This is a genomic window from Adhaeribacter sp. (genome assembly GCF_057359045.1).
Genome location: NZ_JBMQUD010000135.1, coordinates 1 through 46586 on the forward strand (window position 1 = coordinate 1; position 46586 = coordinate 46586).

Here is a 46586-nt window from a genome sequence, read left to right on the forward strand (position 1 = left end):
CAAAGCCAAAACCCTGAGTCCTGACTAACTATATATTTATAAGTAAGTGGTCAGTTGTAAATTTTTAGAATACAGAATTTTAGCTCTTTACGTAAATAAATAATGTAAAATAATTTTTTTTGTTACTTAATAACAAAAGCCCCAAATCAGGTTTATGCTGGTTTGGGGCTTTCTTATTAGCAGCCTTGTTAAATATAAGCTTTCTGGTTTCACGTAGAACATTACAAAAATGCACAATCGTAAAAAGGGCTGTTTAAAATTTATCAAGGATTTATAAACAGCTTTCTTACCCAATTTATTTACCGGTATTTAGATTAAATGTTAAAGTTATTTATACATGTACCCTTGGCTTGCGTAAAAGAGCAGGTATTACCTTAATAAATTTAGCATGACAGATAAACAGCATACACCCAATACAGATACCATTACCGGCGGCGAAAACCGGAAAAATTTAGCCGGCAACTTAGGCGACCAGGTGCCAAATGATAGTGATAATGTTTTACGCATGGGTGCCGCTGCCCTTACCGGTATGGGTGCGCAAAGCCAGGTAGCCGACATGAGCAGCGGGGGCAACAGCATCCGGGCTATTGGTGGCAGCGAAGATTATACCGGCGATGACACCAGCGGCGGCGGTGCCGACCCCTATGGCGAGGAGGAAGGCAGTGGTACTGGTTCGGGCGTAGGCAATAATGAGCCGGCTGGTGGCGGCACCGGCAACGATTTGGCCGGCGAAGAAGGTTATGACCGCGAAGCCGACGGCGGTGGCGGGGCCGGGCTGGATGCCGGTGGTTTGCGCCGCGGCAACAGCAACAACCCAGATACCAGCGTGTCGCCGGGTGGCCTTGGCTCCAATAATGATGATTGAAATACTTAACCAGTACAAGTACCCATATTTAAAAAGCGGCTCATAAGCCGCTTTTTAATTTTACTGTCGGCAGCAACTCAATTTCTTTTAGCAACTATTCGGTAATCCTTCCCCTACCCCCTCCGGAGGGGAACGTTCAATGCTGTGAAATATACTTGCTTAAATATTTAATAATAAAAGACTAATTAGGTAAAAGACAGAAAATCGGTATTTACTATACAGGATAAAACAGGTTAACAGTAGCTACCGGCAAATAGCGCAGTCGGTGGCGTGAATACCTGCCGGAAGATGCTCTTCTGGAAGAGAATCTTCTTAGATTCCGGTGCTTTAGCATTGTGTGGTACGAGCAAAGGAAAATTAGACCGTCTGAACCCACGGCCGGGAACTTAACTTAGGCCAAAGCTAACCGTTAGCACCACCACCGCCTTACCAGATGAAATCTTGCAAAAAAAACGCTTAGATTTTAATTTTTACGCAACACGCAGTTAATAATTCATCTTTTTCAGATATTCAATATTATGCTTCATGCTATCTAAAGGCGCACCGGCGTATTCTTCCTGCTCTACAAAATAATATTTCATACCCGATTTTTGCGCATTCTGGAACATACGGGCAATATCTATGCGGCCTTTGCCAAACTCGGTACTTTCGGCTTTGTCTTTACGCATATCTTTCAGGTGCCACAACGGGAACCGGCCCGGGTATTTCTCGAAGTAAGCAATGGGGTCGTTGCCGGTTACCAGCACCCAACCTAAGTCCAGCTCCATTATTACCAGTTTAGGATCGGTTTCGGTTAATAGCAAGTCGTAGAGTACCTTGCCGTCGGCTTTTTCAAACTCGTAATCGTGGTTGTGGTAGCCAAATAAAACGTTTGCTTTTTTGCAGGCTTCGGCCGCTTTGTTAAAAGCCTCGGCTACGCGCTGGTAATTACTAACAGTTTGGCCTTGGCTGGGCAACGACGAGCAAATTAAATATTGCTGACCCGATTCGGCGGCTTCGTCTACGGTGCGTTGCCAGTTTTTATCGAGGTGCACGTGGCCACTACGCAAAGTCATGCCCAAATCCTGGGTAATTTTTTTAATTTCTTTGGCACTTAAGCCGTAATAATGGCCTTTGGGGCTATTCGCCGATTCTAATTCTTTGTAACCCAAGGCAGCTAATTTTTTCAGGGTGCCGGTGGCATCGGCCAGCATCTCGGTGCGAACCGAATATAGCTGCAGGCCCGGATTTTTAACTTTAGCGGCCTGGCTTACCTGAGGCAACAAAAAAGTCCCCAAAGCCAAAGCGCCCGATGTTTTTAAAAACTCTCTTCTGGTGGTGGTCATATTTAAATAGTATGGGCTAAGTAAGTGGTCAGTTTTAAGGTATAATAAATTTTAAAATATTGGCTTGCAATTTTTTACATAGATAATACAGAGTAATTACATCCTGTTACTTATCAGAAATCAATATTTACAACAAAGTGGGCTAGCTTCAATGGGCCATCCTACAACTAAAAGGCATAAGTTATTAAAAGTTTGATTAAGCCTTTAAGTATTATTTAAAATATTATTCAGGCAGGCCCCGTCCATCTGGCTAAAAGCTAACGACTGGTTAACCCTAAACCGGCATTTTTTTAAAATCATCATGAATCCTCGCTTAAAGATAAAGGATTTATTATATTGGCTCTAAAAGTTAGCGTGCTCCCATGAAGAATATTTACTTTGGTTTTACTTTGAGTTTAGTATTAAGCATCAGCGGTTTGGTGCAGGCCCAAGATATGTCGTTTGAAGAATACGAGCCTAAATCTGGGTTGAAAGTGCCCGAGCACCCAGTTATGCGCGCCAAATATCCGTTTATTGATGTGCATAACCACCAGAACTCCGCCATGACCAAAGAAGCACTGGCTAAACTGGTAAAAGATATGGACGGAATAAATTTGCAAACCATGGTAAACCTGAGCGGCGGTTTTGGAGAAAAATTGAAAGCCGGCGTTGCGAACATGAAAGGCAATTACCCTACCCGGTTTTTATTATTCGCCAATATTGATTTTAATAAAATTGATGAACCCGATTTTGGGAAGAAAGCCGCCGCCCAACTAGAGCAGGATGTAAAAAATGGGGCACAAGGCTTAAAAATATTCAAGAACTTAGGCATGACCACCACGGCCAATAACGGCAAACGGGTACCTACCGACGACCCGCGCCTGGACCCTATCTGGGCCAAAGCCGGCGAACTGGGCATTCCGGTTTTAATTCATACCGGCGAGCCCAAGCAGTTTTCAGAACCCCACGATAAATACAATGAGCGTTGGCTGGAACTAAAGCAATTTCCGAACCGGGCGCGGCCAGCCGATAAATATCCGCCGTGGGAACAAATAATGAGTGAACAGCACCGCATGTTTAAGAAGCATCCGAAAACCAAATTTATAAACGCCCACCTGGGTTGGTTAGGCGGCGATTTGGCCCGGTTAGGAAAATTGATGGATGAATTGCCCAATATGTACACCGAAATTGGCGCGGTGCTGGCCGAAATAGGGCGGCAGCCACGTTTTGCCCGAGAATTTTTTATTAAATACCAGGACCGGATAATGTTTGGCAAAGATATCTGGGAACCCAGCGAATACCACGTTTATTTCCGGGTGCTGGAAACCAACGACGAATATTTTGATTATTACCGCAAACGGCACGCTTTCTGGAAAATGTACGGTTTGGGCCTGCCCGACGAAGTGCTAAAAAAATTGTATTACAAAAATGCTTTAAAAGTTATTCCGGGTATTGATGCCAAAGCTTTCCCGAACTAATAAAAAAGGCCTGCTCTTATACAAAAGCAGGCCTTCTTTATTGGCTTTTAAATCAGCCTATATTTAATCATTCCTTTTGTTTACCTTCACGGGATTATCGGGGTTGTTTATACCCTCATGGCCACTGCTTTTACCGCCACCACGGCCATCCATATTGCCACCATCGTGGTTAGCCTGGCCTTTTTGGGCAGCATTTTTAGGTCCGGAATCTTGCCGGCTCCACCGGGTTTGTTTTATATCATCAGAATAATCGCCGTTGTGGTAGCCGTATTTCATATCCTGGTCGGCGCTGGAACCATCTTTTAAAGTACCCGCACCCCGAATTTCGCCCGAACTGGTATGGCTGCCTTTTTTAGTTGTATGGTAGTTGTTTTCGGATTTATAGCCTTGCTCACCGGCTTTGCTTTGGTGCTCGCCGGGTCCGCCGCCCTGGCGACCTTGTTTGTTATCGCCGCTATCAGTTACCGGCCCGCGCTCTCCGCTTTTAAATTCGGCAGTCGTACCATTATCGTCGCCGCTGGGGTGTTGCACGGCTTCGTCCATGTTGTGTTTACTATGTATGTTATCTGGCGAGCGATGATCACTGTTACCACTGTTGCCTTTATGATTTCCCTTCATAATCTTTTGTGTTTTAAAGGTTCGTAATGTAAGAGGAACAATAGCGGTTTACGGGCAGATACCGTAGATTGTTATTCTGGTTTTCGTTTAATTTTATTATTTGGGTATTTTACAGGGTTTACGGGGTTTTAGCGCCGCAACAAAATGTAAGAATATAATCCGGTGCGGGTTTACGGGCTTTGCTTTAACCAAAGTATATGCGCTGTAAATAGGCTTGCTTCTGGTAAAAATATAATATTGGGCAGGGATTGTAAAAGGAATAAGTTATTTGCTAATCCGAGTTATAATATTTCCGGAGAAGATTAAATATTCAAATTATCAGCTCCGTAATAGTTAAATAAATTTTGTGCAGAACAATGGTCTGAATTTAGCCGGCGGCGGGTTTTACCAGTTCAGTTACGGCTAAAAAACCACTGCCGTCGTGCCGTACCACCCGCCAGCCCATTTTGCGCAGGTACCGCCGGATAAATAAATTTAGCATACCGTGGGCTACCAAGACCGTCTTTTTTTCTTCGGTGGCATATTGCGCCAGGGTAGCCGCACATTGTTTTGCGCGGCGGCGCGCTTGTTTATACGTTTCGATACCGCGGCTGTTCAGGCCTAAGAACCAAAGAATACGGGCTCCGGTTAACCAGGCTTTTAACGGAAATTGCAGTAAGGGTAACGATAATATTTTGCGCTCGCATTCATTAAATATTTTATCTTCTACGAGGGTTATGTCGGGGCCAAAAATAGCCAGAGCCGTTTGTTTGGCCCGGGGCAAAACACTGCAATGTACGCGAGTAACTTCGGTAAAAGGCAACCCAGTAGGCTTGTTTACAATGGCTTCAATGTCGGCAGCATCGTATTCTTGAATATATTGGGCCGCCCGGGCATGGTTATACAGGCCGCTCCGGACCACCTTAGGCCGATAATGCCGCACCAGAAAAATATGCAGTTGGGCTGTCGGAGCATCTTTCATAAAATATTACTGCTGCTAAATTTTGCCAAAATCAGGTTAAATCAAAATAATATTACGTTTTTCCGGTAATTATATCGGGGTGTTTGTTAAATATTTATATTAACCGGATTATCTGGTTAAGTAACTGCTGAACAGAATTTATAAAATGCCCTACCTGTTTTCCCGCAGCAGAAATATTCCTGAACATCTTCAGGCACAAACAGGTTTACAGCAACGCTTTGGCTTCGGTATCTTCGTAGCGATTAATAAGTCCGGTAAGTTTGGCTTGCAGGTCGGCAGTAATTTTTTCGTAGCCTTTTTTGCCGTACAGGTTTTGCATTTCGTGCGGGTCTTGCTGCAGGTCGTACAACTCCCAACCGTTTACCCGCTTGTAAAACCGGATAAGTTTATACCGGCTGGTTTTAACGCCAAAATGCGGCGATACGGCATGTTCGCCATCTTCATAATAATGGTAATACATGGCCGCACGGCCCTGGACCTTTTTATCGGTAAGCAACGGCCACATCGATTCACCTTGTACATCCTTCGGAACGGGTATTTTGGCAGCCTCCAGCAAAGTAGGAGCAACATCCAGATTCATGACAAAGGCATCAGATACGGTGCCGGGCTTAACTACCCCTGGGTAGCGCATGACCATGGGCGTTCTAAAAGATTCTTCGTACATAAAGCGCTTGTCGAACCAGCCGTGCTCGCCCATAAAAAAGCCTTGGTCGGAGAGGTAAATAACAATAGTATTATCGGCCAACTTATTTTTATCGAGGTAAGCGAGGGTGCGGCCAATGCTGCGGTCTAAGGCAACGGCAGTGCTTAAATAATCGCGCATGTACCGCTGGTACTTCCATTCGGTTAAGGCCTTACCCGATAAATTGCGGGCTTGTAAATCGGCCATAATGGGTTGGTAGTAGGCATCAAACTTAGCGCGTTGGGCCGCATTCATGCGGGTAATATTGCCGTCTTTTATTTCGGTATTGGCCGGAAACATTTTCAGGTCGTAGCCCATTATCATGGTTTTGGCAATATTCATGTCCTGCACGCGGGCAGCTTCCCGGTTTTCGTAGGAATCATAAAAATTGGCAGGCAACGGAAATGTTACGTTATCGAACCGGCCCATGTCTTTAAAATCGGGTAACCAGGTGCGGTGCGTAGCTTTATGGCCAATAACCAAGCAAAAAGGCTTGTTTTTATCGCGTTTGTTTAACCAGTCTTCCGCCACATCTTCGGTAACCTCCGATACGTAACCTTCCAGCCGCTGGCGGCTGCCATCCATCTTAATAAAATCCGGGTTGTAGTAATGGCCTTGTCCGGGTAAAATCTGCCAGAAGTCGAACCCTTGCGGTTCGGTTTCCAGGTGCCATTTCCCAATCCAGGCGGTTTGGTAGCCACCCGAGCGCAGTTGCTTGGCAAAAGAATCCTGGGCACCATTAAAGCGGGAGTTGGCATTGTCTTTAAAGCCGTTTTTGTGGCTGTATTTGCCGGTTAACAGCACGGCCCGGCTGGGCCCGCAAATAGAGTTGGTTACATAAGCCTTCCGGAAAATAACGCCTTCTTTGGCAATGCGATCGATGTTGGGCGTTTGCATTAATTTGCTGCCGTAAGCACTTATGGCCTGATAGGCATGGTCGTCAGAAACAATAATTACAATATTGGGCTTTTGGGCCTGGCTAAAAACCGTAAACGGCATAAGCCAACTTAGCCCAACTAAAAACAGGTTTAACCAACAAGCCGGCATCGAAATCATATATTTTTAACTTTAAAGTGAACAACCAAGGCAACTAGAAATCTAAAGTAAAGCATAAATTTAGAGAAGACATAAAACAAGCCCCACAGCCGGTCAGAAATTTATCTCCGGAAGCGAAAACTATAGTATAAGAAAATTAAGTTTTAAGGGTTTATAATTAAAAAAATACCGGAGCTTGCACCAGATTAAATTTATCTGTTACCTTTAAAAACTTATCCAGAACCTATAAAATATTAAAAGACAAATCCACCAACCAGTATGAAAAAGCGAAATGTAAGAAATGCTTTGCTGCTGCTCGCCGGCTTAGGCCTTGGGGCCAGTACGTTGCCGGGCTGCAATGAAAATAAACGGACAGCAGAATCAACTACCACCAGCGAATCGACTGAAACCAACGAAAGCAACATGAATATTCAAAAACAAAGCTTTGGCCAAACAAAAGAGGGCACCGAAGTACAACTTTATACCCTGAAAAACGAGTCGGGTATGCAGGTGCAAATAACCAATTACGGGGCTACGGTTACCTCTATTCTTGCCCCCGATAAAGCCGGCAACACCGGCGACGTAGTCTTGGGCTTCGACAATGTTTCGGGTTATACCAGCGATGCTTTTACCAAGAGCAATCCGTATTTTGGGGCCATTGTGGGCCGCTACGGCAACCGGATTGCCAAAGGCAAATTTACCCTCGATGGCAAGGAATATACCCTAGCTACAAACAATGGTGCCAACCACCTGCACGGTGGCAACAAAGGTTTTGACCGGGTAGTTTGGCAGGCAGAAGAAATGCCGGGCCAGAATGCCCTTAAACTAACGTACGTGAGCAAAGACGGCGAAGAAGGGTATCCCGGCACGCTTACTTCTAGTGTAACTTATACCTTAACCTCCGATAACCAACTGCGCATTGATTACGAAGCCACCACCGATAAGGCTACGCCCATTAACTTAACCAACCACAGCTATTTTAACTTAGCTGCCGGCCAGGCCCAGGATGCGCTGCAGCACGTATTAATGCTTAACGCCGACCGCTACACCGTTGTAGATGCCACGCTTATTCCGACCGGCGAATTACGGCCGGTAAAAGGTACCTCCATGGATTTTACCACCCCTACCGCCATTGGGGCCAGAATAAACCAAGTTGAGGGCGGCTACGACCATAACTACGTATTAAACAACGTAGACGGCAGCATGAAACTGGCAGCCACTGTTTACGAACCCACCAGCGGCCGTTATATGGAAGTTTTCACGACTGAACCCGGTATTCAGTTTTATTCCGGCAACTTCCTGGATGGTACTTTAACCGGTAAAAATAATACTGCCTACAAAAAGCATTACGGGTTCTGTTTAGAAACACAGCATTTCCCCGATTCGCCAAACCAACCCAGTTTCCCGTCTACTATTCTGAAACCCGGCGATACGTACCGCACCAGCACCGCCTATAAATTTTCGGTGAAAGAACAGGAAGAAAGACCTGCTCCTTAAATTGATTAAACTCCAATATTTACCTTATTTATAAAATATTGCCCCTTCAGCTAAAAAGTAAAAGGGGCAATATTTTTTTAAAGTAATTAACGCTTTAATAAAAACCAGCTTAGCTTATGCCTATTTACTTGCCGGTGTAGGTGCAATTACTATCTGCTAATAGGTATAACTGAATAATTATTTATTACCGGGCAGCTAAATAGCGATATTTTCGGGCCTTTATCTAAATTGCGCCCAGCTAGCATTTTCCACCACAACCTAAACTGATGAAAAAAATCTTGTACCCGCTGTTGGCTTTACTAACCCTGGCCTGCAACGTTAATAAAAGTAAAACCCCGACCCAAACCAATACCAACGATAATGCTGGTACTGCTGCTAAACAAACTTCTGCGGTCACTTACAGCAACCCGGTACTTCCCGGCGACTACGCCGATCCTTCGGTTATTCGGGTAGGTAACGATTACTGGGCTACGGCAACTTCTTCGGAATGGGCACCACTTTACCCCATTCTGCACTCTAAAAACCTTGTCGACTGGGAAACGGTAGGTCATGTGTTTCCGGATAAGCTGCCCAATTGGGCCGATAAGCACTTTTGGGCACCCGAAATAACTTACGAAAATGGCAAATATTATATTTACTATACGGCTAGTAAAAAAGGCGGTAACCTGTGTGTAGGCGTAGCCAGTGCCAGCAGCCCCACCGGCCCTTACACCGACCACGGCCCTTTGGTTTGCCAGGAAGTAGGTTCTATTGATGCTTACCCCATTCGCGACGAAAAAGGAGAACTTTATTTAATCTGGAAAGAAGATGCCAACAGTGTACGCAAACCTACACCGCTTTGGGGTCAGCGCATGAACGAAGAACGTACCGCCTTACTCGGCGAAAAATTTGAATTGTTCCGCAACGATCCTAACACCTGGGAAGGTGGCCTGGTAGAAGGTCCGTTTTTACTACGGCGCGGCGATTATTTCTATACTTTTTATGCCGGCGATGCCTGTTGTGGACGAGGCTGTACGTACGGGGTGGGTGTAGCGCGGGCTAAAAACCTGCGCGGGCCTTGGGAAAAGTATGCCCAAAATCCGATTCTAAAACAAAATGATGCTTGGAAATGCGCCGGGCACGGCTCGCTGGTAACCGATACGCAAGGCCGCTACTTTTTTATGTACCACGCTTACAGCACCAATGGGTTTGTGTACCCCGGTCGCCAGGGGCTCCTCGACGAAATAACCTGGGACAAAGATAACTGGCCACATTTCAGCGAAGATGCGCCTAGTGTTACCGCACCCGCGCCGCATAACCAAAATGCCCCCGATGTACTGGATGTAAAAGAAGAGTTTGCCGGTAACCGTTTAGCACCCAGTTGGCAATGGTCGGTAACGGCTGCCCCTAAATATACTTTCCAGAACAAAGGCTATTTGGTACTGCAGGCTTCGCCGGATAAAATAGGTAGTTTATTGGGCCAACGCACCAAAGCCGCCGCTTATACCGCCACTACCGCAGTAAATGTAAGTAGCTTAACTCCAGGCACCACCGCCAGCCTGGCCGCCATTGGTGATCCTGAAAATGCCTTAGGCATTGGCCTGAACAACGGCGAAATATTACTCTGGAGTACCAAAAGCAACAAAACCAACACGGTAGCCCGCGCGGCTGCGCCAGCTACTGATTTTATTTATTTCCGGTTGGTAACGCAAGCTGGCGATAAAATGCTGTTTTCCTGGAGCCCCGACGGCCAAAACTGGCGCTCCTTAAACAACGACCAAGCCTTAGATGCCGCCTACCTGCCGCCCTGGGACCGCGGTATCCGCATTGGCTTAACCGCCAAAGGCCCGGCCAACGCCAATGCTACTTTCGATTGGTTCCGGATGACGCACGGCAGTTAAAATCAGCTACTAGAATATTAGCGCTTGCCGCAGGAACTATTAATTAAAAGGCCGTAATAAATCCTGCGGCAAGCGCCACATTACCCAATATTTTAAACGCCTTATCTAAATATTCAGAGCAATATTTTGGGCATCGGGTAAGCAGAGAAAAAATACAGGTTAAGGCAAAGCATAAATGCGGCTGCATTAAACAATCAACCTCATTTATACCAATACCCCGTATACTTCCGTATGGCCGAAAACCCGCCCCTTATTCTGACGTTGCAACTCGACGAACCGAGCTTTACGTTTTTTAATGCTTTAAGGAAAAAGTATTTCCCGCCCGCCATTAATTACCTCGATGCACATCTAACACTATTTCACCATTTACCCAATATTCCGGCAATAACTGGGCTTCTGGATGCCATAACTCTTAACCAGCCGGTTATATCATTAGAGGTAATTAACCTGATGAAACTGGGCCGCGGCGTGGCTTACCGCCTGGAAAGCGCTGCCTTAATACAACTGCATCGGTTTCTGCAGGGCAATTGGCAGGAATGGCTTACCCCGCAAGACCAGCAACGCTTAAGGCCCCACATAACCGTGCAAAACAAAGTAACGCCCGAAGTTGCCCAGATGCTTTTTACCGAACTAACCCCTAACTTTAAGCCTTTTACCGCCCAAGGCCTAGGTTTGAGTTTGTGGGAATATAAGGGCGGCCCCTGGCAAAAAGTAAAATACTATCCATTTAAAAGCAGCCAATAGGTAAGCCCAATAACCAACGGGCGGTAACAACACCATTGCCGTCAGACTAAGGAATATTTAAGAATAATTCACTTCTGCTCGCGAGAGTTTATAAAAGAAAGTTTGCAACTTCCGGCCAGTTAAAAACCGGCCTTTATCAATAGGCACAACTTACGCTTCGCTAAACTTGCGCCAGCTCTAGTTTGGAATTGGTGGTATTATCACCGCCCATTACTTGCTGAGCCCCAAATCTTCAGTAGGTTTTGCTCCTTTCTAAATAAATCTTTTAAATAAAACGACAGAATCACATCACCCCTCTTTTTACCCTGTCCATTAATATTACCTATACTTATCACTTAAAACTTATTACTTACTACTTAAACAAAAGCTTGCGAAAGACTACCTTTGCCCAACAGAATAGCTATTGTATCTTATGCCATGGTTGCTTCTGCTTAAAAATTTACTTTAGCCACCAACTATAATGGTGATTCGGGAGTACTAGGAGATACCTTAAAAACGAAGTGGATAATGCGGGTAGAAAATTCGGTGAGTCTGCGGGGCTCCTTTCTTACAAAAATGGATTTATTAACGAAACAGCGGGTTTCATTAAGTATATTTTTCTTTATCTCGGGATTTACTTTTTCTAGCTGGGCTTCCCGCATCCCGACCATTAAAGCAACTTTGGGCCTGAACGAAGCCGAATTAGGTACCGTGCTGCTGGCCATGCCCATCAGTTCTTTTGTGGGTTTGCCGCTGTCGGGTTGGTTGGTAAGCAAGTTAGAAACCCGCATACCCTTAATGATTGGGTTTGTAATTGGTGCTATCTGCCTTTCATTTATTGCGCTGGCTACTTCTACTTTTGCCCTGGTGGTTACCCTTTGTTTGTATTCGCTGAGTATGCGGATGTTTAATATTGCCGTAAACACCCAAGCTATTACCCTGCAAAAGCAATTCGATAAAAAAATTAATGGGTCGTTTCACGGGCTTTGGAGCACCGGCGGCATTATGGGCGTAGGATTTACCACATTATTAATTTCTATGGGTGTGCCCATTATACCCCATCTGGTATCGGTTTCTTTAATGGCTATTCTGATAACTTTGGCAGCCTACCGCTTTTTATTACGCAACGACAAAGCAACTTCCGGAAATAAACTGGCTTTAAACAAACCCGATGCCTATATTTTATACCTGGGTTTGCTCGTGTTTTTTGCAGCAATCTGCGAAGGCGGTATGTTCGATTGGAGCGGCATTTATTTTCAGGAGGTATTAAAAGAAGATGTTTTTACAGCCGGCTACCTGGTTTTTATGTCGTTTATGGCCTTTTCCCGGTTTGTTTCGGATTGGATTATTGATAAACTGGGTATGCCCACTACCTACGTTTTAAGTGCTTTGCTTATATTTTCCGGAATTATGCTGGCTATTCTTTTCCCCAGCTTTTGGCCCGCTATGGTTGGCTTTTCGCTGGTGGGTTTTGGTACGGCCGCCATTATTCCTATGACCTACACCTTGGCTGGCGCTTCGCCCCAATATTCGCCTGGCATTGCCATATCGTTAATTGCTACTTTTGGTATTGTGGGTATGTTATTGGGCCCGCCCATGATTGGGTACCTGGCCCACGCCTTTAACCTGAAAGTATCGTTTGTGGCTTTTGCCATTTCGGGCATTATGCTCATTCCTATTTCGCGGTTATTTTTTAAACTGAATAAATCGCTACCCAAGAATTAAAATAATTACGGTTGCGCTGTTCTTTTAACGGAATATTTTGGCTGAAATTCAGGTAAAATATTCCGTTATATTTCGGCAACTTTAACTTAAGGCAAGGCTTTGGTCGGCAATCAAATCCTTAAACAGAAATTTATTTGGTTAATTATTCATCGCCCCGCAGAGAGGCTGGTTAACTTTTCCGTTCCGTAGCCGGAATATTTTAAGTTGCATGGGTAAGGTAAAAATCTTTACTTTAGAAAAAACATTATCCACCAATTAACTTTTCATGTTTCGCCGAGATTTCTTTCGCCAGGCTTCTTATTTAGGAGTAGCCGGAGCTTTGGCTCCTGGTTTTACTTTAGCCCACCCTACTCCCGCTAAAAAGGTAAATGACCGTCAGCTTTGGGTAGATACTTTAACTAAAATAGCCGACCCGGTTCTCAGCAACCTTAGCCGGGGCGAGTTAAAAAAGAACATGCCCGTAGAGTCGGTAGCCGGCCGCGAGAAAGACCGCCGCAATTACACGTATTTAGAGGCTTTTGGCCGGTTAATGGCCGGCATGGCGCCCTGGCTGGAACTGGGTAAAGACGATACCACCGAAGGCAAACTCCGGGCTAAATATTTAGATCTGGCGCACTTATCGCTGGCGGCGGCCGTAGACCCCAACTCCCCGGATTACATGAATTTTAAATCGGGGGGGCAGCCGGTAGTAGATGCCGCTTTCCTGAGCCACGCTTTGCTGCGGGCTCCCAAGCAGTTCCTGGGCAATATAGAAAGCAACACCAAACAGCATTTAGTAAAAGCTTTGCAGGCCTCGCGGGTAATTACGCCGGGCTATAACAACTGGCTATTGTTTAGTGCAATGGTAGAAATGGCACTGCTAAAATTAGGCGAGCAATGGGACGGCATGCGGGTAGATTATGCCATTAAATCGCACCAGAACTGGTACAAAGGCGATGGTGTTTACGGCGATGGCCCCGAATTTCATTTTGATTACTACAATAGCTACGTTATTCACCCCATGCTGCTGGAAGTATTAAAAACCGTAAGCGAAATTCAAAAAAATCAGCAAAATGCTTACCAAACAGCCTTAAAGCGTGCGCAAAGGTATGCCGTTATCCAGGAAAGACTTATATCGCCGGAGGGCACTTTCCCGCCCATTGGTCGCTCGCTGGCTTACCGGTTCGGAGCTTTTCAGTTACTGGCCCAAATGGCCCAGATGCAAAAATTACCCGAAGAATTGGCACCGACCCAGGTAAGAAGTGCCTTAAGCGCCGTAATTAAACGAACCATGGCTGCGCCGAATACTTTCGATAAAAACAACTGGCTTACCATTGGTTTTAGCGGCCACCAACCCAGCATCGGCGAAACGTATATTTCTACGGGTAGTCTTTACTTGTGCAGCACCGGTTTATTGCCCCTGGGCTTACCGGCTACCGATTCTTTCTGGGCGGCACCCGCCCAGGACTGGACCGCCAAGAAAGTCTGGAACGGGACAGATATAAAAGCCGACCACGCTTTATCGGGTTTAACTTAGCCTTTCATCAAATTAAAAATTAGAAATAATGAATTAGAAATTGGGTTCAGGTTATGCTTTATCCATTTTAGATTCATCATCATTCTAAAAATATAATGCGCGCAACATGCGCAGGCAACCAAGATGGCCGAAGTAAAACTTGGGTTTAAATTAGAAGATATATGAAAGCATTTTGGCTCTCGCTTATTGGTGTTATAATGGTATTTAGCCAAACTTTTGCCCAGGCACCGCTTAGGCTTGCCCTGGCCGGACTAAGCCACGGCCACGTAAACTGGATATTTAACCGCCCAGATAAGCAAGATGTACTTTTAGTCGGGATTTACGAACCAGATAAGGTCCTGGCCGATAAATATGCCCAACAATTTAAGCTGGATCCCAAACTGTTTTTTACCGATTTAAATAAAATGCTCGACCAGGTTAAACCGGAAGCCGTATCGGCGTTTGGGGCCATTAGTGAGCATATAACAGTGGTAAGGGCTTGTGCGCCGCGCAAAATCCACGTAATGGTAGAAAAACCTTTGGCTACTACCTTAGCCGATGCAAAAGAAATGCAAGCGTTAGCCGCCAAAAACAACATCCGGGTGCTCACCAATTTCGAGACCTCGTGGTACGCCAGTAACCAGCACGTAAATAATTTGCTGCAGGAAGGCAAGCTGGGCGAAATCCGGAAAGTAATGGTAAACGATGGCCACCAGGGTCCCAAAGAAATTGGCGTGAGCAAAGAGTTCCTGGCCATCTTAACCGACCCGCAGAAAAACGGTGCCGGTGCGCTGGTAGATTTTGGTTGCTACGGCGCCAACCTGATGACCTGGCTATTAAAAGGTCAAAAACCACTTTCGGTTACCGCCGTGGTGCACCAGAACAAACCCGATATTTATACCCGCGTAGACGACGAAGCCACGCTCATTCTGCAATATCCCCAAACGCAATGCATTATTCAGGGATCCTGGAACTGGACTTTTGCCCGTAAGGATATGGAAGTTTACGGCACCAAAGGCTACGCCGTAGCCGTAGATGCCACCACGGTTAGGCAACGGCTAACGGGCAAAGCGCCAGAAGAAACTTTAAAGCTTACGCCCCGCCCCGCCCCTTATACCGACCCATTCTCTTTGCTGGCGGCCGTGGTAAAAGGCCGGTTACAGCTCGATAAAAACGACTTGTACGAATTGCCCATGAATGTTACTGCCGTAGAAATTCTGGAAGCAGCCAAAGAATCAGCTAAAACAAAGAAAACCGTTTTCCTGAAGTAAATTTTAAGATTTAGGCAGCCAGATTATTTTGTTAAAATACGAAGAGCAATTTGCTTCTATTGGTTCTAACAGAGCATAACCCAAATTTATATACGTAACTGGCTAAGTTGAAACAACTTCTAAATAAATATGTAACAAAATAATTATCAGCGTATTATGCACACAAAGCAACGTATAAAGATAGGTGATATAAACGTAATTATTACGTATACATAAAAGTTAGCGGTCAAGTTACGGCAAAAGCTACATTAGAAACTGAAACAAGACTATGCAGACCGACAATTTCAAGATAGCTCCATATAGTAACATATATCGACAACAGATTTTGGCAATTTGGGAGAAGTCAGTTCTTAACACACACGACTTTTTGACCTCAACTGATTTTAAAGAGATTAAGGAATTGGTAAGCAACATAAATTTCTATGACTTTCAAGTGTTTTGCTTGACAAATGAAGACTTGGTATTAGGTTTTATTGGAGTTTTGGACAGAAAAGTTGAAATGCTCTTTTTAGACCCAAAATATTTTGGACAAGGACATGGGCAGAAATTATTAAATTTTGCTGTAAAAGAACTAAAAGCGGAAAAACTTGACGTAAATGAGCAGAATATTAAAGCGCTAAGGTTCTATCAAAAGTTCGGATTTGAAGTATATGAAAGAACCGACAAAGACGACCAAGGCAGAAATTATCCTTTGTTGAGAATGAAGTTGATTTGAAATAATCAAATAAAACCTGAACCGCTAACAAGGTATTGCCGAAAGCGGGGCCAAATAGCTTCGGCTGGACTTCAGTACAAGGTTCAATTTCTGTTCTTCGATTAGACTTTCGTGCAAAAATCCCCGCCTTCGGCAATACCCGTTCCGTTATACAGCATCCTTTCTCGGCTCGAGCTTAACCAAAAGAAATTATTGTAATAATGGTGTTTATATCGTAGTTATACAGCATCAAAGTTTAGGATTAAATGAAACAATTCTTTTTATTTTTAATAGGGATTATCTTTACACTTACAATTAATGCTCAAACCTTGAGTGTCGATTATTTATCCAGTAAGCTTATTAATGGGTATCCACCTGAAGCCTCCTTCTTTATAGAACAAAATAAACCTACCCACCTTCAATATACTTCATTAAATACAGGTACAGATTCTATTAGAGTAATAATGGGTTCCTTCATGTTGAATGATCAACAAGATTATTATGCTATTATTTTATATAAAAAACGATTTGACTTTACAACTTTTAGCCTTGATAGAAATGAATCGTCTAAAATTCTGACTAAACAATTGGATCTTAAAGTAGACAATTCAACTAAGAGGCTTTCGTTGCAGCTTCAACATAATCCAATAACTGATGAAGTCTTTTACATGTGGCTGAATCCAAATGGAACGAGCAAAATTGCATCAATGCAAATGGAGGGGCTAATCCATCAAAATCAACCAATGCCCTTTTTTGAAGCAAAAACTTTAAATGGCGGAAATCTATCTTTAAATGATCTAAAAGGAAAATATCTTATTATAAACTGGTGGTCTATTACTTGTGGGCCTTGCATTGCAGAAATGCCTGCCTTAAATAAAATAGTTGAAAAGTATAAGTCCAGAACTGATGTGGTTTTTTTAGCAATGGCCTGGGACGAAAAGGAAAAACTTGAAAGATTTCTCACAAAAAGGGACTTTAAATACAAACAGACATATGATAAAGGACTTGCATCCATTTTTGGAGAATCATTTCCAAAACATATTATTGTAAATCCTCAAGGAATTGTTACCTACTATAAGATTGGTTTAGAATATGAATTTAAAAATGGGGAGCCTATTGTTGGGAAGAACCTTCAAATTGAAAAAGCAATAGAAAACCAATTAGGTAAAAAATGACGCTGTATAACACTGCATATACAAAACCCTTGCTCCGCTACGGGCTTTGCATATACTAAACGTTGTGTGCTATTCTATTTTGACAGTTCGCTTATGACGCAAGAAAGAATGGTATTCAAATAAGAGACACACGATGGACAAAACGGAATACTAAAACAAACATGACAGTTAAAGATTGTATAAATAACCTCATGGCTCGAAATGAGGAATTGAATAGCTTCATAGAAGCGACTTACAAAAAGAACGACGCAGACAAAGCCTTAATTGATTATGTAAATTACCTCAATGAAATAAACTATAATTCTGCTTTAAGTCTACAATTTTCTTATGTGCTACAGATGTCAAACGACCCGACGCTATTTGAGCAATTCGAGTTAAAAGACATTGAGCGTTTATATGACAGCTATTTGGAGTTATTTGATAAGTGTTCGGATATTTATATTGACGCTGCAAATTTTGCAGACGCAGTGATGAACAACAAAAGCAGAGCGAAACAAATAGTTGAAATAGGAATTAGCAAGCTGAAAATACAATTAGCTGAACTTGAAGACTTGGAAAAAGATTTAAACTCGTAGGACGAAGAACAGCACACAACAGTGTTTTTATAAAATTATGATGGAACGTTAAGCATTCAAATATGAATCACTATTTTGCTTTTGTGGTTAATTGAAACGGACGTTTTTCAAATGTCACAACTTGATAAACACTTTAATGTTAGGTTAAACAATAAAAGCCTTCCATATTTTCTATGTACTGGACTCCAATACCCTTAACTGAATTGTACGACTATATCAATAAAACTGAGAATGAGTTGAACAGGGAGTTGTTGAACCTTTGGAATCTTATTAAAGTTGGATCGAAGAAGAGGCAGGGACAAGAATACACCACTGCATAAATACCTTTACCGCTACACGCAACCTAAAAAAAGAGGCTGCCAAACCGACAACCTCTTTCCTTCAAACATTTTCCGATTACTCCAACGCTAAACGAATAGCCTCTTCCACGGGAGTGTAACCTACTTCTGAATTTGCAGTAGTTAATTCACCCCAAAGCAATAAAGGTGGTTGAGCCATAAACTTAGGCGTAGTGCCTTTGTGAGTCTGGGCCGCATGTACTAGAAAAGGATGGCACAAGTAAACAGTGCCGGCCTTACCAGTCGCATACACTTCTTCCCGCACAGGAAGTTCATTTAACTTACTTGCCAGCTCCATAAAGGAAAGGCCTGAATCACCTTCTTTATACAAAAGTTTCGCCACGTCGAGGTGCGATTGTTTGTAAATAATGGTAGGGGCATCTTTTTCACTAACATCTGAATATAAAACCAACATCAGCAAGGCCCTGCCTTTAGATTTGACATTGACCCGCCACTCAAAATAATTAGCGGGGTCATCGCCTGGGAAACTGGCATCTACGTGTTTCCCGGTGTCGGTGGGTTGTTTTCCAGAGGGGAATCTAACCGGAAATGTTCCCACACTTCTACAAGGTATCCACTTACCTGCTCCTACCAACTGATTAAAAGCGGCGTGCAGCTTTGGCGTATTCACAGAATCTATAAAAGGGGCTTGGGTGTACATTCCCAAGCGAATTACTGGTTCAGTCCAGGAATCTGGATTTGACCTTTGGAAGGGAATATCTCTCCATAAAATATTTAAAACTTCTTCAGCCATTTGCAAAGAAAAAGCATTATCGATGCGAATGAAACCGTTGACAATAAACTGATCTAGATCTATTTTACTTAATATATCTGCCATAATATTCCAGTTTTTAAACCACGCAGCAAAACCAACCTTTGTTGGGCAACGAGGCTAGGTTAAATAAATAGTAACAACAATGGGCAATAATAGAGAAGGCACTAGTTGAAATTAGTAGTGCGCTGCTTAGGAACTAAGCCAGGAAGGAATATTATAGCATTACAGTCATTCTCATAACACAAATATAAAATAATCTTCAAGCTAACACAAACAAAAAGGTATGCACATAATAAGGGCTTAGCGTAATACTGGGTGAGAAATTGCTAAATTGGAATTATGGTGCTTTGTATTAATGTTATTGCTGTGCTGCCGCCACTACGCCCAGCCCCGGACCGTCAGACAACAATTAAAGAGTTTCTTAACAGCCTGATGGAGTAGTGGGTTTTGTGTCTTAATTTTATATTTTTTAACTGTTGTAATTAAAATTAATTTAGTACCGCCGGTGCGCCGGGCTTTTCTTTGGCCGCGGGCCGCTCACCAATTTGCTGCCGCCACATGGCATAATACAACCCTTTTTGCGCGAGTAAATCTAAGTGTTTACCGGCCTCAGCAATCCGGCCGCGTTCCAGCACGTAAATACGGTCGGCGTGCAGCACCGTAGAAAGGCGGTGGGCAATTAAAATAGTAATATGGTTCTGGCTCGACGACACATCGCGCACGGTTTTACTTATTTCTTCTTCGGTTAAAGAATCCAGCGCTGAAGTAGCCTCATCAAAAACGAGTAAAGTGGGATTACGCAGCAGTGCCCGCGCAATAGATAATCGTTGCTTTTCGCCACCCGACACTTTAACGCCGCCTTCGCCAATTACCGTATCTAAACCTTTGTCGGCGCGGGCCAGCAACGAATGGCAAGCCGCTTTCCGGAGAGCTTCTAAACAATCGGCATCGGTGGCCTGGGGCGCTACAAATAACAAGTTCTCGCGTATGGTACCGGCAAATAATTGCGTATCCTGGGTTACAAAACCAATTTGTTCGCGCAGGTTATCCAGGTTTAGGCGCTCGCCCGGAATACCGTTGTACAAAATCTGGCCGCTTTCGGGTTTGTACAAGCCTACCAGCAGTTTTACCAAAGTGGTTTTACCCGAACCTGATGGCCCCACAAAAGCAATGGTTTCGCCGAGTTGCGTATTAAAAGAAATACTTTCGAGGGCTTTACTGGCGGCAGTTTGGTGTTTAAAAGTAACCTGCTCAAACGCCAGCGTCTGGATAATATTTAAGGGAACGGGCTGCGCAGGTTTGGCTTCTTTGGGCGTGTTTAGTATCTTCTGGAAGTTTTCCAGCGATACCTGCGTTTCGCGATAAATATTAATAATATTACCTAACTCCTGCAGCGGCCCAAAAATAAAGAACGAGTAAATAAACATGGAGATAAAGTCGCCAACGGTAATGCGGTTGGTAAACACCAGGTACAGCATCAGCAGCAAAATCACGTTGCGCAAAAAGTTTACGCAGGTGCCTTGGATAAAACTCAGGCTGCGGATGTATCGCACTTTTTTTAACTCAAGTTTTAATATTTTATCGGTGGTGTTGTTCAGGCGCGTGGTTTCTTGCTGGGCCAGCCCCAAACTTTTTACCAACTCAATGTTGCGCAACGACTCGGTGGTGGCACCGGCCAGCGCGGTGGTTTCGGCCACAATGGTTTTCTGAATTACCTTTATTTTTTTACTCAGCACTGAACTCAAAATACCCAGAATGGGCACCGCCGAAAAGTAAACAGGCGCAATCAGCCAATACACATTTACGGCGTACACCACCACAAAAATAATCCCTATGAGCGAAGTAAATAATACGTTAATAAAGTTAGAGATCAGCTTTTCTACATCGGTGCGTACTTTTTGCAAAATACCCAACGTTTCGCCGCTACGCTGGTCTTCAAAAACCGAGTAAGGCAAATCGAGGGAGTGACGCAGGCCATCGGAATAAATTTGCGCCCCCAGGCGCTGGGTAATTACGTTTACGTAATAATCCTGGAAAGCCTTGGCAATACGCGATACCATGGCCACGCCCATAGCTAATAATATTAAAGTGCCGGCACCTTTAAAAAACTCATTAGTAGAAATTTGCAGCTTTTGCGTAACGGCAGCCGTGGCGTAATCGTCGATTATTTTGCGCAAAATAAGTGGGTCGAGTAACGAAAACACCTGGTTAATGGTGGCCAGCAGCAAAGCCAGAAAAACAAGCAGCCGGTATTGTTTCAGGTAGCTGAATAACAGATTCATAGCTTTTGGGCAGATAGAAATAGACTGGCTAAAGGTACGCAGAAGCTGCATATAAAACCAGTTTGATTTCTGGACAAAACAGCCGCCGGTAAATGTTAGAACAGGCAAAACATTTACCAGCGGCTTTACCAGTATAACTTCCCTACTAAGTTAAAATCAATTATTTTAATTATCCAGTTGCACTTGTTCTGCTTTGCGTACAATATCCCGTATAACATCATCTAACTCGTAGGCCGAATCTAAAATATACCGGAGCACCTGTTCCTGGTCCAGATCAGGATCGGAGTAATTTTTTATCAGGTTAATTAATCCCATAATGCGGGCTACCGGCGCTCTTACCACATGCGATTGTATCCAGGCAATTTCGCGCAGTTTCTCGTTCTGGCTCTCCAGGGCTTTAAAATATTTTAGGCGCTCGGTAATATTGGTGGCCAGTACCAAACGGGCTCTTTCGCCTTTAACCGGAATGTGCCGGCTCCGGATTTCAACGTGAATAATTTCTCCGTTTTTCTGGCGATGGGTATAAATGCCCTGCCCAATGCGATTAAATATTTTCTGGCTGAGATTGGTTGCCTCGAGCAGTTTGTCTACTTCTTCGGGCGGGCGAATGTCTTTTATGGTCATCGCTAAAAATTCTTCGCGGGTGTAGCCATATTGCACAATAGCAGCCATATTTACATCTAAAAAACGGAGCGTATCCAGGTCGTAAACCCACATGGGCTGCGGACTTAAATGAAACAAATCGCTGTATCTTTTTTCCGATTCGGCCAGTTGCAGGGCTTGTATTTGCCGCTCTTCTTCAGCCCGCTTCCGGTCGGTAATGTCAATGCCAATGCACTGAAATTCGGAAGGCTCACCTTTGTTGTTGGTTAAACAGATAAAGTGCCAGTAAGATGATTTGATGTTACCGGTGCTGGTAAATTTATCCAGTTCTATCTGGAAAATTTCATTGGGGTTAGCAATGGCATTGGCAATAACTTTTCTCATCTCGTCGTGCTGAGCAGGTACTACCGAAAAGATAGAATTGGTGTGCTGCAGACTTTCGACTAGAGATAAACCAAAATCTTGTTTATACTTTTTATTCATAAAAGTATAATTCCCATACAAATCCGTCCGGATAACATAATTGGTCTGAGAATCGACAATGCTCCTTAGCCTGGCTTCGCTGGCAATTAATTCTGCTTCGGTATTTTTGTGGTCGGTAATATCCATGTAAGCGGCAATTACCTTAACAACATCCCCTTTCTCGTTTGCTTTTACCCGTCCCCAGGTTTTTAAATATCTTACTTCGCCGTTGGGCCTGATAATTCTTTCTTCAAAAATATAATCTTGCTCAGCTTGCAGCATGTTTTCTACATGCTGCTCTACCTGCGCCCGGTCGTCGGGGTGAATGGCCTGCAGGTAAATATCGCTGGTAGGTTTTACATTATTTTTATCTAACCCAAAGATGGCAAACAGTTCGTCGGACCAGGTTAACTCCTGTGTCTCTACATCAAATTGCACACTGCCAAAATGGGCCAGTTCCTGGCTTTGTTTCATTAAAAAGTTGGTATCTTCCAACAACTCCACATTTTCGCGGTGTTCAATAATTATTTTTAGCAGGGTGGCGGTTCTTTCTATTACCTTTAACTCTTCGGGGGTAGGTGCTTTTACGGTATTGTAATACATACCCAAAGTAGCCTTTACTTTGCCCGCCGAATCAATAATGGGGTAAGACCAGCATGCGCGCAAATTATTTTCTAATGCCGGTGCTTTATAAGTTTCCCATAAAGGGCTGGCGGCAATATCGCTCACAATAACTTTTTCTTTTAGATGAGCGGCCGTACCACAGGAGCCTGATTTTGCGGTAATCGGGAGGTTATCAATGGTAGTCTGGTAAGTTGGGGATAACGAGCCGGCTACCCAGTTAAACAACCGGTTATTTTTAGCCCGCATAATGGCGCAGTGCATTTCCGGGAAAATAGCTTCAATTCCCTGCAGGTAAACCTGCAACACCTTTTCAATGGGTTCGGTGGGATTGGCGTTTAATTCCAGTACCTTTTTCTCCAGATGTTCCAGTTGCTGCAATCGTTTTGAGGGGGTAATATCGAGCATTAAGCCCCGTAACCATTTAGGGTTACCGTGTTCGCTAATTACCGAGGCCGATACTTTGGTCCAGGCGTAAGTGCCATCTTTCTTTCGGATACGATAATCAATAGTATAATTTTCGTCGGCTTCTATTTTTTCTAAACTGTACGCCAGCACTGTTTCTCTGTCGTCCGGATGAAGCCGATTAGTCCAAAATCCGGGTTCGCTTAAACATTCCTCAGCAGTATAACCCAGCATCCTGGTTACCTGGTCGCTAACAAATGTTAAATTAAAGGTTTCGTAATTAGCTTCCCATACTACGCCTTCTACCGTCTGGATAAGATCTTCGAGCCGGTTTCTGGAATCAATAAGTTCTTGCTCTATTCTTTTAAGGTCGGTAATATCCCGGGTAACGCCATACACCCGCTCAAATTTACCTTCTTTTATTTCGCCTTTACCGGCAATACGAACCCAGCGCTCATTGCCTTTGGCCGTTATTACCTCCAGTTCTACATCAAAATATTCGCCAGTTTCAACGGCTTTGTCATAAACCCCCCAAAATATTTGCCGGTCTTTTTCTCCTTTTAAAAATCTATTACCATCGGTAACGGTAAGTTCCTGGCCTGTTTTTAATTCAAAAATATCGTATTGCACATCCGACCAGCGAACCTTGCTGTTATTATAAATTTCCCAACTGCCAATTCTGCCGGCTTTTTGCGATTCTCTTAAAAGCGCATCTTTGCTCCTTTCTTTCTGCTGGGTAACAATGGCTTCGGTTACATCTTGTAAGCACCGGATAATATATTTAATTTCTTTATTTTCGGTAAATACGGGCGTATTAACGGCTTCGAGATACAGGGTTTGGAAATCATGGGTACCTGGTATAGGCTTAGAGAATTTTTGTACGGGCGTTTTAACGGTTACTTTATCCCGCATTACTTTTTCGATAGACTCCTGCACATCCCGAAAACCGCGTTCTTCCATTTGCATACTGGGATAAGAAGTATTACGCAAGAAAGTGCTGCCTATTAGTTCTTCTTTTGCACGACCAGTTAAGGAAGCGTAAGCCTGGTTAGCTTCGGCTATATCTATATAGGGATAGTTACCGGTTAATATAACCGTAGGTACCGGCGATACTTCAAATACTTGGTAGAAGCTTTGTTCACTAATCATTTTCTCTAATTTTCCGTTCTCCAGCAACTTTAATAAGAACCTTCCAGCCTTATTGCAGCTTCTTACAACCTCAAATATTACTAAATTATTTAATATTCTAGTTACTACGCCGGAAATAAATTAATTCTTTCGCTAGCCCCAATACGGGTGCGGTTACAGGCTAAATATTGCGTTTAGTAGTTGTTCTTATTTTAAGCTTAACTTAAACTTTAGGAGTAGTATAACCATTCTGATTGCTAAACAGTTTCACCAGGTTTTAAAAACAATTCCAGGGAGTAGATTTTTAACAACACCCCCTAATATTTGGCTATTTGGCCAAGATAACCTACCTTCAATCGCATTAATAACAATTGCTTTTTTGCCAGCTAAACTAACTAAATTTAATGCAATCTGTTTTTGTACTAAACCTACCCAGAGCCACCATGCTTTTGGCAATCCTTCTCGCCTTTATAACCTTGGTTAATGCCCAGCCTAAAAAAATAACCAAAACAGTATCTGGGCACCAACACCCGGTTTACCCCCCCGATACTACTAATATTATCCGGCTTAAAAAAGCGGTAGAACCTTTAAAACAAATGTCTTTGCCCGACGTGATAAAGCTGGTACCAGAAGCTTCGGGTATTTTTTATGTTGGGTGCCCCAATTGCAATGGCGGGGCCCAGGAGATGAATGTTTTAAGTTGGCAATACGGCATAGGCGATAAAGTACGCTGTAATTATTGCCAGATGGAATTTCCGAACGAAAAATTCCCGAACAACCGCGAGCATGTAATTATAGCTCCCAGTGGCAAACGCCAGGTTTACCGGTACCACGAAAATGCCGAAGGCCGGCAATTTTACTTTGAACCCAAAGCCTGGTACGACCGCTGGAGCTGGATACAAAACATGGCCGACCAAATGGCTACTGTTTGGCTCGTTACCCAGGATAAAGCTTACGCCGACCGGGCGGCCGCCATTACCGGGCGCTTTGCTCAGGTTTTTCCGGATTATGCCATCCGGTTTAGTTACCCGCACGCCAAAGTAAAATTTTACCCGGCTAACCAAAAATGGCCTTATGCCGGTATGCAGCCTTACCGCGGTGCCAAATGGAACTGGTGGGGCTATAATGATATTCCGGTTACGCTGGCCAAAGTTTACGATGTATTAAATACCGGCTACGATTGGAAACGCCTAAATAAGCTGATTGGTAAAAATACCGATTTACTGATTACCCGCGACCTGCTGCGCCTGGGCTATGATGTAACCGCCGCTAACCCCGAAATTTATACCAATATGTCGCCGGGTATGTACAGAAGCATGATTCAGATGGGCCGCATTTTAGAAGATCCGCTTATGGTACAAGAGGGTTTAAAGCGTTTCCGGGAATTTTTTTCGCGTGGTTTTTTTGCCGATGGCTGGTGGAAAGAAGGCTCTACCTCTTATCACGACATGACCATTAATGGCCTGAAATCTGTTGCTACGGCTTTAGATGGCTATACCGTTCCGGCCACCGGAGATAACACCAACTCGGCCAAATTAAATTTAGCCGCAGAAATGCCGCTGTACGAGAAAGCCTTAAACGTAAGCCGTGAAGCTGTATTACCCAATGGCCGTAAAATACCCCTTAACGATACCTGGTGGCATGGCCGGGGCCAGAAAACAAATGCAACGGTTTCGCGGTTGTGGCCGGTTTTGGGCAACGCAGCCCTGGGTACCGGCACCGGCGCAAACCAAATAATGCTTAACGTAAACTGGAGCGGCAATTACGGGCATGCACATTATGATAATGGCTCCATTATTTTGTACGGGGCTGGTCAGGAAATACTTTCTGATATTGGTTATACCCACACCAAATACCGTGGCTGGACCATCCACACGGCATCGCATAATACAGTGGTCATTGACCAAGTAGGGCAAGATGCCGGCACCCACGAAAAACCGGTTACCGGCCACTTACAATTTTACGACGATACCGATAGCCACGTAAAAGCCATTGATGTAGATGCATCGCCGGCCTATGCGGTGGCCCAAAAATACCGCCGGCGTTTAATAATGGTACATGCGGCACCCGGGCGAGATTACGTAATTGACCGGTTTGAGGTAGAAGGAGGCCAGGACCACGATTGGTTTTTGCACGGTATGTGCGAACAGGAAGGCCAACTGGAAACCAGTATTCCCTTAAACCAGTCTTTGGCATCGCTGGTGCCAGCGTGGGGAGGCAAAGCTTTGGCCAAAAACCAGTACGACACCGACAATACCGGCAAACAGTTTCATGCATATGCTTATTTGCGCGAGGTAAAATCCGGGCCGGCCGCAAAACTTTGGACCGCCACCTGGCGCTACGACAGCACCGGTTTACGCTCGCATATTTTATCCCAAGCCGGTACGCAGGCTTATCGTTTCCGGTCGCCATCGGTCAGGTTAGCGGCCGAAGACGAAAACAAATTAGATAATTTTATGCGCACCGGCATTATGCAGCGCAGCTCTGGCCGGGCCTCTACCTTTATGGCCGTACACGAGCCCTTCCGGCAACAACCCTGGATTGAATCGGTCCAAACCGTAGCCGACGAATTAGTGGTGCGTTATACCCTCAACGGCAAAAAAACCGAAGATCGCATTAAATTAACCGATACTGGTTTTACCGTAATATCATCGGCGGGTTGGCAATACCACTCCGGGCAAGCCCATTCGGGGCAAGTACAAGGTCTGGAACAGGCCAACGGCAAGTGGCGGCTAAAACTGGACCGGAATGTACCTCCGGCAAATTACGTGCGGCTAGAACTGGGCAAAGAAAAAACGCTTTATTATCCGGTAAAAAACGTTGCGGGGCAATGGCTGGAACTTACCGATGATCCTGGCTTTACGCTGAATGCGAGTACTAATCAGGTGCAATTTTATACTTTCCCGCAAAACCAATACACCGGCCCGGTGCAATACACCGTGTTTGTACCCACTACCCCTAAGCCGTAATTTTTTAATATTTGAAATCCGTATCGGCCTCCGGATTTTTCATAACAGGAATTTCTGGCGGCTGATTTTAATTTGGGCTAAGTTATTTATTAAAGCAGTTAATAACCGGTTGGTTTATATTTTGGACTTTAATCGTAGGGCGCTAATTAAGAAGATAATATTATTTGGCCGTATAACGCCGGTAGAGCTTATCCAATATAAACAAGATTAAACAGCTAGCAGCTATCAGGGCAAATTGGGTAAGGTAGCTTATTAGGGGAGAGTAGGCCGGTTTAAGCGTTTGTATCTTCTCTGGTAAGGTAAAAGCAGTTACGGCTTGCATCCATTCGGTCCAACCCTGGCGGATAAATATTCCGAAAATAAACGGCAACAACAATAGCAGTCCCATTGCCATTCCCAACCGTTGCCATACCCGCCGCGAAATCAAGGGCTCCGCCAAGACTGCTTGCTGGACTGCTTCGGCCTCAACTGCTTGCATTACCTTGGCGGTAAAATTGGCGGCAGGGCCAGGCGTAGTATTTTCGGTTAATAGTTCTTTTAGGAAATAATCGGGTAATATTTTTTCCGGCTCCTTCATAATAATTCTGTTATCTCGTTTTTCAGGCTTTGGCTAAGAGCGGTATATAGCTTTTGCCGGGCCCGGAGAAGTTTTACTTTAATATTGGTACTGGTTAAGCCGGTTATCTGGGCAATTTCGGCTACAGGATGTTCATGCTCATAAAATAAATTTACCAGCAATTGCTCCGTAGGCGGCAAAGTAGCCAGCGCCGCTGCCACGTACACCTGCCGGTCGGTAGCCACTAATTGCCTTACCTGGTCCTGGGTGTCGGCAATATTACAAACGCCCAAATCATCGTCCGCGTCAAAAGGCTGGGTGGCTAATTGTTGCCGGCGCACCCGCGAAATGGCGGTGGTATATACAATCCGGTAAAGCCACGTCGAGAATTTAGCTTCGTGTTTAAACCCAGCCAGGCTGCGGTAGGCTTTCATAAAGGCATCCTGCGCTACTTCTTCGGCGGCTTCGCGGTTTTGGGTTACTTTAAGGGCAATACTAAAAGCCATATTTTGGTAACGGTTTACCAGCACCGAAAAAGCGGCGGTGTTGCCGTTCATAATTTGCCGGATAAGCTCGTTTTCGGGAAGTATAGCCATTTGCCTGATTTGACGCCGCTGATAAATAAGTGGTTACAACTAAATAAGTTAATTTTTTAAAGAAATTATGTAACCAGCGCCAGAGGTGGGTGCGTCAAAGCGGCTGAAACCTTTAAACTTTAGAAATTATGCCTGTACTAAACACTTTTGTAATCCTGGTTCTGGCCCTGCTATTTTTCGGAACCATCTTTGGTATTTTTTACCTTTATTTTACCGCCCGTACCCGCGAGCGGCTGGCCCTTATCCAAAGCGGGCAGGACCCAAATACTTTTAAGCCCCGGCGCGTTAACCTCAAGTACGGCATGGTAATATTTTCGGTAGTACTGGGCATGACTCTGGGCGATTTAATACCTTTCCGGTACGCCATTGGGGTGCCCTTGGGCGTAATGCTGGGCGCGCTTAGTCTGATTATTTATTATTTTATTATTGATAAACGCCTGGACAAAGACAAACCAACTACTACCCCGTAATAATTGGGGGCCAATGGTCGATTTTTAAAATATTCCGGCTATTTTATTTTAAACACCAGCTAAAAACTCTTGAAGAAAGGGTAAAACAGGCAAAACAGATATTTAATTTTACTTGTTACTTTCTAAGCAAAAGCTTCTTTGGAAATGACGCTCTTCTAATTGGTGGTTGATTATAGTAAACGTACCTAATTTAATAATTAATACCATAATTACATCCGTTCTGCGCTTAAAGAGAATAAGCACCAGATGGTATATGGCGCGGGCACGCCTAGCCCGGGTCTTATTTTCCCAGCCTCTGGCCGCTATACACTTGCCCACTGATTATTTTTTAAGAACCATAGCGGCCAGAGGCCGGTAGAAAGCCCCACCTGCGGGACGCTGGCGAGAGCACTGGATTAAGCGCACTATCGATTTAATAGCAGTATAAGTATTACCACTACAGAAAAAATATTCCGTGCATCACGTTTATTACCGCAACTTGGGCAGTACATTCGTTAAGAAAAAAACAAAAATTATTTGCCAGCTACTATACAGGTTGGGTTGTGCTTAACCGGGAAATTAACGGAATTGGCAATAAAACAACGGGCATTGGCTATTTTGTGCAAGGCCTCGGCTTCTGGCAACATGCGGCTATCGGTAACTGTAACTACGGGGTTTAAGGTTACCTCGGTAAAATGCCCCCCTTGCGCTGTTTCGAGCATGGTGCCGGTAGCCTGGTCTTCATAATTAGTTACGATTACGCCGGCTTCGGCGCATAAATGCAGGTACCATAGCATGTGGCAAGCCGATAAAGACGAGACGAATAATTCTTCGGGGTTGTGTTGATTAGGGTTGCCTTTGAACGCAGGATCTGAAGAGCCCAGAATATCCGATTTATTCTTTACCACAATGGTATGGCTCCGGTCGTAAGCGTTATAATTTAAAGTTCCTTGCCCTTTATTACCGGTCCATTTAACGGTTACTTGGTACGCATGCGCTCGGTTCATAAGAAATAATAAGCCCCCTTTTAAGTCTTACACTTTACTTTAATATTTTACAGGAAAAGCACATTCCGTTCCATTACCAAGGCTTTCAGTTCGGGCGGCAAGCCAAAATGGGTGTCAATAAAATCGTCGAGTACTTCTTTGGTTTGGGCCGATAAAAGTTCGGATAGCTGGTCGGCGGCTTTGCCACTGATCATGTAGGGCGTTACGCCCAAAAGCATATGGGTGCCGTCGCAATGGGCAATTACCTGGTACTCGGTTTCTTCAGTGAGGGGCGTAGCGGTAAGCAGGCAAGTAGCAATATAATCCTGGGCCGATGTATTTTGTTCTTCTATTAATTTCTGGCGGCCCGCAAAATTGGCGTGAGCAGAGAAATAATTTTCCAGGCGGGCTAACGAATCGGTTGATAAACTCTGGCGCATTTTTTCGGCACAAGGCAGGCACATGGCGTACTCAAAAGCCACATCGGTTACACCGGCATCGGGGTACCGGATTATCGATTTTTCGATCATGTACTGCGTACCAGGGGTAAGCAAATAAGTATTACAGGTAACACAGCTATCAAACGGTTTACCGGTGGCATAACTGTAAAAAGCCGGGTCCAGGGGTACTGGCCGGGCATATTTAGCATTTTGTTCTTCGCTCATCGGGTTAATTTTTTATAAAAGGCATTTAACGGCCTACTATTTTATCCATCACCCAAGCCGTGCGGGCTGCCGATATTCCCGTGCTGGAACTGGTACCCTGGCCTAGTAAATCATTTACTATCTCCTGAATTAAAGGTTGCTGTACATGCTGAGGATAAGGTATTTTAAACTCTTGTTTACCGGCAGCATTTTCCAGGGTTATTACATCGTAGCCAAATGTACTAAACTGAATACGTCCGGTGCTGCCTACAATTTCAGTACTATCGGTGCGGGCACTTTCGGCTGCATTAAAGCACCAAAGCCCGCTACCCTGCACGCCGGAGGCAAATTTAAAATTAGCTGCTACCACATCTTCCACGTTGTACAATTTAACCTGGTTAGCGGCCATGCCCTGTACTTCGGCAATCGGGCCTAGAAAATAATCGGCTAAATCTAGCTGATGCGAAGCCAAATCGAAAAACAATCCGCCGCCGGCCTGTTCCGGCTGCAGCCGCCAGGGCAACTGGGCGGGGTCCAGGTTTTGGGGTAAGGGCTGGTACAACCTGATATTGATAAAACGGACTTCGCCAATGGCCCCCGAAGTAATTAATTCTTTTATTTTATTAAAGATAGGTTGCGCCCGCCGGTAATACGCTACAAATAATGGTACTTGCGCACTTTCGCAAGCCTGTATCATTTGCTGGCACTGCGTATAATTGAGCGCCATGGGTTTTTCGACGTATACGGGTTTGCCGGCAGCCGCTACTTTTAAGGTATACTCCTGGTGCGATCCGGGCGGGGTGGCAATGTAAACCGCATTCACTTCCGAGTCGTTTATCAGGGCATCGGCATCGGCGTACCAACGGGGTACCTGATGACGCCGGGCATAATCTTCGGCTTTGGCGGCATCTCGCCGCATTACGGCTACTAATTTAGAATGCGGCACTTTTGCAAAAGCCGGTCCGCTTTTAACTTCAGTTACATCACCGCACCCAATTATGCCCCAGCGAATTTCTTCCATTTAAATTATCTTTTTATTCCGGCAGTAATATCTAAAACCTTCGGGTAAGGAGCAAACCCATTTTAAATATTTACCATTCTCTCTTTTGCCAGTCGCCCCATGTCCACCGGCATCAGCAGGAATTCTTAGGCTTACAAAAATATGTAAGCCTAAGAATTGCTGCGATAGAAATGCTCAAAACTACCTGTTGGTAGTATAAACCCGGCTGGTCAGGGTCGAGCGGTTTTACTAATAGGTATAATTTGTTGTAAAAAAGCTTAGGAGAACGGGCACAAAAAAGGGAATATTTTCATATTCCCTCTTCTTACAAACAATGTATGCAGGTTATAAACCAAGTTTACGCTCGTTGCGCTCGGCTTTGGCAATTGCTACCTGGCGGATATTTTTTTTAGGGGCGATTTCAGAAGTTAAAACGTAGCCTACCTGGCCGTTTACCGTTACAATGGTCCAGTCGGCGTTGTGCTTGCGTAAAACCACCACATCGTCGGTGCTTTGTAATGCCTTTAATACTTCGGTAGAGGTGCCGGCCTGCCGGTACATTTTAACATTATCTACTTTGGCCTGGGCAACTTGTTGCGGACCAGTAAAAGCAAAAACAAATACAGTTTGCATTAAAATGGCGAGGGTGAAGATTATCTTTTTCATAGCTTTTTTGGTTAAGGTTTTGATTAATATGTTTTTAAATCAGGTTGCAGCGGAGTTACCAAACTAGCCTTTTCTAATAAGCTACAGCCCCCTTGTAAGCCGTTGCCAGTAGCCTTTATTTTACTTTAGCCGCCTGTTGTAACCCGCTGTTGATACAAATATGAGCTACTGACTAAGAGAAAAAAAACTGTCTGGTATGAATGGAAATATTAATAGGGCGAATAACCTGATTTGGGGGGCGAATGGTTTATTGGTGTATTAAAAAATACCTGCTAATTGATTTAAAAAGCCTTATCGGCCATACATGCAGAGCGCAAGCCACAATACCGGCAGATGCTTGTGTCCTTATTCTCAGCGTAGATGGTTATTCAAACGGCTCTAAAAGAGCAGCTATTTAGTAACAACAAGCGGTAGGTTATAAAGTAAAAAGATTTGCTTTTATTCTCCCGCATTTGCCGAAGATAAAGCAAATCTCTACTTAAATAAATGCTAAAACAATATGGTGTTGGGAAAGGGATGTATACCGCAGTAATGCTTCAGTAGTAGGGCAAAGCACCACACATGAGTGTAGAATAAAAAACCTAAAATAATCAAGCAAACATTTTGTCTGCGTGGCAAGATATAAACTTTTAACTCCAGAAAGGTTTTATGCTTCAACAGGAAACCACCAGTACTTATAACTACTTTCGGTACAAACTGGCTACGAGTACTTTTTGGTTCGCAACTTCTTTGTAAGCGGCTATTAAAGGTTCTTCGGTTACCCGCTGCAACGCCAGGTTTAATCGTTTTACGTGTTTGGGCCGCGCAATATTTAAATAAACGCCGTTTAGTCTTTCTTCATAAATTAATTCGTCGGCGGCATTGTAAAAGCGCACTACCGAAAAATCGCGGTGTTTTAGATTGGTTTCTACTACCCAGTAATTCTTACCGGAATTTAAGTTCTGCGCTACACTGGGCGTAACCAGCCCTACACCACACAGCAAAACCAAGCAGGCCGATTTTAAGATAAAATTTTTCATAGGTTTATTCTTTAAGTCATTTTTAACTAAATATAAACCACTCAAAACCGCTTTGCCGGCTTATTCGCTGTTGGACGGGTAAGCCCTGCTATTCAGCCTTACAGCACCGCCCAACCACCTTTACCGGCCAAATCTGACGTTCGGCGGCGAAAACCTGCTGTTTGTCTATATTTTCCTTATTTTATTGCTATAGGTAGCTCTGCTTTAGTATCTTACAGGCATATAAAGGCTTCAATTTACCGGGTATGGCATCGCAGCTACGTTATCACTTTCTGTTCTCTAACCAAACGCGCTACCGGCTCAGCCGCCACTTGCTGTTTTGGTCGGTTTGCGTGGTTTTCTTTACGGTTATTTATGGTGCCCGACCTACCAGTGCCCCCTCCTATGGTTCTTTTGTATACCTGAAATCATTTAAAATTTCGTTTTTAGAAGCGTTGGCTTATTTGCCCGGGCACATTGTACTGAGCTATATTATTATGTACCTGCTCATACCCCGCTATTTATTTAAAGAAAAATATCTTCAATTTTTGTGGCTCCTGATTGGGGCTATCCTGCTCGAAGCCATTATTTCGCATATTATTACCGAATTGGTAGTGGTACCTTTCCGGTTGCATTTAGGCTTGCCTTATCCGGCCAGTACTTTTTATCTGGGTATTATGGCGGGCTTACGGGGAGGTTTGTCGGTGGCAGGTTTTGCCGGTATTATAAAGCTGAGCAAATACTGGTATTTAAAAAACCAACAGGCCCAGGAATTGGAACGCGAAAAATTACGGGCCGAACTGCAATTGCTAAAAGCCCAGGTGCACCCTCACTTTTTATTTAATACCCTTAATAATTTGTATTCGCTTACACTTACCCAATCGGGCCAGGCCCCGGAAGTAGTGTTAAAACTGGCCGGCTTGCTGCGCTATATGCTGTACGAATGCAATGTACCCCTGGTACCTTTGGCCAAAGAAATTAAACTGATTCAGGATTATATACAACTGGAGAAACTCCGTTACGGCGACCGGCTGGATTTGGCCGTGAATATTACGGGTAACCCCGATGGTAAATTAATTGCGCCATTGCTGCTCCTGCCCTTCCTGGAAAACAGTTTTAAACATGGCGCCAGCGAACACCTGGATCAGGCCTGGATTAGTTTAGATTTAACCATTCAGGAAAACCAGCTTAAGTTTAAATTAATAAACGCGTTGCCCGCCGAGCCTTTGCTTTTAACGCAACGGGGCATAGCGGCCCACGGCATTGGCCTCGAAAACGTAAAAAAACGCCTGGAATTAATTTATCCGCAGCGCTGCAAGTTTAAAACCATTCAGGAAGCCGAAACTTACATGGTAACCTTAACCTTGGATTTAGATACGGCCGCGCCGGCAACTAACCCCATCGCGCCCGCGCCTTTGGCTTGGGAACCCACTACCGTACTCAGCGCCTGACACCATGAAAATACGATGCCTTTTAATTGACGATGAACCGCCTGCCCTAACGGTATTGCGGGCCCATATTGCGGCGGTGCCCATGCTGGAGATAGTAGGCCAGTGCCACAATGCCATTGCCGCGCTGGAAATTTTACAGAAACAAGCCGTAGATTTAATTTTTCTGGATATAAAAATGCCCCAATTATTGGGTACCGATTTTGTAAAAACCCTGCGCAACCCACCCAAAATAATATTTACCACGGCTTACCGGGAGTACGCTTTAGATGGCTACGATTTAGATGTAGTAGATTATTTATTAAAACCTATTTCGCTGGAGCGTTTTTTAAGGGCTGTACAAAAAGTTTACCGTCCCGATGGCCCAACTGCGCCCGCTTTACCTGCAGTACCTACGCACACCACCACTTCCGACCGTTTTTTGTATTTCCGGGTAGATCGCAAAATGGTAAAAGTAATGGTCGATGATATTCATTATATTGAAAGCCTGAAAGATTATGTGCGCATTTTTACCGCCACGAAACAAATTATTTCTAAACAAACCATCACCTCGCTCGAAGAAATGTTGCCCGAAGATCATTTCCTGCGCATTCACCGGTCGTTTATTGTGGCCCTGAATAAAATAGACTCTTACTCGCCCACCCATATTGATATTAACGGTAAAGAATTGCCCATTGGCCGGCACTTTAAACACGAAGTAGAGCGCACCCTCGTGCGGGCCGTTTAACTAATTACCTTATTTTAATTTAGTAAAAAACAACTGCTACGTAATTACCAGACCAGCGGCACTTGCGTTGGGTTTCTACCAATACCCAATAGTATTTAGAGGTTTCCATATCAAAACGAAAATTAAATAAAACCGCATAACCCCGGCAGTTTTAAAAACCTGCCGGGGTTAACCTTCTGGAGTGTTCTTTTTACTAGCTGGTATAAAAGGACGGATGTACCGGACAGATCACCGATAATTCTGGTACCAGGTTACCTACATCCGGCTTAAAAATTAGGAAATTATTTACCTAAGCGCTAAGTTAAGGCCGATGAAAAAAATATTATTCGGGTTACTGACCGGGTTATGCTTTTTAACCGGCTGTAACCACAAACCAGAACTTCCTCCGCAAAACTCCTTTTTGGTTGTTTATCCTAACCCCGCTTCTAATATGGCCACCGTTGGCGTTAGAAACCTGAATAGCCAGGAATATTTACTCCAGGTATTTGATGCCAAAGGCAAACTGCTGCTGGAAAAAACCGACCAACAGAACCAGCATTTTTCAATTCGGTTAGAAGGCCAACCCAAGGGCAAATACCAGGTAATTCTAAAAACCAAGAATGCCGTTTTTAACCAAACCCTCCTGAAACTATGAATAAAAAGATTTACCCTATTCTGCTTTTCTTGTTTCTGTTAACTTTTGGTTCGTTTGGTCAGGCTACCGAAAAAGAATATTATATTACCATTAATACCAACCTGTATTTACCAGTAAATACGCCCAGTAAAGGCACTTACCCCATTTTATGGTACGATAAAGAAACCAGCCCTAAAATATTAATTGGCGGCTTGGGTATTGGTATGGCCGGTTTAAAGCCTATCTCTAACAAACTCAGCCTAAAAGGGCAGGCCAACTTATCTAAACAGAATTATTGGAATGAACCTTTTTATTTTGTTGATGACCAAGGTCGGGACTTACTTTATTTTCAGGGAGCCAGTGGCGATATTACTTTGGGCGCAACGGCCACCCTGCAGTATGCTTTGGGCAAGCGGCTATCGGTAGGTACCGGCCTGGGCGGACAAATTTTATTAATTTCTTTTTCCCGTACTCCGGAAATAAACGATTCAAAAGTAATGATGGTGCGTAACCGTAGTTATAAACCTTTTATGCCTACTCTACCCCTAGAACTGGTTTTAAAATCGAAAAACAAATTATTCACCGTTAGGTACGAACAAGGTTTACTTAACCGGTTTAAAAACGATTTGGCAGCCAGCCAGAAAGATAAATTTGGTTTACTCTTTTTCGAACTCGGTTTTAAAATGCACTAGGTTGCCACGCCGACACGTGCCGGCTTTTACCAGATTATTTCTGCTTAATCGCTGATTATTCTGTAATTTCCCGCTACAGAACCCGAACAGCTAATTTTATATGCAGGTAATTATTGGCGTAGATATAGGCACCACCAGTACCAAAACCGTAGTTTTCGATTTAAAAGGAAGCGTTTTATCGGCCCATTACCAGGAGTATGCAACCCAACAGCCGCACCCGACTTACAGCGAGCAAAACCCCGACGAAATTTTTACGGCGGTGCAGCACACCTTACACAAAGCCCTGCAAAGCCTGAACGGCCAAATGTTACTGGGCATTAGTTTTAGCAGTGCCATGCACAGCTTACTTGCCGTAGATGCGCAAGGTAAACCCATGAACAACCTTATTATTTGGGCCGATAACCGCAGCCAGGCCCTGGCCGATGCCCTACGCGCCACTCCTGCCGGACAGGATATTTACCAGCACACCGGCACCCCGGTGCACCCCATGTCGCCGTTGTGCAAACTGGCCTGGTTGCAGCAAAATAACACCCGTTTGCACCAGACCGCCTATAAATTTATTTCGATAAAAGAATATGTTTGGTTTAAATTCTTTGGCACTTACCAGGTAGATTATTCTATTGCCTCGGCCACGGGTTTGTTCAATATCTATTCCCGGACCTGGTACCTGCCGGCTTTACAGGCCGCCGGTATAACCCCCAAACAACTTTCGGAACCGGTAAGTCCGCTACATCAAGCCACTAATATTAACCCCACCTACGCCCGCGAACTGGGTTTAACCCAACCAGTACCGTTTATTATTGGGGCCAGCGATGGCTGTTTGGCTAACTTAGGTTCGGGCGCAACCAAACCCGGCGAGGCCGCCTTAACTATTGGTACCAGTGGTGCCATTAGAATTACGGTGCCCCAACCCGCCCACGATGCCCAGAGCCGCTTGTTTAATTATATTTTAACCGAAGGCCAATACGTAGTAGGCGGCCCTATAAACAACGGAGCCGTTATTTTACGCTGGTTCCGCGATAATTTCTTCTTAACCGAGAAAGCCATGGCCCAACGCTCCGGGGCCAGTATTTACAACATTATGAGTGCGGAAGCTGCTACGGTTCCGGCCGGGGCGCAAGGCTTACTTTTTCTGCCTTACTTACTCGGCGAACGCGCCCCTATCTGGGATGCCCAGGCCCGGGGCTCTTTTTTTGGTCTTAGTTTAGCGCATAACCGGGCGCACTTGGTAAGAGCCGTTTACGAAGGTATTATTTTCAGCATTTACCAGGTAGCCCAGGCACTTGCCCAAACCACCGGCCCCATTGGGGTTATTTATGCCAGCGGTGGTTTTGCCCGGTCGGGTTTTTGGGTGCAAATGCTGGCCGACATATTTAATACCAAAGTAGAAATTTCGCAAACCATAGAAAGCTCGGCCTGGGGAGCCGCGTTATTGGGCCTGCAAGCTACCCAACCAGGTTTTACCGTACCCGCTACCAGCCCGGGGCAAAAAGAATATTTACCCAATGCGGCCCAAAATGCCCGCTATATGCAGATCTTTTCTATATTTGAAAAACTCTATCCGTTATTAAAAGACCAAATGGCAGCCATAAGCACTTTGCAGCAATAAATAAGTTGGCACTTTTGGGCTAGGCCGGATATTAAAATAATTTTTAAGGTAATAGTTGTTTCCGGTTTCCCGGGCTATAACTTTTACTCAGTATACGTTTAAACCGGGTCCTGAACGGGGGCCTATCTACCACCACCAAATAATTACTATTATGCCTCTACTCCTCGTGGCTGCGGCCGTGCTCATGTTGCTGGTACTCATGATTGCCTTCCGGCTAAATGCTTTTATTGCCTTAATTTTAGTCTCTTTGGGTTTGGGTTTAGCCGAAGGCATGACCGCCAAAGAAGCCTTAACCTCGGTTCAGAATGGGGTAGGCAGCACCTTAGGGTCGCTGGCGCTGATTTTGGGCTTTGGGGCCATGTTGGGTAATTTAATATCGGCGAGTGGCGCTGCCCAACGCATTACCTATAGCTTAATCCGGTCGTTTGGCACCAAACATATCCAGTGGGCGGTGGTGCTTACGGGTTTTTTGGTGGGTTTGCCCATGTTTTACAACGCCGGCTTTGTGCTGCTAATTCCTTTGGTTTTTAGCATTGCGGCCTCTACGGGCCTGCCCCTGCTTTACGTTGGTTTGCCCATGGCCGCAGCCTTATCGGTAACCCACGGCTACTTGCCCCCGCATCCTGGCCCTACGGCCATTGCAGTATTGTATAAAGCCGATGTGGGCCTTACGCTGGTGTATGGCATTATTGTTTCTATTCCGGCTATTCTGGTAGCGGGCCCTTTCCTGAGCCGTTTTACTAAAAAATACAAAGCATCGCCCCCGCCGGGCCTGGCCGCGCCCAAAGTTTTTACCGAGGCCGAAATGCCAGGCTATGCCAATAGTGTCTTTACTGCCTTGTTCCCGGTGCTGTTAATGGCCGTTGCTACCATTGCCAGTTTAATGCTCCCCGAAACCTCGGCCCTGCGCAAAGGCTTTGACTTTATCGGCGACCCGGCCATTGCGTTGCTCTTATCGGTGTTGCTGGCGGTATTTACCCTGGGCTTAAACCGGGGCATGAAAATGGACGATATTATGGCGATTGTAACCAGCTCCATTGGTAGCATTGCCATGATATTACTCATTATTGGCGGCGGCGGCGCGTTAAAGCAGGTTTTGGTAGATAGTGGCGTGGGCGATTACATTACGGCTTTGGTGAGCGACATGCAGTTATCGCCGTTGTTTCTGTCCTGGGCCATTGCGGCGCTATTGCGGGTATGTTTGGGCTCGGCTACAGTAGCCGCTATTACCACGGCCGGCATTGTACTGCCCGTAATTTCTTCTACCGGCGCCAGCCCCGAACTAATGGTTTTGGCTACAGGCGCCGGCAGCCTCATGTTTTCGCACGTAAACGACCCGGGCTTTTGGGTATTTAAAGAATATTTCAACCTCAGCATACCCGATACCATTGCCACCTGGTCGATTATGGAAACCGTGGTATCGGTAATGGGTTTGCTGGGCGTACTGGCACTTAACCTCTTTATTTAAAGGCCAATATTGCCGTTCTTAGCTTTTTTTAACGTTTATCTAAATTCAGGCAGGCCCATATGTAGCCGGCAAACGCTGAAGAATCAAGTAGCTGGAGCGATTATTGTAATAACCTCAGAAAATATTTATTTATCAAAGCAACCAATTAAAGCTTAGTTTACTCTTATATGTAAAGTATCTGCTCATCCTAAACCAGGTTTACCCATGAAAAAACACCTTTATCTTTTAATATTTTGCCTCCTGGGAATATTTACTTTTCCGGCCTGTACGCAAAAAGAAGATGCCGTTTTACCCGGGGAGAACTGCGATGTTGCGGCCACAGTACAGTTGGTACCGAGTTGCGGCCTGCTGCTGGTACTGGAAAACAACCAAAAATTGGTACCTTTAAACGTAAGTACCACCACTAATGCTGCCGGCGACCCCATCTATAAAATAGATAATTTTGAAGTGCAGGTGGGCCAACAGGTAATTATCGGGTATAAAACCGCCAAGGCAGATATTGGCCCTACCCCGTGTAACCAAACAGGTTACTATACAAACAAACTGGTAAATGTTACCTGCATTGTCAGCATCGAAATATCCAATTAGTAATAATATTTTATTGCCCCCCGATGGCTTGTGCTTAAGAGGGAAAACAAAGCCTTAAATTGCCTGTGGCAAGAACAAAGAGCGGAATAATATTAATTTATACAAAGGAGCGATAGATTCTATCAACAATAGAAATCCCTTTGGAGCCAAAGTAATTCTCCCTTTTCAGTTTATTCTATCTTTTTCACTTTGCTTGCAGCATCAAGCCATTTTTCTTTTGGCTTTATAAATTTGTCAGTGCGTTTTGCGCTAATCTGACCATAGTCCATAGTCCGTCTAAAGTATTTCTGCCCCGTCTTCTAAATCCTCGTAAAGTGGGAGAAAGTCGCCGATGCCTACAAAGGAATTCTCCATTTCTACTCCTTGGTCATTTTTGAAGGTAAAGTTGTAGTTAGCTCCCAGGTTTTCTGCTTTGTCGTAAGCTTCTGCTGGCGAATTTGCTTTTATCAGATGGTAATTGCCCCAAATAGTACATCTTCGGAGAGGCTTTAACTTGTCCGAACCCAAAGGCTCAATTCTTTCGATGATCTCTACTATGAACCAATTGCCTTTATTGATTATTTTCTCCACTGGTTTCATGGTTCTTGTTGGGGCTAACGTTTAGTATATGCAAAGCTCTCAGCGGAGCATTGGTTTTGTATATGCCTTGTTAAGCGGTTGGTTAGTTTTTCCTGTTTATTTTTTGGGCTCATAGTAAAGAATTATTGCGCCACCATTAAAGATTTTTGTCTTTGCAAGTTTAAGAATAGTCCTGTCGTTTATGTTTTCAAATAATGGCAAACCGCTTCCGGCAACAACTGGATAAATACAAAGTTGGTATTCATCAATTAAATTAAGTTTCATTAGCTGTATAATTAAACTTCGGCTGCCAACTAAAATGTCTTTACCTGATTGCTGCTTGCGCGCTAGAACTTCTTCTTTTAAACTATGCTTTGCTATTGTTGCGCTTTCCCATTCCACATTTTTCAGCGTGTTAGAAAAAACAATTTTGGGAATTATATTTATAGCCATAGCAAAGTCATTCATTGATTTTTCTTCGGAAGGATTTTCTAGCAGTGTTCGCCAAAATTCCATCAGCTGATACGTTGTTCTGCCGTATAGGATTGCGCCTCCTTCACCTAATAATTCTGTATAGTGTTGATGTATTTCTTCATCTGGAATGCCTGCTGTATGGTCGTAAATTCCGTCAAGTGTCATATTAATAGCTGCAATTATTTTTCTCATACTATTTTCAATCAGTTGTTAATTTTTGTACCGGATAGTTGAAGTTTGAGGTATTATTCATTACAATAATCGCCAATGTTTAGCAGATGCAAAGTATACAGCGTGTGCAGTTACCAATGTTAGGGGCAGTAATTATTTAGTGTCTTACGGTAATTTCTCTTGGTTTTCTCTGGTCAAAGTTGTTATTGGCGGTAAGAGTAAGTCCGGCTACCTTTGGGTCAAAATTTGCTTTTTTCTTTAAGGTGATCAGAATCGCGCCTCCTGTTCCCAGGCTGCCATAAAGCGCCTGAGAGTATTTGGGCTGAACAACTGTGATGCTCTTCACTTTGCTCGCATTAAGTATCTCTCCGACAAACTCGGCCACTTCCTCTCCTTCTACAATATCGGTTTTATAGGAGAATTTGCCATTCACTACAAACAGAGGAGAATTCATTATTTTATTTCGGATTATACCTGCGGAGTGTATCAGGTCAATCCTAGAAAACTTAACAGTATCGCTAAGAAGAGTGATTTTGATGCTGTCGAGAAATACTTCTAGGTTTTGTTTTTCTATATCCCTGTAAATGACGCTTTGTTTATTGTCGTTTTTTTGCTGTCCGTAAGCAAAGAGCGAAGTAAAGATGAACAGTACTGAAAGATATTTCTTCATTTTTTACTTATACCCCTAACGTTCCGCGGCTAAAAAGCGTTTTAAGGCTTTTTAGCTTGTGTTATAGCCAGTTTATATTTTATCCAGATGATTTACAATTCTTCAGCATGTTTTTTACATCTTAGAATTGCTTCTTCTTGAAAGGGTTTTAACTTGTTAAATTCTTTGTCAAAACAGTTTATAATAGCATAAATTGTAGCAATCATATAATGTCTAGGTTGAGAATCGACTTCATGATAACTTCCATCAGTTATTTCCACTGTTAAATTTATATCTTCACCCCTTAGCGCTTCTAAATACGGAATAAAAAATTCAAATGCGAGTTTTACAGGTATTTTATAATAAGATTCTGGAAACAGCTTGTCGTCTAAGTTAGATATTATTTTATTTGAATTGGCATCTTCTCCGGTAGACTTATACATTTTTAGTTTTATATGGCTATATTTTTCCATATATTGAAAGAATCCTTCGCCTTCAACTAACTTAAAATTCCAATTTTTTAAACTTTCATTAATTGAGAAAAGCTCCTTGGCATGGCGAATTTCTTTTTGAATATATATATTACTCATATTTCTAAAATTGGCTATAACGTACTTGTGTAAACGACGACGAGGCCGTCGGCCGAAGCTGCCGTTTACACGTGGTTGGGTGTAGTAATTATTCACATTACATGGAGGTCTTCTAAATTGATTGAATACAAATCTCCAGAAGATTTCTTGAAAGAAAACTGAGCTGTTAAATCTCCTTTTTCTCCATCTAATGGAAGGTCGTATTCTACTGCCCAACCGCTTCCATCATTATACTTGTAAAAGTCGAAAGAGTCGCCTTCTTTGCCCATCAGCAATGGGTCGTTTATCACAGGCATTCTTCCAGAGCCTCCATAGTCCAAGAAAACTTCTTTAAGATTTTCCTTTGTCCAGAAGAAGTCGCTTTCCTCAATGGGTGGTTGGTCCAGCAAATCTAGTGCTTCTTGAAACTTGCCAGTTGAAAGTAGTTGCGCCCATTCTTTTATGAATTGCTTAGCATCTTTCTTAAAGCTGCTTCTTTCGAAAATTCTCATAATTATATATTGCACCCAACGGGCCGCAGGTATGCCAAGTCCGTAGCGAAGCAAAGGTTTGGTATACCTGGTGTTGGCTGGTGTAATTTATTTTAATTTTATTACAAAAGTTGAGTCAGTTTTTATGATGTCATCTTTAATAAATGTAATTAGGGCCACTTTCTTACTTTCAGATATTTTTAGGTCGCGTAAATCAGAAGGTGGAAGTCCAAATTGAAAATCACCAGATTTCTTTTCAAACAGAAAGAAGCGGTTTTGGAAAATACTATAAGAACAACATGGTCCTAATAAGCCATTAAAAGTACTTCTTAATTTATAATCCTTATTTTCTAAAAGGGTTTCAGAAGGGTTAATAATAAAAAGTAATAAAGAAAATATTATTGCCCCCATTAATCCATCAATTAACCAAAAAAGTAAAGCTAAAACAGGTGTTATTATATACAAGGAGTAATAATATTTAAATGTCTTTAGCTTGATCATTGGAAGGATAAATAAAATACACCCTGAAATGAAGACTAATACCTTAAAAGCAATTTGAATTCTAAAATCTAGACCATAATCAGATTGTAAAGCTATTAAGTAATTAAGAATAAGGATTAGCAATAAACCAAAGTGGATTCTTTTTATCGCTGAAGTTCTCATTTGACTAATTTATACCAGCCAACTTATTAATAAACGTAAGTAGTTACGCATAATAGTACAACATTGGCATGTTATACGTAACTGCTATTAAGATAACAGGTAAATTCCTAGATGTTCGAATAACGGTAAGCTACAATTCAAAATTAAAAATAAATCCATGCGATATTATTCCTCCTCACCCGGCCGGTCAGCTTAATAGCTTAATCGGCCTTTTATACTCACTCCGCCTAAAAACCTATAATTTAATACCCTTTCAGGCAAATCCTAAGTATATTTAGCTTGATTTAACTTTATAAGTTGTGCATACCATTTCTAAAAAGAAGCTGGTTTACCCGGTAATTCCCAGATTACGCAAGTACCTGATAACCTACGATCGTGAACGAAAACTGCCGCTGCACTATGAGGATTTAACGCGCTACACCGAGTCTTTTCCGTATTACGACAAACAAGGCAAAGACACGCTCTGGCAGGTTGTACTCTACGACCAGCACCAGCGCGAAGAATTGAACGAGGGTCTTACCATGATTTATGCCTTGCTAAAAACCGATGGCGATATTTCGGTAATGGAGCACTTACAAGTATCCAGGGTAGATTATTGTACTTTTGGTAACACCAATCCGTTCCGGGTACAGATTAAAAACCTGCTGAACGACAATTACGATTATTTTTACGTAAAACGGGCCGATGCTTCCCGCATTTACGGCCTGGAACTGGAGCATATTTTATCGCCGAGTCGGATCAATTACCTGGTGCACGACGAAACCCTGATTGAAGAACATATTGCCGGCATACCCGGCGATGTATTTATTAAAGAATACCTGAACCGGCCCAACTCTAACCAGGTACGTATTGCGAAAGAGTTTGTAAAGTTTAATGAGCGGTGTTTTATCCGGCTGCTCGGCGATATGCGCTCTTATAATTACGTAATAGACGTAACGCCCGATTTTGAAGACGAACAGTACCGGGTACGCTCCATTGATTTCGACCAGCAATCGTACGAAGGCCGAAAAGTTATGTATTTGCCCCAGTTTTTTAAAGATAACTACCACGTTGTAGCTTTGGTACTTAAGCTCCTGAACCCCCAAACGGTGCAGCAATATTTAAGCGAAGAGCGCACCTTGCTGTACCACCGCCTGAAACTGGCTCGCTATCGCCTGAAAGATTTAATTGATATTATGCGGACGGATACCATTTCTACGCCCGAAAAAATAGACCAGTTAAAGCAAGAGTTGGCCGAGCACCACCAATCCGATGAATTTTTGCGTTGTAAGAACATGGGCGATTTGGTGCGGCTTAATTTAAAAATTATTCTTACCCGCGAACCCCGCATTGTAGTAAATAAGAAATAATACCGCCTCGTAATAATGCTGTTCCATACCAGAAGAACACTACTGTTGTCCTGCTGAAAGCATCTATTGTTTAGAAAGTAAAGTAGGTAAAAAAACTAATACTGAAGTTACCCTTAAGACTTTTTAACCAATAGTTCTTTACAAGATCACAACCCCAAGCAGGTAGAATTAGGTAATAAGGTTAATACGATTTTGTATAAATATTGCAAGCATTGGTCTTAAAACCAGAAAGCCGGATAATATTTAATTATCCGGCTTTCTGGTTAGTGAATTATGTATTTACCGGCTGGTTACGGTTTGTTGTTGTTTCAGCCAATCGTAAATTTCTTCTACATCTTTTTTATCGCAAAGCTCAGAACCGGGTGTCATGGTAGTGGCGGTACCGGCCGCTACGCCGTATTTTATTACTTCGGCTAATGGCCAACCCATAGCCAGGGTATGCACCATGCCCGCTACCATGCTATCGCCGGCACCAACGGTACTTTTAGGTTTAATGGCCGGCGGGGTTACATATTCTACCTGGTCGGCGGTAACCAGCATGGCTCCTTGCGCGCCCAACGACACCACCATTACTTCGCACATGCCTTCGCGTATAAGCTGCTGGGCAAATTGCTCCCGCTCGTGCTCTTCCATGTCTTCTTTTCCGGCTAATTTAGCCAGTTCGCCCGAATTGGGCTTAAGCAGATACACGCCAATACCAGCGGCTTTCTTTAATGCTTCGCCAGAGGTATCCAAGATTAATTTAGCGCCCATATTTTTGGCAATGGTAGCTACCCGGGCATAATAATCGTTGGGCACCCCGCGGGGTAAACTGCCACTGGCCACAATAAATTCAGGCCTAGGATTTGTTTTCTCTAATTTAATTAAAGAGTATTTCCATTCTTCTTCGGGAATCTCGGAACCCGGCATACCAAACCGGAATTGCTTATCGGTGGCACGCTCGGTTACGGCAAAATTTTCGCGGGTCCATTTAATAGAAGGAATAGGAATATGGGTAAGCCCTTCTTTATCTAGCAATTGCGCGAGCACGTTGCCGGTAGAACCGCCGGCCAGGTAATAAG

The 46586-nt window shown here is 43.8% G+C and carries 42 protein-coding genes; 21 read left to right on the forward strand and 21 right to left on the reverse strand.

Features of this window, described 5'->3' with window-relative positions; translation table 11 throughout:
* The first annotated feature begins 388 nt into the window (after positions 1-388).
* Positions 389-865, forward strand: coding sequence for a hypothetical protein (locus tag ACO1R6_RS21440; protein WP_486267161.1), 477 nt, complete (start codon positions 389-391; stop codon positions 863-865).
* A 485-nt stretch (positions 866-1350) separates the two neighbouring features.
* Here the strand turns inward: ACO1R6_RS21440 and ACO1R6_RS21445 are convergent, their stop codons facing one another.
* Positions 1351-2190 (reverse strand): sugar phosphate isomerase/epimerase family protein, encoded by an 840-nt coding sequence (locus ACO1R6_RS21445; RefSeq protein ID WP_486267162.1) that lies wholly within the window; start codon positions 2188-2190, stop codon positions 1351-1353.
* 362 nt (positions 2191-2552) lie between these two features.
* Here ACO1R6_RS21445 and ACO1R6_RS21450 point away from each other — a divergent pair, with 362 nt between their 5' ends.
* Positions 2553-3647, forward strand: coding sequence for an amidohydrolase family protein (locus tag ACO1R6_RS21450; protein WP_486267163.1), 1095 nt, complete (start codon positions 2553-2555; stop codon positions 3645-3647).
* Positions 3648-3710: 63 nt separating this feature from the next.
* Here ACO1R6_RS21450 and ACO1R6_RS21455 read toward each other — a convergent pair whose 3' ends face one another.
* The 3 genes from ACO1R6_RS21455 to ACO1R6_RS21465 all read right to left on the reverse strand — a co-directional run bounded on the left by ACO1R6_RS21455 (position 3711) and on the right by ACO1R6_RS21465 (position 6907).
* Positions 3711-4265, reverse strand: coding sequence for a hypothetical protein (locus tag ACO1R6_RS21455; protein ID WP_486267164.1), 555 nt, complete (start codon positions 4263-4265; stop codon positions 3711-3713).
* Between the two features lie 367 nt (positions 4266-4632).
* Entirely contained in the window at positions 4633-5226 is a 594-nt protein-coding gene (locus ACO1R6_RS21460) for a histidine phosphatase family protein (protein WP_486267165.1), read from the reverse strand.
* A 205-nt stretch (positions 5227-5431) separates the two neighbouring features.
* Positions 5432-6907 (reverse strand): sulfatase family protein, encoded by a 1476-nt coding sequence (locus ACO1R6_RS21465; RefSeq protein WP_486267166.1) that lies wholly within the window; start codon positions 6905-6907, stop codon positions 5432-5434.
* 315 nt (positions 6908-7222) lie between these two features.
* On the opposite strand from ACO1R6_RS21465, the gene ACO1R6_RS21470 reads away from it, so the two are divergent.
* The 9 genes from ACO1R6_RS21470 (at position 7223) to ACO1R6_RS21510 (ending at position 17978) form a co-directional block, all read left to right on the forward strand.
* Positions 7223-8440, forward strand: coding sequence for an aldose epimerase family protein (locus ACO1R6_RS21470; protein WP_486267167.1), 1218 nt, complete (start codon positions 7223-7225; stop codon positions 8438-8440).
* Positions 8441-8706: 266 nt separating this feature from the next.
* Complete coding sequence (locus ACO1R6_RS21475) at positions 8707-10320, forward strand: family 43 glycosylhydrolase (protein WP_486267168.1); 1614 nt, start codon at positions 8707-8709, stop codon at positions 10318-10320.
* A 231-nt stretch (positions 10321-10551) separates the two neighbouring features.
* Positions 10552-11064 (forward strand): 2'-5' RNA ligase family protein, encoded by a 513-nt coding sequence (locus ACO1R6_RS21480; protein WP_486267169.1) that lies wholly within the window; start codon positions 10552-10554, stop codon positions 11062-11064.
* A gap of 507 nt (positions 11065-11571) precedes the next feature.
* The gene (locus ACO1R6_RS21485; protein ID WP_486267170.1) at positions 11572-12768 is read left to right on the forward strand and encodes an MFS transporter; all 1197 of its coding nucleotides are present in this window, start codon (positions 11572-11574) and stop codon (positions 12766-12768) included.
* A gap of 265 nt (positions 12769-13033) precedes the next feature.
* Positions 13034-14284 carry a DUF2264 domain-containing protein gene (locus tag ACO1R6_RS21490; RefSeq protein ID WP_486267171.1) on the forward strand — a complete coding sequence of 417 codons (1251 nt, stop codon included), beginning with the start codon at positions 13034-13036 and terminating at the stop codon, positions 14282-14284.
* A 161-nt stretch (positions 14285-14445) separates the two neighbouring features.
* Entirely contained in the window at positions 14446-15534 is a 1089-nt protein-coding gene (locus ACO1R6_RS21495) for a Gfo/Idh/MocA family protein (protein WP_486267172.1), read from the forward strand.
* Between the two features lie 367 nt (positions 15535-15901).
* The gene (locus ACO1R6_RS21500; protein ID WP_486267173.1) at positions 15902-16249 is read left to right on the forward strand and encodes a GNAT family N-acetyltransferase; all 348 of its coding nucleotides are present in this window, start codon (positions 15902-15904) and stop codon (positions 16247-16249) included.
* 245 nt (positions 16250-16494) lie between these two features.
* Positions 16495-17403, forward strand: coding sequence for a TlpA family protein disulfide reductase (locus tag ACO1R6_RS21505; RefSeq protein WP_486267174.1), 909 nt, complete (start codon positions 16495-16497; stop codon positions 17401-17403).
* 161 nt (positions 17404-17564) lie between these two features.
* Positions 17565-17978: a hypothetical protein gene (locus ACO1R6_RS21510; protein WP_486267175.1), complete on the forward strand. Its 414-nt coding sequence runs from the start codon at positions 17565-17567 to the stop codon at positions 17976-17978.
* A gap of 396 nt (positions 17979-18374) precedes the next feature.
* Here the strand turns inward: ACO1R6_RS21510 and ACO1R6_RS21515 are convergent, their stop codons facing one another.
* The 3 genes from ACO1R6_RS21515 to ACO1R6_RS21525 all read right to left on the reverse strand — a co-directional run bounded on the left by ACO1R6_RS21515 (position 18375) and on the right by ACO1R6_RS21525 (position 24613).
* On the reverse strand, positions 18375-19154 hold the full coding sequence (locus ACO1R6_RS21515) for a phytanoyl-CoA dioxygenase family protein (protein ID WP_486267176.1): 780 nt from the start codon (positions 19152-19154) through the stop codon (positions 18375-18377).
* 425 nt (positions 19155-19579) lie between these two features.
* The gene (locus ACO1R6_RS21520) at positions 19580-21373 is read right to left on the reverse strand and encodes an ABC transporter ATP-binding protein (RefSeq protein WP_486267177.1); all 1794 of its coding nucleotides are present in this window, start codon (positions 21371-21373) and stop codon (positions 19580-19582) included.
* Positions 21374-21538: 165 nt separating this feature from the next.
* A complete protein-coding gene (locus ACO1R6_RS21525) occupies positions 21539-24613 on the reverse strand; it encodes a PAS domain S-box protein (RefSeq protein WP_486267178.1) in 3075 nt (1024 codons plus the stop codon).
* Positions 24614-25035: 422 nt separating this feature from the next.
* Between ACO1R6_RS21525 and ACO1R6_RS21530 the strand changes: the two genes are divergently transcribed.
* Positions 25036-27561 carry a heparinase II/III domain-containing protein gene (locus ACO1R6_RS21530; protein WP_486267179.1) on the forward strand — a complete coding sequence of 842 codons (2526 nt, stop codon included), beginning with the start codon at positions 25036-25038 and terminating at the stop codon, positions 27559-27561.
* Between the two features lie 160 nt (positions 27562-27721).
* Here the strand turns inward: ACO1R6_RS21530 and ACO1R6_RS21535 are convergent, their stop codons facing one another.
* Positions 27722-28138 carry a hypothetical protein gene (locus ACO1R6_RS21535; RefSeq protein ID WP_486267180.1) on the reverse strand — a complete coding sequence of 139 codons (417 nt, stop codon included), beginning with the start codon at positions 28136-28138 and terminating at the stop codon, positions 27722-27724.
* On the reverse strand, positions 28135-28713 hold the full coding sequence (locus tag ACO1R6_RS21540) for an RNA polymerase sigma factor (protein ID WP_486267182.1): 579 nt from the start codon (positions 28711-28713) through the stop codon (positions 28135-28137). The genes ACO1R6_RS21535 and ACO1R6_RS21540 overlap by 4 nt, the downstream gene beginning before the upstream one ends.
* A 128-nt stretch (positions 28714-28841) precedes the next feature.
* Here ACO1R6_RS21540 and ACO1R6_RS21545 point away from each other — a divergent pair, with 128 nt between their 5' ends.
* Positions 28842-29183, forward strand: a complete 342-nt coding sequence (locus tag ACO1R6_RS21545; RefSeq protein ID WP_486267184.1) for a hypothetical protein — start codon at positions 28842-28844, stop codon at positions 29181-29183.
* A 512-nt stretch (positions 29184-29695) separates the two neighbouring features.
* Here the strand turns inward: ACO1R6_RS21545 and ACO1R6_RS21550 are convergent.
* From ACO1R6_RS21550 to ACO1R6_RS21570, 5 genes are all read right to left on the reverse strand, one after another.
* Positions 29696-30169: an OsmC family protein gene (locus ACO1R6_RS21550; RefSeq protein ID WP_486267185.1), complete on the reverse strand. Its 474-nt coding sequence runs from the start codon at positions 30167-30169 to the stop codon at positions 29696-29698.
* A 47-nt stretch (positions 30170-30216) separates the two neighbouring features.
* A complete protein-coding gene (locus tag ACO1R6_RS21555; RefSeq protein WP_486267187.1) occupies positions 30217-30813 on the reverse strand; it encodes a hypothetical protein in 597 nt (198 codons plus the stop codon).
* A gap of 25 nt (positions 30814-30838) precedes the next feature.
* Positions 30839-31813, reverse strand: a complete 975-nt coding sequence (locus ACO1R6_RS21560) for a Gfo/Idh/MocA family protein (protein ID WP_486267189.1) — start codon at positions 31811-31813, stop codon at positions 30839-30841.
* A gap of 324 nt (positions 31814-32137) precedes the next feature.
* Positions 32138-32458 carry an SH3 domain-containing protein gene (locus tag ACO1R6_RS21565; protein WP_486267191.1) on the reverse strand — a complete coding sequence of 107 codons (321 nt, stop codon included), beginning with the start codon at positions 32456-32458 and terminating at the stop codon, positions 32138-32140.
* A 680-nt stretch (positions 32459-33138) separates the two neighbouring features.
* Positions 33139-33477 (reverse strand): hypothetical protein, encoded by a 339-nt coding sequence (locus tag ACO1R6_RS21570; protein ID WP_486267193.1) that lies wholly within the window; start codon positions 33475-33477, stop codon positions 33139-33141.
* A 245-nt stretch (positions 33478-33722) separates the two neighbouring features.
* Between ACO1R6_RS21570 and ACO1R6_RS21575 the strand changes: the two genes are divergently transcribed.
* The 7 genes from ACO1R6_RS21575 (at position 33723) to ACO1R6_RS21605 (ending at position 40601) form a co-directional block, all read left to right on the forward strand.
* On the forward strand, positions 33723-34907 hold the full coding sequence (locus ACO1R6_RS21575) for a sensor histidine kinase (protein ID WP_486267195.1): 1185 nt from the start codon (positions 33723-33725) through the stop codon (positions 34905-34907).
* Positions 34908-34911: 4 nt separating this feature from the next.
* Entirely contained in the window at positions 34912-35631 is a 720-nt protein-coding gene (locus ACO1R6_RS21580) for a LytR/AlgR family response regulator transcription factor (RefSeq protein ID WP_486267197.1), read from the forward strand.
* A 310-nt stretch (positions 35632-35941) separates the two neighbouring features.
* Positions 35942-36265 (forward strand): T9SS type A sorting domain-containing protein, encoded by a 324-nt coding sequence (locus tag ACO1R6_RS21585; protein ID WP_486267199.1) that lies wholly within the window; start codon positions 35942-35944, stop codon positions 36263-36265.
* Positions 36262-36936, forward strand: a complete 675-nt coding sequence (locus ACO1R6_RS21590) for a hypothetical protein (protein WP_486267201.1) — start codon at positions 36262-36264, stop codon at positions 36934-36936. Before ACO1R6_RS21585 ends, ACO1R6_RS21590 begins: the two co-directional genes overlap by 4 nt.
* Positions 36937-37036: 100 nt before the next feature.
* Complete coding sequence (locus ACO1R6_RS21595; protein ID WP_486267203.1) at positions 37037-38545, forward strand: gluconokinase; 1509 nt, start codon at positions 37037-37039, stop codon at positions 38543-38545.
* A 151-nt stretch (positions 38546-38696) separates the two neighbouring features.
* Complete coding sequence (locus ACO1R6_RS21600; protein ID WP_486267205.1) at positions 38697-40013, forward strand: gluconate:H+ symporter; 1317 nt, start codon at positions 38697-38699, stop codon at positions 40011-40013.
* Positions 40014-40217: 204 nt separating this feature from the next.
* A complete protein-coding gene (locus ACO1R6_RS21605) occupies positions 40218-40601 on the forward strand; it encodes a hypothetical protein (protein ID WP_486267207.1) in 384 nt (127 codons plus the stop codon).
* Between the two features lie 276 nt (positions 40602-40877).
* Here ACO1R6_RS21605 and ACO1R6_RS21610 read toward each other — a convergent pair whose 3' ends face one another.
* From ACO1R6_RS21610 to ACO1R6_RS21635, 6 genes are all read right to left on the reverse strand, one after another.
* Positions 40878-41180, reverse strand: a complete 303-nt coding sequence (locus ACO1R6_RS21610) for a DUF4288 domain-containing protein (protein WP_486267209.1) — start codon at positions 41178-41180, stop codon at positions 40878-40880.
* Positions 41181-41276: 96 nt separating this feature from the next.
* Complete coding sequence (locus tag ACO1R6_RS21615; RefSeq protein WP_486267211.1) at positions 41277-41825, reverse strand: dihydrofolate reductase family protein; 549 nt, start codon at positions 41823-41825, stop codon at positions 41277-41279.
* A 136-nt stretch (positions 41826-41961) separates the two neighbouring features.
* A complete protein-coding gene (locus ACO1R6_RS21620) occupies positions 41962-42474 on the reverse strand; it encodes a hypothetical protein (RefSeq protein WP_486267213.1) in 513 nt (170 codons plus the stop codon).
* Positions 42475-42566: 92 nt separating this feature from the next.
* Positions 42567-43043 carry a hypothetical protein gene (locus ACO1R6_RS21625; RefSeq protein WP_486267215.1) on the reverse strand — a complete coding sequence of 159 codons (477 nt, stop codon included), beginning with the start codon at positions 43041-43043 and terminating at the stop codon, positions 42567-42569.
* 92 nt (positions 43044-43135) lie between these two features.
* A complete protein-coding gene (locus ACO1R6_RS21630) occupies positions 43136-43534 on the reverse strand; it encodes a DUF7668 domain-containing protein (RefSeq protein ID WP_486267217.1) in 399 nt (132 codons plus the stop codon).
* A gap of 87 nt (positions 43535-43621) precedes the next feature.
* Positions 43622-44176 carry a hypothetical protein gene (locus ACO1R6_RS21635; protein WP_486267219.1) on the reverse strand — a complete coding sequence of 185 codons (555 nt, stop codon included), beginning with the start codon at positions 44174-44176 and terminating at the stop codon, positions 43622-43624.
* A 299-nt stretch (positions 44177-44475) separates the two neighbouring features.
* Between ACO1R6_RS21635 and ACO1R6_RS21640 the strand changes: the two genes are divergently transcribed.
* The gene (locus ACO1R6_RS21640; protein WP_486267221.1) at positions 44476-45525 is read left to right on the forward strand and encodes a hypothetical protein; all 1050 of its coding nucleotides are present in this window, start codon (positions 44476-44478) and stop codon (positions 45523-45525) included.
* Between the two features lie 279 nt (positions 45526-45804).
* Here the strand turns inward: ACO1R6_RS21640 and ACO1R6_RS21645 are convergent.
* Positions 45805-46586, reverse strand: a 782-nt coding sequence (locus ACO1R6_RS21645) for a 1-phosphofructokinase family hexose kinase (protein ID WP_486267223.1), incomplete at its 5' end; no start/stop codon positions are given.

Coding starts and splice junctions, on each gene's coding strand:
- ACO1R6_RS21440 (WP_486267161.1), top strand. CDS start 389: ATGACAGATAAACAGCATACACCCAATACAGATACCATTACCGGCGGC.
- ACO1R6_RS21445 (WP_486267162.1), bottom strand. CDS start 2,190: ATGACCACCACCAGAAGAGAGTTTTTAAAAACATCGGGCGCTTTGGCT.
- ACO1R6_RS21450 (WP_486267163.1), top strand. CDS start 2,553: ATGAAGAATATTTACTTTGGTTTTACTTTGAGTTTAGTATTAAGCATC.
- ACO1R6_RS21455 (WP_486267164.1), bottom strand. CDS start 4,265: ATGAAGGGAAATCATAAAGGCAACAGTGGTAACAGTGATCATCGCTCG.
- ACO1R6_RS21460 (WP_486267165.1), bottom strand. CDS start 5,226: ATGAAAGATGCTCCGACAGCCCAACTGCATATTTTTCTGGTGCGGCAT.
- ACO1R6_RS21465 (WP_486267166.1), bottom strand. CDS start 6,907: ATGCCGTTTACGGTTTTTAGCCAGGCCCAAAAGCCCAATATTGTAATT.
- ACO1R6_RS21470 (WP_486267167.1), top strand. CDS start 7,223: ATGAAAAAGCGAAATGTAAGAAATGCTTTGCTGCTGCTCGCCGGCTTA.
- ACO1R6_RS21475 (WP_486267168.1), top strand. CDS start 8,707: ATGAAAAAAATCTTGTACCCGCTGTTGGCTTTACTAACCCTGGCCTGC.
- ACO1R6_RS21480 (WP_486267169.1), top strand. CDS start 10,552: ATGGCCGAAAACCCGCCCCTTATTCTGACGTTGCAACTCGACGAACCG.
- ACO1R6_RS21485 (WP_486267170.1), top strand. CDS start 11,572: ATGCGGGTAGAAAATTCGGTGAGTCTGCGGGGCTCCTTTCTTACAAAA.
- ACO1R6_RS21490 (WP_486267171.1), top strand. CDS start 13,034: ATGTTTCGCCGAGATTTCTTTCGCCAGGCTTCTTATTTAGGAGTAGCC.
- ACO1R6_RS21495 (WP_486267172.1), top strand. CDS start 14,446: ATGAAAGCATTTTGGCTCTCGCTTATTGGTGTTATAATGGTATTTAGC.
- ACO1R6_RS21505 (WP_486267174.1), top strand. CDS start 16,495: ATGAAACAATTCTTTTTATTTTTAATAGGGATTATCTTTACACTTACA.
- ACO1R6_RS21510 (WP_486267175.1), top strand. CDS start 17,565: ATGACAGTTAAAGATTGTATAAATAACCTCATGGCTCGAAATGAGGAA.
- ACO1R6_RS21515 (WP_486267176.1), bottom strand. CDS start 19,154: ATGGCAGATATATTAAGTAAAATAGATCTAGATCAGTTTATTGTCAAC.
- ACO1R6_RS21520 (WP_486267177.1), bottom strand. CDS start 21,373: ATGAATCTGTTATTCAGCTACCTGAAACAATACCGGCTGCTTGTTTTT.
- ACO1R6_RS21525 (WP_486267178.1), bottom strand. CDS start 24,613: ATGATTAGTGAACAAAGCTTCTACCAAGTATTTGAAGTATCGCCGGTA.
- ACO1R6_RS21530 (WP_486267179.1), top strand. CDS start 25,036: ATGCTTTTGGCAATCCTTCTCGCCTTTATAACCTTGGTTAATGCCCAG.
- ACO1R6_RS21535 (WP_486267180.1), bottom strand. CDS start 28,138: ATGAAGGAGCCGGAAAAAATATTACCCGATTATTTCCTAAAAGAACTA.
- ACO1R6_RS21540 (WP_486267182.1), bottom strand. CDS start 28,713: ATGGCTATACTTCCCGAAAACGAGCTTATCCGGCAAATTATGAACGGC.
- ACO1R6_RS21545 (WP_486267184.1), top strand. CDS start 28,842: ATGCCTGTACTAAACACTTTTGTAATCCTGGTTCTGGCCCTGCTATTT.
- ACO1R6_RS21550 (WP_486267185.1), bottom strand. CDS start 30,169: ATGAACCGAGCGCATGCGTACCAAGTAACCGTTAAATGGACCGGTAAT.
- ACO1R6_RS21555 (WP_486267187.1), bottom strand. CDS start 30,813: ATGAGCGAAGAACAAAATGCTAAATATGCCCGGCCAGTACCCCTGGAC.
- ACO1R6_RS21560 (WP_486267189.1), bottom strand. CDS start 31,813: ATGGAAGAAATTCGCTGGGGCATAATTGGGTGCGGTGATGTAACTGAA.
- ACO1R6_RS21565 (WP_486267191.1), bottom strand. CDS start 32,458: ATGAAAAAGATAATCTTCACCCTCGCCATTTTAATGCAAACTGTATTT.
- ACO1R6_RS21570 (WP_486267193.1), bottom strand. CDS start 33,477: ATGAAAAATTTTATCTTAAAATCGGCCTGCTTGGTTTTGCTGTGTGGT.
- ACO1R6_RS21575 (WP_486267195.1), top strand. CDS start 33,723: ATGGCATCGCAGCTACGTTATCACTTTCTGTTCTCTAACCAAACGCGC.
- ACO1R6_RS21580 (WP_486267197.1), top strand. CDS start 34,912: ATGAAAATACGATGCCTTTTAATTGACGATGAACCGCCTGCCCTAACG.
- ACO1R6_RS21585 (WP_486267199.1), top strand. CDS start 35,942: ATGAAAAAAATATTATTCGGGTTACTGACCGGGTTATGCTTTTTAACC.
- ACO1R6_RS21590 (WP_486267201.1), top strand. CDS start 36,262: ATGAATAAAAAGATTTACCCTATTCTGCTTTTCTTGTTTCTGTTAACT.
- ACO1R6_RS21595 (WP_486267203.1), top strand. CDS start 37,037: ATGCAGGTAATTATTGGCGTAGATATAGGCACCACCAGTACCAAAACC.
- ACO1R6_RS21600 (WP_486267205.1), top strand. CDS start 38,697: ATGCCTCTACTCCTCGTGGCTGCGGCCGTGCTCATGTTGCTGGTACTC.
- ACO1R6_RS21605 (WP_486267207.1), top strand. CDS start 40,218: ATGAAAAAACACCTTTATCTTTTAATATTTTGCCTCCTGGGAATATTT.
- ACO1R6_RS21610 (WP_486267209.1), bottom strand. CDS start 41,180: ATGAAACCAGTGGAGAAAATAATCAATAAAGGCAATTGGTTCATAGTA.
- ACO1R6_RS21615 (WP_486267211.1), bottom strand. CDS start 41,825: ATGAGAAAAATAATTGCAGCTATTAATATGACACTTGACGGAATTTAC.
- ACO1R6_RS21620 (WP_486267213.1), bottom strand. CDS start 42,474: ATGAAGAAATATCTTTCAGTACTGTTCATCTTTACTTCGCTCTTTGCT.
- ACO1R6_RS21625 (WP_486267215.1), bottom strand. CDS start 43,043: ATGAGTAATATATATATTCAAAAAGAAATTCGCCATGCCAAGGAGCTT.
- ACO1R6_RS21630 (WP_486267217.1), bottom strand. CDS start 43,534: ATGAGAATTTTCGAAAGAAGCAGCTTTAAGAAAGATGCTAAGCAATTC.
- ACO1R6_RS21635 (WP_486267219.1), bottom strand. CDS start 44,176: ATGAGAACTTCAGCGATAAAAAGAATCCACTTTGGTTTATTGCTAATC.